Here is a 57,671-nt window from a genome sequence, read left to right as displayed (position 1 = left end):
GAAGAGACGATTGCGATCACCTCTATTACCCATCGCGCCGACAACTTTTTTGCCGAGCAGCTGTGGGCGTTACAGCAGCGCTTAGCCCTATTAAATGATGGCGAAAAAATCGATGAGCGCGCCAATCCCGCCAGCCCAGTGCAATTTTGCGAGGCACTGCGCAAGCTGCTGAGTAATTTGGATGTCGATGTCAAAACCAAAATCATCGGCTACAAATTATTTGATCAGGATGTTATTGGCATGTTGGATAGCCTTTATGCCGAGCTGAATGACTATTTGGTACGCCAGAATTTATTGCCCAACCTGCGCTTTGTTCCCACTAATGATCATGCAGCTGATTCCAAGGCGGAGGAGGCGGTGCAGGATGATCCTTCCGAACGCATTGATGAGTTCGCGCAAGAGCAGCAGCAAGCTGAAGAGGCGCACCAACATCAGCGCCGTGCGAGCGATAAGTTATTAAGCGGCGCGCTCAACCCTAACGATATTCAGTATCAAAACAGTTTGTTAAACGCGATTCGCTTGTTGCAAACCCATGTCACACAAGCATTGCCAGCTATTCAAGCAGCGACTTTTGTGCAGCAGACAATGGCGCCAGCTTCACATTCGATGGCGCAACAGCAAGCGGCGCCTACTCCGGCGATGGCCACAGCCGCACCAACCAATTTGCAGGTATACACCCAGCCCCAATTGGTGGGGGTGTTGGAGCAAATGCAAACCCGTGCGTTGGAAGTCACCCAGCAGGCTTTTGCTGCCCATGAATCTGGTCCAGTGCCGATTGCGCCGCAAACGGTAGCTGAAGTTGGGCGCAAGATGATGGAGCAGATTGCCAGCGAAAATGAAAACGGTGCTGTAGAAGCGGGCGATATGCAGACCATTGATCTGGTCGGTATGTTGTTTGAATACATGCTTTCCGATGATCACCTACCGGATTCGGTGAAGGCTTTGCTCAGTTATTTGCACACGCCGTTTTTGAAAATCGCGTTTATCGATAAAGATTTTTTTGAGCAGCCGGAACACCCTGCGCGAGTGCTGTTAAACAGTCTGGCGGAAGCGGGGGTGCGCTGGGTGAGCAACGACGGTAGCGACCAGTACGACATCTTTACCAAGATCAAAACCACAGTGTTTCGCCTGTTGCAGGACTTCAAAAACGATGTGCGCATCTTTGCTGAACTGCTGATCGAATTTAATGCCTATACCCATAACGTGGCGCGGCGGCAGGAGTTGATGGAGCGGCGCGCGTTGGAAAAAGCGCAGGGCGAAGAGAAACTGCGTGAAGCCAAAATTCAGGTGAATACCGAGGTACGCAGCCGCACCGATAATCGCGAAATGCCCTCGGCTATTTTGTTACTGCTGCTGCAGCCATGGTCGGATTATTTGTCGTTTATCTTGCTGCGCTACGGCGATGCCTCCGACAGTTGGAAGCGCGCATTGCAAGTGATCGACGATTTGCTCTGGACGCTGGAGCCCAAAACCACCGCGCAGGATAAAACCCGTCAAATGGAATTGCAGGATTCGTTGCTTGCGGCGATTGAGCGCGGTTTTCAAACCATTGGCTATGAGCAGGCAAAAGGGCGCAAGTTGTTGGATGCGGTCACTTCATTGCAGCGCATGGCGCTCTTGAGCCGCAAAGCGGAACCGGCACCGGCGCCTATGCGCACCAAGCTGGAATCTCTAGCCGATGAAAAAGCGGGTCATGCAGTGACGCAGTTGCAGCCGGTGTTGCCGGAAGAGGCCAAATTGGTCGATAGCCTGAAAATGGTTGAGTTCGGCACTTGGTTTGAGTTTGATGGCGGCAAGCGATTGAAGGTCGCGTGGTACAACAAAAAGACCCAGCACTATATGCTGGTGGATCAGCAGGGGCGTAAAGTGTCCTTGGCGGCAGGGCTGCAGTTGGCGCGTGATATGCTCGCTGGCCGCGCGAAAATTATCGCCGGTAGTACCAAGCCGTTTTTTGAGCGCGCCCTGGAAAATATTTATCAAACCCTTAATGAACGGGCTGATTCCCTCAAAGTTGGTAATGCATCATGACCCACAACTGCTCGCGTGAACACGACAGGGAGTTGGAGCGCCACACTATCAATGGCGATGTGGACGTGTACGATAACCTGCGCGATCAATATATTGGTCGCCTGGTGAATATTCACGAACAAGGTTTGATGATTATGGGCGACTTGCCCATTGAGGAAGATCGCCTCTACACGCTGGATTTGCATGTGCCCGAACCAGTGAACGGGCAGTTGGTGATTCAGGTCGGCGCCGATTGTTTGTGGGCAAGAGATGCAGACTTGTCCGGTAAGTACTGGACCGGTTTTTCGATTATCGATGCCTCGCCGCAAGCAACAGAATCCATTCGTGCGCTGGTCGATTTATTGGGCGAGGCTTATTAGCGGCGGGATGTTTAATGTCCTTCAGCTTTAAAGTAAATCGGTAAACACAATTCCAAGCGCAAGCACTTCCATATCTGTGTTGTAGTCGATCAGGCTGTAACCGTACCCTTTGAAATACTTCAGTTGTCCGCGCAAATTGGAGCTGATGGGAAAGCTCCAGCCCAGCTCCAGTGCGCCGCGATTATCCGCCTCCAGATTGTTGCGCAGCATCAGGCTGTAAATATTCTCCCTGTGTTTGTAGGCGCTTTTGAATTCAAAATTCCCCATATAGTCGGTGATGTCCGGGTTGTCGTCTCCATCCGGGTCGCCGGGGTATTCCTGTTCTGGTTCGGGAATGCGATACCAGGGCGTAAATACAAACGCTAAATTGCCGCGCTCAAATACGCTGTTGAACATCAAGCGGTTCCAGCTGCGCGATAAAAGTCCACCTTGGCCATTGGATTGATGGTTGAGCACAAAATCATTTTGCACATTGCGAAAGCCGAAAAGGTCCCAATCGTTGGTGAAGCTGAGCATCAATTCCGGCTCGTGGTTGCTCTCGCGGAAGGGTGCTGAGTCGCTATCGCTATAAAGCTGCCAGAGCGAGTGATTGGTGTAGCCCAAATACAAATGGCCGTTATCGCCAAAGATATTTTCACGCAGCAGGATTTTGATGCTGAGCTGAAAGTCCACCTCGGTTTTACTCAAATCGCTGAGGATTTCATTGTCCGCCTCGCGGTAGGGCGTAGTGTTGGGGTGGCGAGTAAAGCTGATCGGCAATATGTAGTTGCGTTTGTGGGGCGTAAGTACAAAGCGGTTGGAGCGATTGAGCGCTTCCAGCGTCATGCGCTGGTTGAGCACAGGCTCCTGCTCGGTGCTGGCGATGGTTTGCTCTTCTACTTCTGCGCCGGGCTGTTGTTTGGCATGGAGCAAGCGGCAGGCGTGTTTTAACTCTGCGATAGTCATGGATTCTGCCGCGCCAATAACCGAGGCTTGCAAGCATTGGTTTAATGCCTCGGTCGATAGCTCGGGAAGGGTTTCGGCTGAATCGGATGATGCGGAAGTAGAGTTTGCTAAGCAGATTGGTGCGGCAACTAACAGCGAGCAAGTGAGCCAGAAATGTCGCATTAAGAGTTTCCTATCAAAGCCGAAAATGAGCTTCATTGTAGGAAACCGCGACAAAGAGGCAAGGACTTAGCGCAAATTAGTAGGACTGCACCCAGACTTCAATATCCTGCTCGTGCCACTGGGTTAGCAGATGCACGCCTTCATCCACCACCTTCAGGTAAACATCGATAATGTCGGTCGCCAAGCTGAACAAACGGCTACTGTCGGCGTTGATCTGGTGCGGATTAACCACATCGCTCTCCACCATCGAGAGCAAAAACTCCAGTTTTATCTCGTAACTTTTTAGCTGGCCGAGCAGGCTTAAATCGCTATCCAGTAATCCCTCAAGGCGCTTGGTTTGATGGCGCAACTTTTCATTGTTCACTCGTGTGCATTGGATGACGTAACGCAGCTTGCTGGCGAAATCTTTGTCGCAATAACCAATGGCTGAGGCATAGGTTGCCAGTGCGCGAATGCGGCCAATCTGTTCTGCCACTGACGGCATAAGGCGAGTGGCAAAGTGCAGCACTTCCAGATATTTAAAGCGGTTAGGATAAATACTTTCATCGCTGTGGATGATGGCAGGCTCGATCATATCCGGCATGGATTGGGAGGTCGGCAGCTCCAGTTGTTTGCCCAGCGCGGCGACCATGCTGAGCAGTTGTTCGATCAGATGGCAGTGCAGCTCGTAGTTATCGATAACACTGTCTTCCTGCCAGTCGCGGCTAATGGTGAGCCAGGCGTTGCTCAGGTTTTCCTGATCGCGTGGGCTGAGCAGGCTGGAGCTACGCGCAGAGAAGGCTTGCAGCAATTCCAAGCGGCGCTCCAATTGAATCTGTAAGTGCGAGAGTTCATCGCGAAATTGTTGGTTGCCACCCAGCATCCCCATAGTCATACCGCGATGGCGCTGCACGGCTTTGATCATATGGATAAGCTGTTTGGCGAGGGTCAGGGCATCTAACCGCTGCTGATACAGGTCGCAGAAATGTGCAAATTGATTTGGGCCTTTGCCACGAGATGGTGCAATAGAGGTTGCCCCCTGTGTGTTGATGGTGCTTGCTGCCATTCTTTGTTCCACTCCATATACCTGTAAAGACCACAAACCAAGGGGCGATAAGGGCGCCTTGGTGCGGTGTTTGTCGTTTTCTGGCGCGGCTATTCTAAGTTAGCCGTCTTTATTGAAAATGTTTACCTCTAGGCTTCTCTCACCACTACAGCAACTGCTATGCCAGTCGTAAACAGCGATTTTGCATAGATGATAATTCTCGCGCAGATAAAAATTGCACCCATAATAAATCTGGCTAAGATAGGCTTATTCATAGTGTCAAAACGACAATAATAAATATGGCAATAGCGCAATGCTGCCAGCCCTGGAGTCCTGTTATGCAACCCAAATCTGTTTCTCATATCGTCATAGCAGGCGGTGGCACTGCCGGTTGGATGACGGCTGCTTATCTGGCGCGCTGGCTGGAATCGACAGATATTCGTGTCACTCTGGTGGAGTCCGATCAGATCGGAACCGTGGGGGTGGGCGAGGCCACTGTGCCGGGCATCCATGAATTTATTCAGCATCTTGGCGTGCGCGAAAGCGAATTTATCAAAGCGACTCATGGCACTTTCAAGCTCGGGATCGAATTTGAAGGCTGGGCTGCGCCGGATAAATCCTTTTTCCACCCATTTGCTGGCTATGGTGTCGATATTGAGGATCGCCCTTTTTATAAAAGTTGGTGGCAGGCGCGTGAGCAGGGTTATGCCCCAGGTTTGGAAGAGTTCTGCTTGGGGACTCAACTTGCCCGTGCGGGCAAGTTTGCCCAGCCGAGTTTTGACCAAGAAAGCCGTCTTGCCTGGTACAACTACGCCTATCATTTTGATGCTTCTTTGTTTGCCAAATATCTGCGCGGTTATGCTGAGCGACGTAAGGTTGCGCGCATAGAAGGCAAGATCAATCAGGTTCAGCTCTGCCCGGAAACGGGGTTTATCCAATGCTTGCAGCTGGAATCGGGCGCACAAATTGCGGGCGATTTATTTATCGATTGTTCCGGCTTTAGTGCCTTGTTAATCGGTAGGGCGATGGGGGTGGGGTATGAGGATTGGAGCCACTGGCTGCTGAGCGATTCTGCCTTGGCGGTGCAAACTAAAACGACGACTGAGCCAGATCCGTTTACCCGATCAATCGCACGCAGTGCTGGCTGGCAGTGGCATATCCCGCTGCAACATCGCGTCGGCAATGGCTATGTGTATTCAAGCCAATTTATCTCGCAAGATCAGGCGCAGGCCGAGTTGCTTGCCAACCTCAAGGGTGAGCTGGTCACTGAGCCGCGCCTGATTCGTTTTACCACAGGTATGCGCGAGCAGTTCTGGCACAAAAACTGTGTTGCTATCGGCCTGTCTAGTGGGTTTTTGGAGCCGCTTGAATCCACCAGTATCTCGCTGATCCAAACCGGCATTAATAAGCTGGCGGCGTTTTTGGTGAACTATGAAATTCAGGCAAAGTATGTGGCCGAAGCCAATCGCCTGAACCGATTGGAATACGAGCGCATCCGCGATTTTATTATCCTTCACTATGCCCTTAACGGGCGCGCTGAGCCTATGTGGCAGCAGGTGAGGGAGATTGCTATTCCTGCAGCTTTGGCCGAGAAGATTGAATGCTTCAAGGCGACTGGCGATATCAAGTTACTGGCGCAGGAGTCTTTTGTTGAGGCAAGTTGGGTCAGCATGTTTTACGGGTTTGGTATGAGTCCCGGCAAATTTGCACCACAAATGGAGCAGGAAAAACTGCAGTTCATCATGAATAAGATGAAAAATGCCATCACCAAGGGGCGAGATATTGCCCCGTCACATGCTGAGTTTTTAGAGTCACTGGCTCAGTTTCAATAGTCCTCTCTTCACTTCTTAGTGTTCTATCAAAAGTGTCCGATCAAACATCTGCACCCCTTTATGGGGCAGATGTTTTCTTGTCGCATGTTTCCTTTTGTAGCATTTCTATGCGCCAAAATTCATTACTGGTGATAATTCTTGCAGGGATAAAAACATTGGCTTAATATCAATTCATATAGTCATATATACCATATTAAAGCAATAACACTTTTTACTTATGAAAAAATTTTCCCTCTCTTTAGGCACTCTTTTAGCGCGCAGCTTAACTGCTGCGGTCAGCGTTTTGTGTGTGTTTTCATTCACTGCCAATGCTGCTGCTCCATTGGAAGTGCGTTTTGATGCACCAGCAGCAGATTGGGAAAAAGAAGGTTTGCCCATTGGCAATGGCGCTATGGGGGCGGTGATAGCGGGTGATGTCGGTGTGGATGTCATCCAATTCAATGAAAAAACCTTGTGGACTGGCGGGCCGGGAGCAGAAGGCTACGATTTTGGTATTCCCGCAAAGCCACAAACCGCGGCTTTGGTTGAGGCCAGAAAAGCCATCGCAGAAAAAGGCTCAATTACCCCTGAGCAAGCTTCCAGCCTTATGGGGCACAAAATCACGGCTTATGGCGATTATCAGACCTTTGGCGAGCTGCATTTAAATGTTGAAAAAAATGACAGCGATGTCATCTCGTATAAGCGCAGTTTGTCGCTGGAAAATGCCCAAGTTGATGTGACTTACACTCAGGCTGGGGTGAATTACAAACGTGAGTATCTGGCGAGTTATCCCGATGGTGTCATCGCCATCAAACTCAGCGCGGATCACTCCAGCAAAATTTCATTAACTGCCAATTTGGCGGTTCCCGATAATCGCAGCCTCAAAACGTCTATTAACAATGGCCGTTTGGTTGCGACCGGAAAATTGCACAGCAATGGCTTGCAGTTTGAAACTCAAATCCAGTTTTTACCGCAAGGCGGAACATTAACTGCGTTAGATAGCAATAAGGTTCGCATCAGCGAGGCCGATAGTTTGGTGATCCTGATTAACGCGGGCACAGATTACGCGCAGCAATATCCCAAGTATCGCGGCCAGCATCCACATCAAAAATTGCAGCAGGCGATGGATGCCGCAAGTGCAAAAACCTTTGCGCAAATTCAATCGACGCATCGCCAGGATTATCAATCTTTATTTAATCGCGTTGCGTTAAATCTGGGGCAAACTACACTTGATAAACCAACACATCAGCTGTTAGCAAACTATAAAAAAGGCGATGAAGTTTTGGATCGGACCTTGGAAGCAACTTATTTCCAATTTGGCCGCTACTTGCTGATTTCCTCTTCGCGCGCAGGATCTTTGCCTGCCAATTTGCAAGGCGTTTGGAACAACTCAATTACGCCGCCGTGGAATGCGGATTATCACGTCAACATCAATTTGCAGATGAACTATTGGTTGGCAGAAACCACCAGCATGCCTGAGTTGATGGCGCCCTATTTTGATTTTGTCGATAGCTTGGTTGAGCCGGGGAAAATTTCTGCACAAAAAATTGCCGGTGTAAAAAATGGCTGGGCAATGTTTTTAAACACCAACATCTGGGGCTTTACCGGTGTGATCGATTGGCCAACTGCTTTTTGGCAACCGGAAGCCGCCGCTTGGTTGGCGCAACATTATTACGAGCACTATTTATTTTCTGGCGATGAAACTTTTTTGCGTGAACGCGCCTATCCGCTGATGAAAACCACCGCCGAATTTTGGCTGGAGTTTCTCATCAAAGATCCGCGCGACGGAAAATGGATCGTATCGCCCAGCTTTTCACCCGAGCACGGCGGTTTTACCAACGGCGCCGCTATGAGCCAACAAATTGTGTTCGATTTGCTGAGCAGCACTTATGAAAGTGCGCAGCAGCTAAACGATAAAAAATTCGCAAAACAGCTCAAGCAAAAGCTTGCACAGCTTGATACCGGTCTACGCATAGGTTCTTGGGGGCAATTGCAGGAATGGAAAGAAGATATCGATGATCCAAAAAATGAACATCGCCATATCTCTCATCTATTTGCTTTGCATCCGGGGCGTCAAATAAATGTACATCAATCGCCTGAATTATTGCAGGCCGCACGTACCACATTGAATGCTCGTGGCGATGGCGGCACCGGTTGGTCGCAAGCATGGAAAATTAATATGTGGGCACGTGCACTAGATGGCAACCGCGCGCACAAAGTATTGGGTGAGCAATTACAGCGCAGCACCTTGAGTAATTTATGGGATAACCATCCACCATTTCAAATCGATGGCAATTTTGGTGCAGCTGCGGGTATCGCTGAAATGCTGGTGCAAAGCCATAACGGCGAGTTGCATTTCCTGCCTGCGCTTCCTTCGTCATGGGCAACGGGTTCAGTTAAAGGCCTGCGTGCTCGTGGTGGCGTAACTGTCGATCTTGATTGGAAAAATGGAAAGTTGGTGCAAGCCGCTGTTCATCTGAACAGTTCAGTTAAACGGCAAGAGTTGCACTTGCGTAGCAATTTATTGCAAGAAAAATTTCTATTGGTCGATGCGGGGCAAGGCAAAGCCATCACGCTAAAACCAAAAGGAACAACAGGAAGTTTCATCGCACAAGGAGGACACACATATCTCTTATCTAACAGCGGGAGATAGCTTTAAAACATGTTCAATGACGTTATTAATAATTCTAAATTGGAGAGCATCATGACAACAAATAGCAAAACGTTTTTAAAGAAAAAATTGCCTATGTGCATCAAACTGGCATCCAGCGTATCGCTGGTAGTGGGTGCAATGGGTGTGGCAACTCATACATATGCGCAAGAGAGTGCAGACGGTCCTATTGAGGAAATTCTGGTAACTGGTCAGCGCGCAAGTATTCAATCTGCACAAGATGTTAAGCGAAATGCAAATGTAGTTGTGGATTCAATCGTTGCAGAAGACATCGGTAAATTGCCGGATCGCAGCGTAACCGAAGCTCTGCAGCGTGTGCCCGGTGTTACTGTTGGTCGTTATACCGGTAATGACCCAGAGCACCCGGCAGCAGAAGGTAGTGGTGTTGCTGTGCGTGGCTTGACTCAGGTTCGCGCTGAATTAAATGGCCGCGATGTATTCTCTGCTGCAAGTGGTCGCGGTTTAAGTTTTGAATCGGTTCCTGCCGAATTGATGTATGCAGTTGATACCTACAAAAGTCCATCTGCCGATATGATCGAAGGTGGTTTGGGCGGTACAGTAAATTTGCGTACCCGTATGCCGTTTGATTCCGATGGCCAGCAAATTGGTTTATCTGCTAAAGCTAACTATGGCGATCAAATTAAAGAAACTAACGGTGAATATTCTGGCTTGTATAGCAACCGCTGGGAAACCGATGCAGGCGAATTCGGTATTTTAATTAACGCCTCAACTTCTGATTTAGCAACGCGATCTGATCAGGTTTATTCCCGGGCGTTTTTACCAAGAGACATTAACGGCAATGACGTTTGGGTTTCAAAAGGAGTGGACTGGCGTCGCAATGACCACGAAAGTACACGTGAAGGCGGCTACCTTGCATTGCAATGGGCACCGAACGAGGATACTGAACTTTATTTCACTGCTTTCCATACCAAATTCGACAATGTATATAACGAAAACGCGTTTTTTCTTGAGGGTGGCAATGACGCGCTCGCGTTGGTGCCCACGAGTGATAATGATTGGGTTTATAGCGAAAATGGCGCAATGGAATCTGGTACGGTCACTGTTAGCGATCCTGCCCTATATGGACTCGATTTTGGTACCAGTACTCGCTGGGCACAAAATATTTCAGAAACGACAGATTTTGCGACCGGTATTAAATGGTCTCCCGATGAGCACTGGAAGTTCTCTGCTGATTTGCAATATGTGAAAGCGGAGGCAAGGGTAGATGATTACACATTAGGCTTAAAAGTTATTCCTGCTGAAGGCTACATGTCTGGAATCGGTTCAGAAACTCCGTCAATTCAAATTGACCCTGAATATATGTCCGATTACAGCAATTACAATCTCGGGCAGGCGATGACACATTTCGAGCGTAATGAGGCCGATGCAAAAACGGCGCGTTTCGATGCGGAATATGATTTTGATGGCGCAGTGATTAAATCGGTAAAAGCGGGCGTCAGATATTCGGAAAAAAATGGGGATAACCTCAATACCGATTATGACTGGAACACCCGTTACGCAACTTGGTTTGGTTACGACAAAAATTCAATTCCCAAAGTTACCGATCAACAAGCGGCTGATTACTTAACGCTTTATTCATTTGGTGATTTCCAGCGCGGCGATGTTAATGTTCCTGCAGCAGGTTATTTGTATTCAGCAGAAGCGACGAGAAATTTCCGTGCTACAACTGATGCTGTCAACGCTAATTGTTCTAGCGAACCATCTTCGTGGGCATGTGAAGGCAGCGTATATTCCGATTGGACGCGTTTGGAAAATCCTGAGTATAGAAACTTCCAAGAAGAAACATCAGTGGCTATGTACATGATGGCCAATTATGCATTTGAAGATTTGGCAATGCCAATCGACGGTAATGTCGGTGTACGTGTTGTACAAACCGATATGCATGCCACAGGTACTTTTATCATCAATGAAGCTCAAGTGGATGGTGATGTAGTTGTGGATCGTTCATCTGAACCGTTTGAAGCAAGAACCAGTGAAAGTCATGTGCTTCCAAGTTTCAACTTGCGTATGCAGGCAACGGAAGATGTTTATATTCGTTTTGCTGCGTCCAAGGCGATTTGGAATCCAGCGTTTTCTGAAACTCAAGCAAAGATAACGGCTAGCGCAGATCTTGATGAGGCTGGCAACATCGAATCGTTTAATATTAGTCAAGATACCAACCCGTACCTTAAGCCGATGGAAGCAAATCAGTTTGATTTGTCGGTAGAGTGGTATTTTGATTCGAATGGCGGTATGGCTTATGCAGCCTTGTTCAATAAACAAGTCAAAGATTTCTTTAAAAAGAATACAGAAGCTATCGAGATTGGCGGTTACCCAGGTCAAGCAGTTTGGTTGGATAACGTAGGTAGTGGTGATATTAATGGTCTTGAAATTGGGGTTAATAAATTCTTTGACCAACTTCCCGAACCCTTCGATGGTTTGGGGATTCAAGCAAACTATACTTACATCGATAGCAATGCTGATATTCCGTTGAATTCCCAGCCTGCAAGTGGTGATACTTTGGCAGGTGCAGCGCCTATCGATACTGATCGCTCAGCTTACGGACAACTACCTATTGATCAGCTGTCTGAAAATGCATTCAACATCGTTGGTATGTATGAGAAAAATGGATTCTCTGCACGTCTTGCTTATACATGGCGCAGTGAATATCTGATCGGCTGGGGCACTAATGGTTTTGATCCAGACTTTAACGATGGCGCGGGCGGAAAAGCACGTATTCCTGTTTATAACGACGACTACGGTCAATTGGATGCGTCTATCAGCTATGACATCACGGATAACATCACCATATCTGCTGAAGCGAGCAATTTGTTAGAAGAGAAAACTGTGGGTATTATCGATCAAAATGGTGCCGGCGATCATGTTGGATACACCTATGCTCAAGATGCTCGTTATGCTGTTGGCATCCGTGCCAAGTTTTAACTAGTGTGTAAAAAACCTTGCCTCTAACAAGAGGCAAGGTTTTTTGTTTTTATGATTTCTAAAAATATATAGGAAAGATTCTATGTTACTGGGTTCTTCTTTTAGTCTGCGTGCGTTTAGCCGCTTTGTTTCCACGCTAACGCTTATTGTTGCCCCCATTTTTTGTTCGTCGGTAATGGCAGACAGCTTGCCTGAGTTTGTAAGCAAAAACGGTAAACATGCACTCATGGTAGATGGTGCGCCTTTTATCATGCTCGGCTCGCAAACCAATAACTCCAGTAACTATCCTGCTGCATTAAAAGATGTATGGCCATCATTTAAAAAAATGGGGGCGAACACCTTAAGTATTCCGGTTGCATGGGAGCAAATTGAGCCGGAAGAAGGGAAGTTTGATTTTTCTTATCTGGATGTGCTGTTAAAAGAAGCGCGTGAACATGATGCAAAAATAGTTTTGCTTTGGTTCGCCACTTGGAAAAATAACGCACCTCACTACGCGCCTGCATGGGTAAAACTAAATAACAAACGTTTCCCGCGCGTAGTCAAGCAAGATGGCGACACACAAAATTCTCTTTCGCCACTGGGCGAAGAAACCTTGGCTGCTGATACCAAAGCCTTTGTGGAGTTGATGAAATATCTCGCCAAGCGCGATAAAGACCACACTGTCATTATGGTGCAAGTACAAAATGAAGTGGGAACCTACGGCGCAGTGCGGGATTTTTCCCCTGCTGCACAAAAAGTATTTAACGCACCTGTCCCTGCCGATCTGATTCAAAAACTGAATTTAAAACCGGGCACCTGGCCACAGGTTTTTGGTAAAGATGCGGATGAATTTTTCCACGCTTATTACATCGCTCGTTTTTGCGATCAGGTTGCGGCAGCAGGTAAAGCGATTAAAAACCTGCCTATGTATGTAAACGTTGCCTTGCGCAATCCGTTTAATCCCGGTTTGCCTGGTCAATACTCCAGTGGCGGTGCGACTGATAACGTATTGCACATTTGGAAAGCCGCTGCACCTAATATCGATTTAATTGCGCCGGATATTTATTTCCGCGATTACAAAACCGCAACCAAAGTGTTGGATTTGTATGCGCGCCCGGATAACGCATTGTTTGTAGCAGAAATTGGCAGTGCGCAACCTTTCGCCCGTTATTTCTTCCCAACTTTGGGTAAAGGCGGCATAGGTTTTTCTCCTTTCGGAATGGATGATACTCCGTACACCAATTTCCCATTAGGTGCAGAAACCTATGATGACGAAGTCATCAACAACTTTGCGCAGGTATATGGTTTGGTATCACCCATGATGCGCGAGTGGGCCAAGCTCGCCTTTGAAGGCAATGTGTGGGGTGTTGCTGAGCCGCTGGATACGACTACCGATACACAAAAAATTTGGAACGCTGAAGCAACTCCAGAAGAAAAAGATCAATACACCAAAGATCGCGCTGCTGCATTAACGCAACAGTTGGATTTAGGTCTGTGGGATGCCGAAGTGACTTACGGTCGCCCCATGTTCTGGATTGAACCACCTAAAGGCAATACACCTGCTTCTGGCGGTGCGTTGATCGCACAGCTCAGTGAAAATGAATATTTGGTAACTGCCTATAAAGCGCGTGTTGAATTAAAACCATCAAAAGAAATTGCCGATAAAAAATACATGATTGTGCGTGTGGAAGAAGGGCATTACGAAGATGGCAATTGGATAATGCACCGCGTGTGGAATGGCGACCAGACTGACTGGGGTTTGAATTTCCCTAATCGCCCAATTTTGTTGCGCATAAAAATGGCGACTTACGAAACTAATTAATAAATCCCCCCTAACCCCCCCTTTTGCAAAGGGGGGAATTTTATGGGGCTCTGAGCTAGATCCTCTTTTTCAAAGAGAGGATTGGTTTGAAGTGCTGAGCTAATTCCTCTTTTTTAAGGAAAATGTGGTTTTGGCGTGGAGCTAAGTTCTTTTTCTTGATGCAGAAGCGGTTCGAAGTTCAGAGCTAAATCCCCCCTTTGAAAAAGGGGGCTAGGGGGATTAAAAATTTTTACCACTACAACAACAGTACTAACGCAAGCGAGGGTTTAATAATGATCTCAACGCATTCATGGATCAGGCATTGCATTATCGGTGTCGCAGCAGTGGCACTTTTACAAGGTTGTTCAAAGCAGTCAGGCACAGAGGTAACAGCAGAAAACTCTGTACCGGTTAATCAAATCGAATCGATTCCGCAGGTTGACGTTACACCCGATGGTGTGATTTTGGCGTTAGATAATGGCGCTGTTAAAAAAGTCAGACTGCAAGTCGTCAGCGAAAAAATTATTCGTGTCACAGCGTTGCCCGGTGATGATTTCAATGTGCTACCTAAATCTATTCAGGTGGTTGCGAATACCCAAGGTAAAGTGCCTTTTACTACCCAGCACGATAAGGACACTCTGCAGCTGCAAACATCACAACTCACTGCAGAGTTATCGTTAAAAGATGGCACAGTGAAATTCCGCAATGCGCAAGGCCAGATTCTTCTGAAAGAAGAAAATCGTGGTACTTTCTCGCCAGTAACGGCAGATCCGATTACTCCAGATGCCGATTCATTTGCGATCCGCCAAGAATTCAATCGTGGCAGCGATGAAGGTTTCTTCGGTTTGGGGCAGCATCAAAATGGTCAAGTGAATTACGCGGGTGAAAACGTTGAGCTGACCACCTACAACTTGATTATTTCTATCCCCTTTGTGGTTTCCAGTCGCAACTATGGTGTGCTCTGGGACAACAACTCCGTCACTCGTTTTGGTGATCCGCGCGAAACCCAACCGCTGAATGCATCCTTGAAATTGTTTGATGCAGAAGGCAAAGAAGGCGGCATGACCGCACGCTATTACGATGGCGATAAATTATTGCTTACGCGTGTTGAGTCTGATTTGAACTATCAATTCTTCAGCAATAACAGCGTGCGCGAATTTCCATTTCCCGATGAAGTGAAAGATGCAAAAAATCTGCGCATCGAATGGGAAGGCAGCATAGAGTCAGATGAAAGTGGCACTCATCATTTCAAAATGTATAACTCAGGTTATGCCAAATTATTTGTGGATGGTCAGTTGGCGCTGGATCGTTGGCGCTTGAACTGGAACCCTTGGTATCACACCTACAAAATGGATATGAAAGCGGGTGAGAAAAAAGCCATCAAAGTGGATTGGACCGTAAGCGGTGGCTTCTTCCGTTTAACCCATCTCGACCCTATGCCCGTAGAAGAGCAGGGCGAATTGTCACTTGCGTCTGATACAGGCAAAGCAATCGATTATTACTTTGTAGTTGGCGATAACAAAGATGAAGTAGTGGCGGGCTATCGCGAATTGACTGGTAAAGCGGTGCTGCTGCCAAAATGGGTTTACGGCTTCTGGCAAAGTCGCGAGCGCTACAAATCGCAAGACGAAATCATCGACACCTTTAAATACTATCGCGAGAAAAAAATTCCAATCGATAACATCGTATTGGATTGGTCTTACTGGCCAGAAAATGCGTGGGGTAGTCACGACTTTGACAGCAAGTTCTTCCCCGATCCAAAAGCCATGACCGATAAAATTCATGCGATGAACGGCAATATTATGATTTCCGTGTGGCCAAAATTTTATCCAACTACCGACAACTACAAAGAGTTGAACGCAAAAGGTTATATGTTCAATAAGAACATTGACGAAAATAACCTGGACTGGATTGGCAAAGGTTATTTGAATGCGTTTTACGATCCCTATCCAAAAGAAGCGCAAGAAATTTTCTGGAAGCAATTAAACGAAAAAATTAAATCCAAAGGTTTTGATGCCTGGTGGTTGGATGCGGCAGAGCCGGATATTCATTCCAATTTGTCTTTCTACAAGCGCAAAGAGTTGATGAGCCGTGAAGGTGGCATCGCTTCAGGTGCAGAAAATTTCAACTCCTACGCTGTACCTAACGCAACGGCGGTATACAGCGGCGAGCGCGCGACCAGCCCGGAGAAACGTTCATTTATTTTGACTCGCTCTGGCTTCGGCGGAATTCAACGCACTGGCGCTGCGATCTGGAGTGGCGATACATCATCGGATTGGGATAACTTGAAAGATCAAATTGCTGCTGGTGTAAATACCGGTATCGCCGGTATGCCTAACTGGAGTTTTGATATAGGTGGCTTCACTCCAGAAGATAAATATCGCAGCGGTGGTAAAGACGGTGCTTGGGCACTCAATGTAAATGACCTGCGCCCAGAGCTGGTTGCAGATTGGCAAGAGCTGAACGTGCGTTGGTTCCAGTTCGGCGCATTTGTGCCGCTGTTCCGTTCACACGGTCAATCGCCATTCCGTGAAATTTTCAGCATCGCTAATGAAGGCACCGAGGTGTACAACACACTCGAGTCCTACATTAAGTTGCGCTACCGTTTGATGCCGTACATTTATACTTTGGCGGGCGATACCTACCACAAAGACGGCACCATTATGCGCCCGCTGGTGATGGATTTCCCGAACGACAAAAATGGTTGGAACATTAACACCCAATACATGTTTGGCCCATCGATTCTGGTCAACCCTGTGTATGAAAACAAAGCACGTTCGCGCGATGTATATCTACCAGCGGGTAGCGATTGGTACAACTTCTTTACCGGTGAAAAATTAGCTGGCGGACAAACTATTAAAGCCGATGCGCCTCTGTCGCAAATGCCATTGTTTGTAAAAGCTGGTGCAATTATTCCGACCGGTGCAGCAATTCAGCATGTGGATGAAGGCTTGAATACTCCATTGACCTTGAACGTATATACCGGTGCAAACGGCAGCTTCGAGATCTACGAAGATGACGGTCGCTCCACTAAATACGAGCAGGGCGAGTGGGCACGTATTCCGGTGAGCTATGACGATGCAACCGGCACTGTCACAATTGGTGATCGTATCGGCGGCTTCACTGGCATGGCAAACGAGCGCAAAATCAGTGTGCGCTTTATTAGCGGCGCCAATAAAGATGCAGCGAATTTTGATGCAGGCGTGCAAGAGACTGTTAACTACGCAGGTAAAACTGTGTCGGTAAAATTAGCGAAATAATTTTCGTTGGTTCAAATAAAAAGCCCGTCCGTTGCAAAACGGGCGGGCTTTTTATTGTGTATGAATTTAAACAGCCAAAAGATGCTAAAACGCAGTTAATATTTTCTCGTCGTAATCAGCTGCTGATAAGGTCACGTGGAATTTTTCTGCCAAGCGATCAAGTTCATGTTGCTTAATCGCCAATTCACTCAGCGTGAGCGTATTGTCGTCCAACTGCCACACTAAGCGCGAACCAGCATAACTGTATTGCATCGCCAGCATCGCATTTCTATCACCGTTAAGTGCCGCCGCTTCCAGCTTCCGCATTTTTCGGGTTATCTTATTCAGCGCTTGCTTCAATTCCCAAACGTAAGTAACCTCGCGCATGAAATCGTGCTGGCGATATTTATTGAGTAGCCAGCCTAGAGTAACTGCACTCACTACTACTCCCAATAAGTTCCAATGAAAATGACTGCCACTTTCATCGGGGAAAATAGCAATCAGCGTTTGTGACAAAGCCAAACTAGCCACCGCCAAACCAACGGCACAGCCAATAAACACAACTTTTAAATGCTTGCGATAACGCGCTTTATCAATATTAATGAGTTGCATAAATTTCCGGATAAAGAGTTGAATATATAACGAGTGTGAGAGGCGGGGCTTATCCGAGCGTCAGATAAAAGCCAAAACCTATGAGCTAAATTTAATTAGCGTTTAGCATAGAAATCTGCGCACCTCACAACCTACAGCGTGAAATCCGTAGGTTGGTGGTGAGCTTGCGAACCCCAACATAATTTTTCTTTGTGACGTCGACAACTAAATTTCAGCTATCGGCCAATAGGGGGCACTGGTTGATTATAATCCTAACTCAATTATGGTCAATTCAGTGCAACTTCGATAAACATCTTGTCAACTTTGCTTAGGTTGCTCAGCCGCTTGTGGAACCAGCGTAAATACCTGACTAAAGTATCAATACTCGCGTGGCTTAAGCGATCTGTAACAAGTTTTTCAAGCGTCTCAATCGCAATACCCATCTCCTCTAAAGCAGAAAAACTCGTCGGTAAATGCGAGTTTTCAAATATATGCATTATGTACCCAAAATCTGCATCGCTACTTTGAATTTCTCTATTTTCTTCGCTTAGTAAATCTTGAAGCAGAAGCAGTGCTCGGGGCACTGCATATTTAAATATATTTCTAATTATTTTTAACTCTCTATCTGTTGCATCGGAGCGAAGGTGTGAATCAGAGTGAATCTGGTAAATGTAAGTGAGTCTTTCGCTTAGATATTCACTATGAGACTTCGCGTAGAGATACCAACCAATACGATTATGAAGATCCTGATTATCAGCAAAATGCAGATTTAAATTGCGCAATGAATTCAGTTCGACAATCTTTATAAATTTTGTCAACAAATTTAATTGGACACTACTTGGTGCTTTTGTTCTAGAAAGAGTCTCTTTTTCATTTAAACTGAGATTTTTTACAAATTGATAGGCCTCATTGATAACTTGAGCAGAATACGCAGCGTGTTTTTTTATGAGATTAATGGGTACATCATAAGCAACAGCATATCTATCTAGTGACTCAGTTCCAGCGGTGGATAGATGTTCATTTTGCATTCCTGCAAGTAGGCTTACCGGGGTGCTATCGTTTTGTTGTCCCAATGGAACATCAACCACATTTGACTGCTCGTTAATTTTTGGAGTCGGTTCTAAACAAAATACATTTCCTATCAAATGTTGGTTCATCCTGCCTGCGCGACCCGCAATGTTTTTGTAGGTGAATGTGTCAATGCTAGTATTCGATCGTCTATTGTCGTAAACAATAACGTTTTCTGCTGCGGTATTAACACCTTCAATTAGGGTTGATGTACATATCAGCAATTTAATACTACCGCTATTAAATAGCTCTATCGTTCTTTGCTGTAAAGCTCTTGGAAGTGCACCGTGGTGAATGCCAACACCTAGCTCTAAAGCTTTGGTATAGCACCAATCTTCGCCATAAAAATTCTCTAGCCACATTTGATAGTCTGTGATTTCTTTTGTTGCAATTCCGGCTTGAAAATTGGCCATGCCATCTACAACCCTAGAAATTGATCCTTGCGATTTGCAATAAATTATCGTTGGTCCGCCATAAGCTTCTATAATTTCTCGCAACTTATCATTCTTGGAATCCAAATCATTTGGAGGTAAATTGTATTCGTGAATATTCAGTGCAACCGTATTGAAATCTGTTGGAACAAAAACGTAATCTTTTCCAATGCCTTCCATCCCTCGGACTGCGTCAATATAAGGTCCGATCATATAAAACTGCTTGGAACAGACAAGTAGCTTGCTAAGCGCAATGTTGAGTGCAACAACTCGAGATTCATCTTCTTGACTAAAGGCCAATTTGTAGAATTCATCAATAATAAACAAATCAATATTTTTTAAATCATGTCGCTCGTTCACTCGCTCTTGAGTTAGCACATATATTGCCCTGCTTCTATTGCAGGCTTGAGTTCCATGGAAAATGACTTGAAATTTTTGGCCGAATAATTTCTGAATTCGTCGCCTTGTTTCGTCAATCAAGGCTATTGTTGGAACAACAATTACAACTCGCTTGAATTTATCTGTCGCGACTAAAGAATCAACAATCGCACTTTTTCCCATGCTGGTTGGAGCACTTAACACCACATTTTTTCCGCTCATTAATAGCCGGAATATCTTGGCTTGCATTGAATGAAAAACAAAATTCATACTTGCTTCGCTTTGGAATAGCGATAGTAAAAAATTCAATTCCTCGGAATTGTCGTCCTTGAAAAATTTTTTTAGATAGGGATATAAGCCAGCTTTACGGACCAAATTTTTCAACAACTGATTATGCTGCTTAAATAGCTCCATGTTAGCTAATGCACGGATAATATACTCTCTGCCAGTGGTAGCGCTCTCTGGTGAGGATAAATATTCGTTGGCAATTTTTAGATAACCAAAGGGAGTTTGCCTATCGTCCCTAACATTTTGAATAGATATTGTTGCAGTAGTGTTCCCCATAATATCAGGCCACCTCAGACTTAACAGCTTCTAAAAGTCGATTGAGGGAGGGGGTTGGATAAATATATGTTAATACGTTAATTTCCTCAAAAAAGGAATCTATGGCAATCAGGCCATCGATTAATGCTTGAAACTGAGCAGTTACTTCAGATTCCAAAATTGGCAAATATTCCTCCTGATTTCTTTTTTCAACGCTTCCTACAGTGGGAGTTTCATAGCCAATGAAAAAAGCAAATATAAATCGTGATAGATTCTCATCAAGTGAAGTGTTTGGCTTTAAAATATCATCAATGTCGTGCTGAAGAAGATACCCATTTTCTTTATGCTCCAATATTTTCTCTTTTTTATTGGAAAAGGCCTCTGATGCCAGAAGCTCGTCAAAATCTGAGACTATTTTCTCTAGACCCACTCCGATATCTCCTTGAATAAAGTGACTAAAACCCATTAGTAGTAAATCATAATCATGTTCGCGCAATATTATATGAACGTTATCAAAATCACTTGATTTTTCATCATCGATATAAAGGTGTGCAGGAATAGGTTGTGCTTTAAAATTTGTCCTCACCAAGGAGTGGAGCAATACTTGTGATACTAGCTCCTGAAGATTTTCTGAATGCTTCGCCTTTCGTTCCGCTAAAAGCTTAATTTTTTGTTCAAGCCTTTCTGGTGCGATGTCAGCAATTTCACTTGGACGAAGAAGTACCTCAGGAATCCAATTTTTTATTCCTTTTGAAAGTTGATCAAACATGTAATTTTGACGGTGATATTTACCTTTTACTCCATTGCATGTTTTTGGTCCTGAATGTCTATATAGCGAGTTATTGGTAAAAAAATTATCCAAGATTGCCGTTAGTTGAGCTCCATTTAGTGTGTAGACCTTTAAGTGGGTTGCCGCTTCACTACTATAATATTCCACCTCGCTTTTAAACCAATCCATAAAATCAGTTCTTTTGTACGTCTTGCTGTCAACACTTTTTAAAACGATTGATGTTGCAGATTTTTCAATAATATTTACCAAAAGATCATTTAGAATTCTCTCTGGATCTCGACCTGGATTCAAATGTACGCCACAAAAATCATATGCGACGGTAGTTATAGTTTTGTATGCCAAAAGTTTGACTTGATCCACACTCGGAATTACTTCCCAGGTTGCGTTATCCAACCAATACTCAACGTCATTTCCATTATGAGAGACGTGGGTCTTTAGTTTGCTCCTCAATGATTTTAGAAGTTTATTTCTTTGGTCTTTATGGCTTTCATTTCGATCTTTTTGTAATATTTTCAAAAATGAAAGATTTGCGTAAACATCCCTAGGGGTGACTATGCGGAAGTGACCCGATAGAGGTTCTTTATCGCAATTTAATGATTTGTGCAGTATGGAATCTTTGCCTGCCACAGTTTTTTCCTTTCCTTGCCTAGCTGTCGGAACCTTTTTTTGAGTACATTTAGTGAATTCCGTCAGCTGCCACGATTTATCAGATGCCGTGGTTTTAACTTGAACATATTCAATATGATCTGCGTAGATAACATCGAAGTCATCTCCGACTTCGCATCGAACCTCTTTGATATTTTTATTTTTTAGCATGAAAAGCGTATTTAATGCAGCAACGTAGTCTTGATATAAGAACCCTTTCTTAGCACCTATGCCGCCAATGTCTGTGTTAGCCATATTATCCTTTTATAAATTTCAAAATATTTTTAAGGTTAAAATTAACGCTATTTATGTTTTCTCGACTTGCTCTCTAGGTTATTTAGCAAAATCGCTTAAATGAGGGGGGGGGAACTTAACTTCCTCTTTGGGCACATTACTGTCTTTCAATATTGTTGGGGTTCGTTCCTCACCGCCAACCTACGGGTTCGTCGTGGACGTGTAGGTAAAGCCAATTAAAGACCATAGCTGCATTTGGTGCCAGCGGGAATTACAGGCTATTACTTTTTTAGCAGCGATACGCGATTTGTAGATTTATTAGTAAATAGTTAAGGCAAACTAAACACCACTACGCTCCCTCCCGGTTTTGCTTTTGGATTTTTTCCGCCGCCTGCGCCTATTGCGATAAATTGTTTTCCTTCTACTGAATAGGTCGCGGGTGTTGCTATGCCGGCGGCGGGCAGGGTGGTTTGCCAGAGTAGTTTGCCGGTGAGTTTATCGAAGGCGCGGAATTTGTTGTCGTAAACCGTGGCGGCGATAAATAGTAGGCCGCCTTTGGTGACGACGGCGCCGCCATAATTTTCGCTGCCGGTGTTTGTTAATCCTTGCGCTGCTAATTCAGGATATTCACCAAAAGGTTGTGCCCACAGGTATTCACCGGAGTTGACGTTAATGGCGCTGAGCGTTCCCCAAGGCGGTGTAATTGCGGGGTAGCCTTCATCATCCAGAAAACGTGTGTAGCCGCCGAATACATAAGGATCGCCATCGGTGGAGGGATAATAGGGGGTGTCTTTTTTTAATGCCTGTGCAGGGTCGCCTTTTAAAAAACCAATAAGCGCTGCAACATCGGTCTCGGATAATAATTTGCCAAAGCCGGGCATTCTGCCGTTGCCATTAATGATCTGATGCTGCATTTGCGTTTCACTCAAGCGCTCGCTCACACCAATTAGAGCAGGAAATTCTGGTGGGCTGCCGTTGCGCTCTACACCGTGACAAACCGAGCAGTGATTTACATAAATCGCTTCACCACTGCTTCCGGCTAATAATGGCGGGCGCTCTTTCACTTTTAAAATCCACGCCATTTCGTTAGCATTAACGTAGAGCATTCCAGTCTCTGGGTCATAAGCCGCTCCGCCCCATTCTGCGCCGCCATCCATGCCGGGAAATAAAATCGTTCCCTGTAATGAAGGCGGATCAAAAGGCCCGCGTGAGCGCAATCCGGAAAATATTTTCTTTGCGCTTTCATTCGCGGCTGGTGTGCGTGTGGTTAGCATGTTTTCGGTTAAATGCTGGCGGGCAAATGGTTTTGGATGCAGCGGCATTATTTGCGATTGCGCAGAAACTTCGCCGGGAATATCCGATGCGGGAGGATTCACTTGCGTGAGTGGATATAAGGATTCGCCCGTTGCTCGATCCAAAATATAAATCACACCTGCTTTGGTCGTTTGCGCTACGGCAGGGATTTTTTTGCCATCGCGTTCAACTGTGATGAGTGTTGGTGGTGTAGGTGGGTCTCTGTCCCACAAATCGTGTTTTACCAATTGGAAATGCCACAGGCGTTTGCCGGTGTTTGCATCGAGCGCAACCAGTGATGTGCCAAACAGATTGTCGCCGGTGCGGTCCCCGCCGTAAAAATCTTTATCGCCCATGCCGGCAGATGCGAGTGGGACAAATACAATTCCCGCATCGGGATCGAGTGTTAAACCTGACCAGGCATTTGCACCTTTCGCGGTTTTCCAAGCATCTTTCGGCCAAGTCTCGTAACCAAATTCACCCGGATGAGGGATGGTGTGGAAGATCCACTTTTGTTCGCCGGTGCGCACATCGTAAGCGCGAATATGTCCGGGAGTGTTGCCGGTAGAACCCATGATGATTAGGTCTTTATAAATAACACCGGGTGAAACATTGCCGACGTTGACGCTATCAATTGCTCGCCCCAAGCCTTCGCGTAAATCGATTTTTCCTGCGTGGCCAAAGGTTTTTATTAATTCCCCGGTTGTTGCATTAATCGCCATTAAAAAGCCGCGAAAGGTGAACAGAATACGTTTGTCATCTCCATCGCGCCAATAGGAAATTCCGCGCAAACGCTGTTTGGTGTTGATATCCTCACCAAACGCGGGATCAAAAACCCATTGCTGCGCTCCTGTTGCGGCATTCAAGCAAAACAATCGGCCTTTGGGCGATACAAAATAAAAGTCGCCATTAATAATCAGCGGATTACTTTGCATATCCGATTGACTGCCGCCTTCACCAAATGCATCGCCCGAATCAAACGTCCAAGCGACTTGTAAATCTTTAACATTGTCTTTGTTGATTTGATCAAGCGTGGAGTAGTGAGTGCCATGAGGGTTGCCGTGATACCAAGGCCAATCCGCACCTGATTACCAATTTGTGCTGGATTGAGCGTCGCTTCTGGATTGATCACTACTGATGTTTTTGTCACTTTGCCCACAACTTGCCAGAAGAGCGCTGCTGATGATGGCGAAACTGGTATTCCGAATAAATGAAAGATATGAGTTCATCGTAAAACCTAAAGCTGATTTTTATTGTTAAAGATGATTTTTAATTCTGTGGAATGCGGCTAAAAAGTTAGCGTCACTTTATAAGGTGTTAAACAAGATTAGCGTTTAGTCACTAGAGATTCACCATTGAGTAACATAATTTTTGTATTGTTAACGTTTCTTTTTCTGGCGCAAGTCTTGCTGATCTTTTCCCGTTATGAATTCTAGGGGCATGATAATGAAGTTGGTTAAATTTTTGATCGTTTTGGTTAGCTTTTCGTTGAATGCATGTGTGACGCAAACAAAAGAAGTGCCGGTAAAAATTATCGCGTTTAATGATTTTCATGGGAATTTAGAGGCTCCCGCTGATTTTCGTGCGAGTGCAGATGCCGGTGAATCTGCAACGCACGCAAGTATTCCAGCGGGTGGTGTTGAGTGGATGGCGGGGTATGTTGCTTCGCTCAAGGCGCATAACCCCAATAATGTTGTGGTGTCGGCAGGGGATATGATTGGTGCATCGCCTTTGATTTCTGCACTGTTTCATGACGAGCCGACAATTGAGGCGATGAACCGCCTTGGTTTGGATTTTAATGCGGTAGGGAATCACGAATTCGATGACGGCCGCGAAGAGTTAATGCGTATGCAGCAGGGTGGTTGTCACCCGACTGATTCTAATACTTGCAAAGGAAATATTGTTGGTACACCAGTGCCGTTTGAAGGTGCGCAATTTCAATTTCTCGCTGCAAATGTGCAGGACCTTAACAGTAAAAAAACCTTGCTTCCTCCCTATGCTATTAAAACCTTTGGCGATGTGCGTGTTGCTTTTATTGGGATGACCTTGAAAGAAACACCTACCATGGTTGCGGCACAAGGAATTAAAGGTTTGGAGTTTGCCGATGAAGCTGCCACGGTAAATGCATTAATTCCTGAGTTGCAGGCGCAGGGCGTGCGTGCAGTTGTTGTGCTTTTCCATCAGGGCGGAACACAAACAATTGCGCAAGCGGCAGATACGATTAACTCATGCGATGGAAATCTTGCTGATTCGCCTATCGCATCCATAGTGAATCAATTAAACGACGAAGTTGACTTGGTTATTTCCGGCCACACGCATCAAGCCTATAACTGCCAATTGCAAAATAAATCTGGTCGGTTAATTTCAATAACCAGTGCAAATTCCAATGGTCGTATTTTAACGGACATCGATATTGCTGTTGATGTAAAAACCGGTGATGTCGCGCGCGTGAGTGCAAACAATATTATTGTGGATCGCACTAAAACTGATGTGACACCAGATGCGGAAATCGCAAGTATTGTGGATAGCTATCGCAAATTAGCAAAACCGATTGCGGATAAGGTCATTGGTGAAATTATCGCTGATATGCCGAACACCGATGTTAGTGCAGCGGGTGAAAGCGCAATAGGTAATTTAATTGCCGATGCACAACTGCAAGCTACAGCAGCAACTGATAAAGGCGCCGCTGTGATTGCGTTTATGAATACGGGTGGAATTCGCTCTCCGGGTTTACTTTATAAATCCAGTGCGGCCAGTGAGGGTGATGGCAAAGTGACCTACGGTGAAATATTTACCTTGCAGCCGTTTGCCAATAATCTGATCACACTGAGCTTAACCGGTGAGCAACTGCATATTTTATTGGAGCAACAATTTGGCGATTGCCATGCTGGCAATGCTCCGGCGGATTGGAATTATCCTGCAAATGACAAAAGCGGCCAGTCAACGAATCGTATTTTGCAGGTTTCCAGCGGATTCTCTTATTCGTGGTCAGCAAGCGGCGCGGCCTGTGACAAAGTCGATTCAGCTTCTATTAAATTACAGGGTGCTGTAATCAATCCGCGCCAGAGTTATCGCGTCACTGTGAATAATTACCTCGCTAATGGCGGCGATAAGTTTTATATACTGGCTAAAGCAACCCAGCCGCTAGGTGGGGCTCTGGATGTAGATGTGCTGGATGCGTATTTGAAAAATCCAGCGAATGATGCAGACCCAAAAACACCGGGTGTGCAGATTGCACCGGGGCCGCAACATCGAATTTTGCGGCTAGAGTAAATTAATCAAGAACAAGTTTATCGGTCAGAGGTGTGATAATGGAAAATCAACATAAGGCAGCATTCTTTCTGGGCGCGTTTATTTGTATTGGGCTTACTGCATCGGCATGGCTGCTGGGCAGTAGCGCGATCAAATTTAAAGAATATGAGCGCGTGGTATCGGTAAAAGGACTATCGGAACGTGAGTTGCCTGCCGATGTTGCCGTCTGGCCAATTCGTTTTGCTGCGGCGAATAACGAATTAACCAACCTCTACGCGACAATGGAAAGCAATGCGCGTGAAATTACTGCGTTTTTGCAAAAGGAAGGTTTCAGTGCGGATGAAATCACCACAGCCACACCACTAGTCACCGATAAGTTGGCCGAGCGTTATGGCGAGCAAAACGTAAGCATGCGTTACACCGCGCAACAGACAATTACCATCTACACCAATAAAATTGATCTGGTGCGGCAGTCGCAGGAGCGCATCGTTGAGCTTGGTAAAAAAGGCATTGCCATTGGTGGCGATGAATACAGCCAGCGCGTGCAATACATGTTTACCAAACTCAATGAAGTCAAACCGGCGATGGTGGAAGAGGCAACGCGCAATGCACGGATGGTGGCCGAACAATTTGCTGCGGATTCAAATAGCCGTTTGGGAAAACTTAAACGTGCAAACCAAGGGCAATTCAGTGTGGAAGATCGCGATAGCAACACGCCTTACCTGAAAAAAGTGCGTGTGGTTTCTACGGTGGATTATTATCTGGTCGATTAATTCAAGTATGTAACCCGCATTTACTTGGCGTTTATGCGGGTTACAAATCATGAGAGTAAATTGAATTAAATCAAATTTGGCTTTCCAGGTTGATCTTACGGCGTTTGCCGGTGACCATCGAGAGTGGAAGATTTTCTTTTAAACGATAGCTTTCAAACAGCGCAGCACTAATGTGAATTACCACTAATGCCATCAAGGTATCGGCAATCCATTCATGGGTGGTTTCAACCCAATCTACGCCCCAAAAATAATCAATTTCTTCCATCATATAACCGGTCACTCCCAGCAAGAGCATGCACAGCATCATCATAATCATGACCAGTGCACCCAGTGGCGAGTGGCCGAGGCGATGGTAATCTTGTTTATTTATCAGTGCTTTTATATGTTGGCGCAAGCGTGAGCCAGTCGGGAAAAAATCCGACCAGCGCGCCGCGCCCTTGCCAAAAAAGCCCCAGAAAAAACGCACTACTAACCATGCGACTGCTACATAACCCAGCCATTGGTGCCAATCATCGCCGGCTTCATTAAAAAAGTAATTGGCGATAAAAATAAACGCGATTGACCAGTGAAACAGTCTGATTAGTGGGTCCCAGAGTTTTTCGGTTTGAACTGACATTAGTCTTCAATTTCCTCTTTGACGACTTTGCCAGTCACTGGGTCAAAGTAGATTTCTACTTTTTGTTTGTCTTTGTTCCAGCCATAAATTTCATAGCAGTTGCCATCGGTTACTTTAAACACTTTGATGTCGTAACCCTGAGCTTTCAGATCTTCCTGAAATTTGGCTTGATCCAGCCATTCGGCTTTATCAGTGGTAGTGCATTGTGGGCCAGCGAATGCTGTTGCGCTCAACAGGGTCAATGAAGCAAGCAGAATATTGCGCATAATAATCTCCGTATAGGTGAATTAATATTGGATGTGTGCCTGTTATAAAGTTTATACGGGCAGGGAATTCTATATAAACCCGTCAGCCTGAACCTTAATTCAAGCTTAATTCCAACTTAATCAAAATCCCTTTTCTGATTCCGTTAGGCTCCACACGGATCAGGGCTTAAATCGCTCTGCTTAACGTAAAGAATTAATAAGTTTTCGCTTTGCCAGAATCTCCCTCTCGATTTATTCGTAAAATACTGCCTCGACGTTGGGAGGTTGTTATGTCTGTTGAATTTTCGTTGCTTGAACTTGCTGCGGTGCGGGTTAATGAAACACCCTGCGATACGTTTAACCATACGGTGGCTTATGCGCAGGCGGCGGATACCTTGGGCTTTAAGCGCTTTTGGTTGGCTGAGCACCACAATATGCAGGGCATTGCCAGCTCGGCAACGGCGGTGTTGATCGGGCATGTGGCGGGTAAAACGCAGCAGCTGCGCGTGGGGTCTGGTGGGATTATGTTGCCTAACCATTCGCCGTTAATTGTGGCGGAACAATTTGGCACTCTGGTATCGCTCTACGGCGACCGTATTGATCTGGGGCTAGGACGCGCGCCGGGGACTGATCAAATCACTAGCCGCGCACTTAAACGCGATGACACAGCCGCAGAAAATTTTGCGCAGGAAGTGCAGGTGATTCAACAATTATTGCAACCGAGCCAACCGCAACAGCGTTTGCGTGCAGTGCCGGGCGAGGGTACTCAAGTGCCTATCTGGATTCTAGGTTCCAGCTTATACAGCGCCGGATTGGCAGCGCAATTGGGGCTGCCTTATTCATTCGCCGGACATTTTGCGCCGACTTATATGCGCGCTGCACTGAAACGGTATCGCACAGAATTTCGCCCGTCGGCATTTTTGGACAAGCCTTATTTCATGTTGGGTTTGCCGGTTGTGTGGGGTGAAACATCGGAACAAGCTGCCTTGAATGCGACTACCAGTTTTCAGCGCATTACCGCGCTATTTCGCGGGGAACCTTTGTGGTTATGCCCACCCAAACCCTTTGATGAATTGGATTGGTCACCCAGTGAAAAACACAGCGTGCAGGAATTTTTAGCCTTGGCGCAGGTTGGCGATGAGTTGGAAATTCTTGATGGTTTGCAACAGTTGCGCGATGAACTCGCCGTAGATGAATTTATGTTTACGATTGATGTATATGACCGCGATTTACGAATTAAAACCTTATCGACTTTGGCGCGAATTAAAAGCCACTTGCGGTGATATTGCGTAGTTTTATCTGAACAAAAAAGCGGAGTGTTGAGGCACTCCGCTTTTCAAAAAAACTAGCGGCGATTTAATATCAAACCTGCTACGAACCCTACAGCAGCGCCTATGCCGACAGCTTGCCAGGGCTTTTCATGCACGTAAGTATTTGCAGATTCTGCCGTTGCAGATGCGCGATCAGACAAAGCCTCACCCATCTCTGCCAATGAATGTTTGGCGTGAACAAGGCGTTCATTTAGTTTGGCTCTAGCGAGAGTCAGCTCTGTGCCGCCATATTCAGCGGTGGCTTTGAGCAATGCCTCAGTTTCAGTTACAAAGTTGCGAAAATCATTTGCGAGATCTTCGGATTTCTTGTGAATGGTAGTATTTGCTTTAGAAGCTTTATTAACAGCTGAATCTTTAGTTGTAGATGTTTGCATGGCTAAATCCCTCTTGTGCTAATAGAAAAATAAATAGAATCTGGATTCTGAACGGGACTGATTGTGAAAACTCAGCATCGTCAAAACTCAGTATCTACCTAGAAGACGCTGAGAAACAACTATTAGTTCCGCAAGATTTAAAAATAGGATACGCAATTCAAGGAGTGGTGTACCCGCTAGCAGAAAACCTTTTTTAAAGGCATAAAAATAAAATATTTATATGCCTTTAAGGTCTTAAAGGTTTCATCAACAACTTTTTAGTTTGCAGTGATACCGAGTAACGACAAGGTTTTTTTATCGGGGAAACCATCGGCAATCATTTTTTGATCCGCTTGGAATTCGCTGAGCGCACGGCGGGTTCCGGGGCCGAAAATGCCGTCGGGTTTTCCTGCATCAAACCCTTTGTGATTCAGCGTGGCTTGCAATTGCATAACCTGTTGGCGATGCAAGCGCGGTGCATCGGTTGGTGGTGGTTGCACCAGTTTGCCTCCACCGGCAATTTGATCAGCGAGTTGCCCCACGGCAATTGCGTAAAACTCCGAGCGGTTCCAGCGCATAATCACATTAAAATTTTCATAGACTAAAAATGCCGGGCCTTGATGACCAGCTGGCACTAATAACGATGCATTGATATCGGCTTGCGCAAGTGGGGTGTTATCGGCATTGGTGATGCCCATTTGATGCCATTCGCTAAGTGATTTTGTGTTTTTCAAACCCGCTTCTAGAAATGGAAAATCGCGCGGCAGTTTTACTTCTCTCCCCCAGCGCTCGGTCGTTTTCCAGCCAAGGTTTTGTAAAAATTTTGCGGCCGATGCCATCGCATCCGGCTTGCTATTCCACAAATCGCGTTTGTTGTCACCGTCGTAATCGACTGCATTTTTTAAATAAGCTGACGGCATAAATTGGAAGTTGCCCATAGCGCCTGCCCAAGAGCCGACCATTTTATTGGGCGTAATATCGCCCTTATCCAAAATGCGCAGCGCATTCATTAATTCGATGGTGAAAAAATCGCTGCGTCTTGGGTCACACGCGAGTGTGGCAAGTGAATCGACAACATTGATATTGCCAAAATAACTTCCGAAGTTGGTTTCTAACCCCCAAAACGCCAGCAGATATTGCGCAGGTACACCGTAGTGTTGCTCGACGCGATCCAGCAGCGCGCGGTTGCTATTCCAAAGCGCGCGGCCTTGAGTGATGCGTTGATCGTTGACGCGGCGATTAAAATAATCCGCAAAGGTTGTAGTAAATTCAGGTTGTTGGCGATCCAACTCCAATACGCGTTTGTTCAGCTCAGCTTTGTCCAAACTATTGGCAATAGTTTGTTTGGTGATTCCTTCTGCTTGCGCTTGAGTACTAAAGGTTTTTAAACAGGCGGAAAATTCAGCTTCAGTTACAAAGGGGCGCGGCTGTATGACCGGCGCAGCCATGCTTGTGGCTGTTGTAGTTGCTGTTGTAGCTGATGCTTGCGTACTTGCATTAGTTTGCGCGGTTGCATTGAGTTGGCTATTCGCATTTTGTTTGGTGGGCGCCTGCGCGCAAGACAGCAAACTCATGCTGCACACCAGCGGTACAATCATTTTTAATTTCATTTTGTTCATCATCACATCTACTCTGTGGTATCTCGTTTTACATTCTTGAGAAAAATAAATCAGGGAATTATCACTTCGGTAACTTCAATATCTTCTTTGTTGACAGCATAACTGACCCATACGCGTTTATTCCAGACAATGCTTTTGGGGTAGCTGTAACCTATGCGCTTGTATTTTCCCTCGTACAACATTGGCGGTAATTCTGATTCGCTACGCAATAAAAATACGCGATCAAAAATTTCACCATCGTTACTAATTGTGATTGTCAAAGGAGTGCGAGTTTTTGAGCCGCTTGGATTGTTGACGATAAATGCGCGGCCATCGGGTAGGTTGCCTGCACTTTGTTTAGCGCGTGAGTCGGGCATATTAGTGGCGGCGGGTTTTGACCAGCTATTGCCATTATCCTTACTGATGGACGCCAGCACTGTAAAGCTGCTGCCTTGATCGCGAAATACCATCACCGGGTTTTGTTGTGCTGTTAAAAACCAGCTGGGTTCCAGCTCGCGGCTAATGCCGGGTTGATGTGGCAGGTTTTCCATTTTTCCTTGCGTCCAACCACGTAAACCGGTTGGGTCATCGGTATAAAACGGCTTGGCAATTAAACCGGGTTGATGATGAATAGCGGTGAGAATTCTGCCGCTGGGGAGTTGTTTTAAATCCTGTTCGATCACACCGGCAACGGGTTGATTGTTGTTATCCAGTAAACGTTTGGGCGCTGACCAATTATTGCCATCTTCACTGGTGATGTATTCAACATATCCACCTTTGGGGTCTTGGTTATGCGGCCACACATTGATGTAGGCGATCAAGATTTTTCCATCGCTCCACCAGCCACCGTTAGTGACTAACGCATCGCTGCGTGCGGGCACCAGTGTTTTGGCTTGGCTCCAGTTGCTGCCATTGTTGCTGCGGCTGAATAATATTTTTGTTTCTGGTGCGTCTTCATCCTGCTGTGAACTTTGCCACTGAATAAATAGCTCGCCTTTAAATGGAAATAACACTGCGCCGTGGTTGTATTGCGCGCTGCCTGCTTGGGCGGTGAATACGCGGTGATGTTTTGTATCTGCGGGTTTTGTTAATCCGAGCGTATCAGGATTAGAAGGATTAAAAAGATTGTCTGTTATCTGAAACGGGGCAGGCTGGTTGCTCGTTTGTTGTGGTGAAGATGAGGAGGATGGGGTCGTTGATGTGCAGGCACTGACGACCAGTGCCCACACCAAAAAAACAGAGCGCATTTCAGTATCCTGCTGTGGCGATAGTTAGCATGATCTGATCATACCGTTTGAATCTGTCGCCACAAAGCAGGGTTACGGATTTTTACCCTGAGTATCAACGACCGCGACGCATATTCATACCGCGCATTTGCGCACGCGCTGCGCCTGATTGTCGCGCATAGTTCGCACGGTTCAAATCAGGGCGATTGATTTGCGGCCGCGTGCTTGGGCGTGTGTATTGGTGGTTGGTGTATTGGTGGTTGGTATTTTGCTGCGGCAACTGATTAATTTTGTCGCGCGTATTTTGTGGAATACGCTCTTTAATTTCTGGCATTTGCTGTTTGATTTCCGGCGCATGTTGTTTGATCTGCGCAGCATGATCTTGCAGATCAGGTGCAGATGCGTGCCAGCCGCCTTTGTCGCGCACTTGCCAATCATTGCCAACTTTGCGCGCGACGGCACCGCTTTTATCGGCAAAGATATTATTGTCGCGCTTGATACTGCGCGCTTGCGTCAGATTTTTATGCGCGAGGGCTTTATCTGCATTGCGTGCACGATTTTCCGGGCGATTGTAGAGATTATTAATTTTCCGGTTGTTCGCCAAATTGGTATTGCCGATTTTGTTATTGATTTTGGTGCGGTTGCCAATATTGACTGAGTTGCCGATGTTGATATTGCCGTTATTAATGAATACCGGCGAATTATGATAGCCACCGCCATACCAGCCGCCGCAGCATCCCCAAGGGCTGTAGGCACCATGCCCGCCGTTACTCCACATCATGCCGAAGTTAAAGAAGCCGTTGCTCCAGCTCACGCCAAAGTTCCAGCCTGTCCAAGGGTTATAGCCAACATGGAAACCCCAAGTGGGCGTATGAGGGTAGTAATAACCGCCGCCCCAATAGGGTGGGTAGTAAAAACCTGTGCCGTACACAGGAACACCATAGTAAGGGTAAGACCAGAGGTAGCCGGGCGTGTAGCCGGTATAAACCACCTCGGGCGTGGATTCATACACATTGACGTAGGTGGTGTTGTACACCGGTGAGCTGGGCGGGATTTTGGCGATTTCATCTTTGGGGATGGAATCGGCAACAGCCCAAGGGCCTGTGGCCTTGGCAGAGGTAAACCATACGCCGTTATCCACCGCGTAATAGCGCCCGGCGATTTGCAGCACTTGCGCGCCAGTGTTGACTGCATAGGACACACTGGTGCCGGCGATTTTTTCAAACTTGGGCGAGCCATCGTAGGTTACTTCCAGTTTTGCTTCGCTGCGTTTGACCGCCGTGGTCTGCGGAATTTGCGCATCGAGCATTGCATCTTCCGCTTCTTCCGTTCCTGCTACGGATACGCGCAAACCGCCTATGTCTGAATCTGGCGGAATATCTTTAAAGCTGGCGGGCAGTTTGTCGGGGCGGATAAATGCCCAAGGGCCTTTCTCTGATCCACTTTGATACCAGCGGCCAGATAGCAACACATACATTTTTCCGGTGGTGAGTTCGCGCAGCCAAGGCGTTTCGGTGTTTTCGACATATAGGAGCTGTCCGCCGGGCAGACTTTTCCAATTAGGTTTGCCGTCGGTAGAGATAAGCTCGGTCGGCTTGGTGGATACCACAACGGCTGGCGCTTTGGCAGGAGCCGGGTCTTCGGACTCAGGCACCATCTTGACCAGATCTGGCGGCGGGTTTTTGGTGATCGACCAAGGCCCGGTTGCGCTCTTCGCGCTGTACCAAAGCTTGCCGCTACTGAGGTAATAGGCGTTTTTGGATTTGTCGCGCACTACCGCAAAGGGGGTATTTAACGCACGTTCATAAGGGCTGTTGTCGATGGGGGAAAAACGCGGCTCGCCGTCGTAAGCCAGCAGTATAGAAAGCTCATTTTTGATGATGATACTCGGCGGATCATTGTTGAGACCGTCGAGGCTTTTTTGCTCCAGCTCGGCGGTTTTCAAACTGGCGGAAAGCTGCTCCAGTGAGATCGTCAAACCGGTTTTGGGCAGGATCGACTCCACAATTGTTGTAAAGCGCGCTTCGTGTTCTTCGGTCGAGTCTGGCCAGTTGACTTTGGTGACCTGAATATCGCGCACTACGGCTGTGCCTGCGTCGCTATCGGTATCCAATTTGGCGGTGAACCAGAAGGCGCCAAAAATAGGCTCGGGTGTTTTTTTGAGTTCGAGTGACATGGCTGCGCGGCCGCTCAGCACATTCCCTACAAGCTGCTCCGGCTGGGGTTGATAAATAATGATTTTGCCTTCGCTTGCCTCTATCTCCTGCGGCCATTCCAACGCCAGAGTAGGGATGCTTAACGCCATTAACGGCGCGGCCAACAAAATAAAAATCTGCGTGCGGATGCGGGCGCACAGTCGGGAATACCACTTCATAAATCACTCCTGGATTACAGCGTTAACGTAGAACAGCGGATGTTTTCGGTTTTGCCGGGTCAGGATAAGTCTAGTGTAGTTACTGCCCCTTGGCTTATAAATTGTCCTATAAAGTGGCTGTTAATTAGTCGCTAAGTTGGCCTTTAAATTGGCTTTCCAAGCCTATTTAGGTGGAAGTTTGTCGCCATAATCATGATTTTGAACCTATCTGACCGACTCAAAAAGTTGATATAGTTTGTTTGACTCTATGCTAGGATGTTTCATGTACAAACCGTCTTTCACTTATGAAGTGTTGTCGGTATGGGCAGCCAATAATAATGCCAATAATAACGAGAGCTAGACTATGACTTCTTTGAACAAATCAAACGCGACTAATAACGCTCATTCCACGAGCAAATCCCCGCTTCACGGCAGAACCATCGATAGCGAACTTGGCGATGCTGGCGATGACTGCGAGCGCAAATATCGTGCACCAGCATTGGAAAAAGGGCTGGATATTCTTGAATTACTCGCACGCCATACCTCGCCCATGACGACCTCGCAAATGGCGTCTGCACTTGGCCGCTCGGTGAGTGAGTTATTTCGTATGGTCTTGGCGTTGGAATATCGCGGGTACATCACCCAAATGCCCGACGGGCGCGATGGCTACATGCTGACCAACAAACTTTTTACGCTGGGTATTTCTCAAGGCACAGCCAAAACCCTGTTGGAAGTTGCTTTGCCGGTGATGAAAGAGCTGACGCGCGAGCTGGGGCAGTCGTGCCATTTGGTGGTGCCTTCAGGCGATCAAATCGTCGTAGTGGCACGCATGGAAAGCCCGATGGATCTCGGCTTTTCCGTGCGAGTGGGCTATCGCCGCCGTTTGATCGACACCAACTCAGGCGCACTCTTATACGGCTTTGCATCGCCCGATGTACAAGCGGGCTGGTTGCCGCAGTTATCCGCAACGGTTGATCTAGAGCGTATCGAACGCTTTTTAGCAAAGGCGCGCAAAGGTGTTGATCAGGGTTATATCCAGCTCGCCAGTGATTTTGTGGATGGCGTTACCGATTTTTGTGTTCCCATCACCGGTGTTCACGGCGCTGCGGCCGTGCTGATTATTCCGTTTATCCATATCAAATCCCAATCGATTAGCGCAGAGCGAGTGCTGGAGCGTTTGCGTCAGGCGGCAGAAAAAATTTCTCACGGCCTAGTCGATTAAAAAGTAAAAAATCATTACTGCAAAACCAGCTACAAAAAGAGACAAAACAATGAAAAAACTCCATCGCTTGGCCAGTATTGGCCTGATCACTGCTGCGCTGTTTAGCAGCCAATATCCGGCGTTTGCCGAGCAAAAGCACAATATTAATCTGTGGCCAAAGGCTGAAGCACCAATTAAAGATTCCGCCGAGTTCAATGCGAAACTTGAAACGATTCTGCAAAAAATGACGCTCGAAGAAAAAGTCGGGCAGATTATGCAGGCGGAAATTCAAACGGTAACGCCGGAAGATATTAAAAAATATCACCTGGGTTCAGTGCTCAATGGCGGCGGCTCCATGCCAAATCGCATCGACAACGCCAAACCAAAAGATTGGGTGGAATTTCTCGATGCACTTTATATCGCCTCTATGGATACCAGCGACGGCAAACAAGCCATTCCAATTTTCTGGGGAACCGATGCGGTACACGGCCACAACAATTTAACTGGTGCGACTTTGTTCCCGCATAACATGGGGCTGGGTGCAATGCACAATGCAGATTTGATTCGTCAAATCGGCGCGGCCACCGCAAAAGAAGTTCGCTCAACCGGCACCGAATGGGTGTTCGCACCAACGCTCGCGGTTGCACAAAATGATCGTTGGGGCCGCACCTACGAAAGCTATTCAGAAGATCCAAAACTCGTCGCCGAATATGCAACGGCGATGGTGGAAGGCTTGCAAGGCAAGGTGAATAGTGCGGAATTTTTAGCGGGAGACAGAGTAATCGCCACCGCAAAACATTTCCTTGCCGATGGCGGCACCGACGGCGGTGATGACCAAGGCAATGCGCGCATTTCTGAAAAAGAATTAATCAAAATTCACAACGCCGGTTACGTGCCCGCGCTGGATGCCGGTGTGCAAACTGTAATGGCCAGTTTCAGCGAATGGAACGGCGAGAAAATGCACGGCAATAAATATCTGCTGACCGATGTATTAAAAGATCGCATGGGTTTTGATGGTTTGGTTGTAGGCGATTGGAACGGTCACGGTCAGGTTCCCGGTTGCACCAACGATTCCTGCGCACAAGCGATTAATGCTGGTATCGATTTGCTCATGGTGACTTACGATTGGAAAGCCATGATTGAAAATACGCTCAAGCAAGTGAAGTCTGGCGAAATTTCCCAAGCGCGTTTGGACGATGCGGTGCGCAGAATTTTGCGCGTAAAAATGCGCGCAGGTTTGTGGGATAAAAAACCCTCCGAGCGCGCGCTTGCGGGTGATGAATCTGTTGTTGGCAGTGCAGAGCATCGCGCGATTGCGCGTCAGGCTGTGCGTGAAAGTTTGGTGTTGCTGAAAAACAACAATAAGTTGCTGCCAATCAATCCAACCAAAACCATTTTGGTGGCGGGCGATGGCGCTGACAATATCGGCAAGCAAGCCGGTGGCTGGAGTGTGTGGTGGCAGGGTGTTGCCGATGCAAAAGAAAACTTCCGTTTCCCTGGTGCAACATCTATTTACTCAGGAATTAAAACTGCCGTTGATGCTGCTGGCGGTAAATCTATTCTGTCGATTGATGGTTCATTTACCGATAAACCCGATGTTGCCATTGTAGTGTTTGGTGAAAACCCTTACGCCGAAGGCAGTGGTGATCGTGACACTTTGGAATTTGAACCTGCGAACAAAAAAAGTTTGGAACTGCTGCAAAAATTACAGGCGAAAAATATTCCAGTCGTATCGGTATTTTTATCCGGTCGCCCTATGTGGGTTAATCCGGAATTAAATGCGTCTGATGCATTTGTTGCTGCATGGCTGCCGGGTTCAGAAGGTGCCGGTGTGGCGGATGTATTGATCGCCAAGGCAGACGGAAAACCTAATTTTGATTTTAAAGGCACACTCTCATTCTCTTGGCCAAAACTGCCATTGCAAGATGTGCTCAATAAGCACCACAAAAAATACGATCCACTGTTTAAATTGGGTTACGGGTTGAATTATCAATCGCGTAATTCCAATCTGAAAACTTTGCCAGTTGATGTGGCAGGCGTTGCCAGTGGTGAGCCGCAAGACATCAACTTATATGTACGTCGCCCTTTAGAACCTTGGCATATCTTTATTGAAAACTACGAACGTCAACAAATTTTGAGCGGTGCTTTTGCGGCGTTACCAAAAGGCGATGTGAAAGTACAAACCGCTGATAAAGATGTACAGGAAGATGCATTGGTATTTACCTGGAAAGATACCTGGCGCGCAGGCATGACGCTGGAGTCCGGTGCACCATTGGATTTAACGGCGCATATGAAAACCGGTGTGCTGGCGCTTGATTTAAAAATTAATGAACTGGCCAAAGGTGGTGTTTCTTTCAAAATGGAATGCCAAAAAGAAGGCTGCGACCGCGTGGTACCTTTCACCATGGCTGCGCGTGAAATGATTGGTAAAGGCTGGCAAAAAATCTATGTGCCGCTGAGTTGTTTTGCGCAAGAGCAAGATAATTTCAGTGCAGCAACTATGCCCTTTGCGCTAGAAGTTGGCGGTGCCGGTGAAGTGGCTGTGGCCAATGTGCAGTTGCTTATCGAAACGCCGAAAAATGTCACTCTCGCCACTTGCCCGGATTACAAAACTGTTTCGGTAACGCCGGGCATGTTAAATGAGTGGTGGTCAATCGATTGGTGGCTGCCGCGTCACGAGCAAAAACTCGCCGATGCCAAAGCGATTAAAGCCAAAGGTGGAAAAATCGATCTGCTGTTTATCGGCGATTCCATCACTCAAGGCTGGGAGAAAGAAGGCGCACCTGTTTGGGATAAAAACTACGCAAAACGAAATGCCTTCGCGATTGGTTTTGGCGGTGACCGCACTGAAAACGTACTCTGGCGTTTGCAGCACGGCGCAGTGGAAAATATGTCGCCCAAACTGGTAGTGATGATGATCGGCACTAACAACACCGGTCATCGCCATGAAAATCCGGTGACTACCGCAGCTGGAATTAAAAATTTACTGGGCGAATTGCAGCAGCGTTTGCCTGAATCAAAGATTTTGTTGCTGGCAGTTTTTCCGCGCGATGAAAACCCTGATGGGCAATTGCGCCAGATCAACAATGGTGTAAACGCGATTATTAAAGATTATGCTGACAACAAGAGCGTTTTCTTTGCCGATATCAACTCTGTGTTCTTAACCAACGATGGGGTGTTGAGCAAAGAGATAATGCCGGATTTATTGCACCCGAATGAAAAAGGCTATGAGCTTTGGGCAAAGGCGTTAGAACCGCATTTGCAACGGCTTTTAAAGTAAGTTTTGTTATTTAAATTGGCGCCTTGTGCGCCGATTTTTTTAGGATGGAAGTTCACAGAAAAAAGGTTCGCCTAAAGTAATATTGACTCACAACAAACAATGACATGGCATAAATTGGATGGATTAGGTAATGTTCTATTCACCCAAGGCGTAACTAAATTAGTTTTACTTTAACCAAGGAGATAGCCTATGAAAGCCTTACTTTCAATAGTTGTTGTGGCAATAAGTGTGAGTGCGCTGTCGGCGCAGGCCGATCCTGTAAAAGTGGATATGAAAGCCGGATTGTGGGAAAACACCATGACCTGGGATGCGGACACTGCTAAGGACATGCAGGTGATGCAAGCTGATCAGATGAAAGCGGCAATGGAGCAAATGAAAGAACAGTTCGCCAATATGCCGCCCGAGCAGCGCAAACAGATGGAAGAGATGATGGCGCAAGCCGGCGTAAATGTTAATGACGATGGCGTTAGTTTGAATAACGATCAGGTACAAATTTCCTCGTCGGGTACCACCGCCAAAAGCTGTATCACCCAAGCAGAAATTGATCGCGGCGAATTACCGGATGATATGGAAGATTGTACGTCAACATTAAAACAAATCAGTGCTACGCGTTTTAAATCGACTTATGTTTGTTCCGGTGAGGAGCAGTCTTTGGGGGAAAGCGAAGTGAACTTTCACTCACCCAAACATTATTCTGGTACTGGAAAGATGGTGCAGACGATTAATGGTAAAAAGCACACCATGAATTTTAAAATGGAAGGCAAATGGCTGGGCAGTGATTGCGGCGATGTAAAACCTGCCGAATAATCAGTGCAGCATTTTTACCGCCATGCCCAGCAGTGCGCAAATTCCCAGCACGCGGATAATTCCCTGCTTCCCCCAAAACAATAATCCGCTGGCGATTACCCCAATCGCCAGCGCTATTAGATCCAGTTTTTTAATCCAGTCTGTAATTGCACCTGCACCTATCCCTTCCGGCCAAAGTGTGTGATACGCAAAAAAGAGTGCGAGGTTAATAATCACGCCCACAACGGCGGCGGTAATCGCGGTGAGTGGTGCAGTGAAATGCAAATTGCTTTTGGTGGATTCCACTAAAGGCCCGCCCGCTAAAATAAATACAAATGACGGCAAAAAGGTAAACCAGGTCACCAGCGTGGCAGCAATTGCGCCCGCTAAAAATAGTGATTCACCGCCCAGAAACTCTTGCGTGTAAGCGCCGACAAATCCAACAAAAGCCACCACCATAATTAAGGGGCCGGGAGTGGTTTCGCCCAGCGCTAAACCATCCATCATTTGTGCGGGTGTAAGCCATTGGTAGTGAGTGACTGCGCCTTGGTAAACATAGGGTAATACTGCATAAGCACCGCCGAATGTGAGTAGGGCGGCAGTAGTGAAAAACCATGCCATTTGCGTAAAACCGTGCTGCCATCCAAAAATATTTCCCAGCAGCAACATGGGAATTGCCCAGAATATTAATCCGCAGGCTAACACCAGTGTTAAGCGTTCTATGCGAAATTTGGCATGCTCTGGTGTAGGTGTTGTATCGTCAATAATCGCGGCGCCGTAATTTTTTTGATTGGCTTGATGTTTGGTGCTGGCGGCAAATAAATGCGGTGCAAATTTTCCGCCCAGCCAGCCGCTAATCCCGGCGGCTAATACAATCAACGGAAAAGGTAAATGCAGCGCAAAAATCGCCACAAAAGCGGCAAATGCGATTCCCCACAGCCAATTATTTTTTAAACTACGTGAGCCAATGCGATGCGCCGCTTGCACGACAATCGCGGCGACTGCGGGTTTGATGCCATAGAAAATTCCCGCGATCAACGTGAGGTGGCCGTAGGCAATGTAGAGCCATGACAACAAAATCAAAATAAAAAGCGATGGTAAAACAAAGAGTACACCTGCAATGATGCCGCCCCAGGTGCGATGCATTAACCAGCCGATATAGGTGGCAAGTTGTTGCGCTTCTGGTCCAGGTAAAAGCATGCAGTAGTTGAGCGCATGAAGAAAACGCTGCTCGGAAATCCAGCGGCGCTGTTCGACTAATTCTTGATGCATGATGGCGATTTGCCCGGCAGGGCCACCAAAACTGATGAAACCTAATCTCAACCAGAATTTAATGGCCTGCCATAAAGTGACAGGCGCCGGTGATGCAGAAGATGTTTGTGTGGGAGAAGATTGCATAGAGGTAGCTTATAGGGCGGGCTAGTTATTCATCATAAATGGAATGGTATTTAGCTTGCCCTAGTGTAATTGCAATAGGTGAGTTACACACCTAAACGATTGGCAAACTTCCCAACCGCATCTACCACCTGTTGGGTGCTTGATTGAATTTCAACAATTACTTCACCTGCTTCACCGGCGAGTTCCAATCCGCGCTGCGCCTGTTCTTTGCTGTGATCAATGGTCGATACCGCACCTTCGGCCAGTTTTTGGTTTTGCAAAACCACATCGACAATTTCTTTGGTCGCTTGGCTGGTGCGCGATGCCAATTGCCGCACTTCATCGGCCACCACAGAAAAGCCGCGCCCCTGATCACCCGCACGTGCTGCTTCAATCGCCGCATTGAGTGCAAGCAAGTTGGTTTGATCGGCAATACTGCTGATGCTTTTAATAATAGTGCCGATAATTTGTGACTGTTTATCGAGCGCGGCAATACTCTCTGCGGCTACATCCATTTGGCTGGCCAGCTCGCGCATCACCTGCACGGTTTGCTGCACCACAGCCGTACCTTTTTGCACGCTGGTATCGGTCCTTTGAGAGATGCTGTAAGCAGTGTCTGCTGCATCAGCAACCGCGATCTCATGGTTAACTTGATCGGTAATAATGGTTGCAAATTTAACAATTTTGTAGAGGTTGCCGTAAGCATCAATAATCGGGTTGTAAGAGGCTTCCAGCCAGACGGGGTTGCCATAGTGATCGACACGTTTAAAACGGTCGGCAATATATTCGCCCCGGTTCAGCTTTTCCCAAAATGTCTTGGTGGAGCGTTGGAGTGCAGCGATAATGTTTTCATGCTCGCGTGAGGTTTCAATGGTGCAGGTTAAATCGCTGGCGTAAACAGAAATGTATCTCACCCGGTTGTTGGTATCTTTCACTGGTTGGACAATCGCGCGCAACCAAGCTTCTTTTTTCGGCGGCCGAATAATCTGTAACGCGCCAGCCCAGTGTTCGCTTTGTTTAAGCGCGCTAGCCAAGCGGGTGAAATGCTCGGAACTTTTGGCGTGGGCGGGAACCAGATCGGTCAGGTGGCGGCCGACCAATTCGCCCGAGGCGTAATTCATTTCGCGCTCAAAATTGGCATTGACCTGTTCAATTACGCCACGCGGATCAAGGTAGAGCGCCAGCATTTCGCTCTCTAGGCTCTCTCTCACTTGGTGCATTGAGGACAATTCTTCACGAACTTCTGTCAGCTCTTCTTTAAGGGCTTTATTAAACACGATGATCACACTCCGGGAGTTCTGTATTGCAGGTAATCGGCAAGTCTGCGCCTTGCTTTAGGGGAATATTCACTATAGCAGGCGTTTCGTATCTGGCTGTGACACTGCAACTTCCGCTGTTGAGGCTGACAACCTTGTCTGTGTATGTAACTCCGCTGTCACAAACCCGTCATATAGTGTGCGCCGTCACAAATTGGCGATGGCGCAATGCCGTCGGATGATGGTTAGCGATAACGAGCAGAGACTTTGTATGTCCCCGAAATCCCATAAACACATGCATTACAACGTTGCTTTGGTTGATAAGTTATGGAATTTAAAACGGCTGTGCGAAACCCACTTAAAAATGCACATCCCGTTAAACATGGTGTTAAAGGATGACGAATACCGGGCAGAATTATTGGAAAAAGCGCTGAGCGCAAATAATGATGAGCTTACCCAGCTGGTGTGGGAAGTGCGTCAAATGGAAGATTCTATTGTCACTGCCACGCACACGGGCGACGAGTTCAAACCCAGGAAAAAAACACGCGGCACAATCAAGTTAAATTTTTTAGCTGCTGCCGCCTGTTCATTATTGCTGCTGTTAAGTGGTTATTTGCTGCGTTCGTTTTTGCCATTGGATGCAGGCGAGGTATTTGTACTGCAAGCGATTACTGAAACCCGCGTGAAGTCTGCTGTTAAACCCCAGCAGCAAGCCTATGTTCCCGGTACTCCGGTGGTTCGTTCCAACAAGCCTTTATTCCGTGTGCATGGCTCCAATACGGTGGGTGAGAAATTAACACCGCGCTTGGTTGAGTCCTATTTTATGTCGCGCGGCGCAACTGATATCAAAACCGAGCAGGGCAAGGCTCCAACGGAAAAAGCCGTGAGCGCACAGCTCAATGGCCGCATCGAATTTATTGAAATTCACGCACATGGTTCGAGCACCGCCTTTAGCGATTTACTCAATGGCACAGCTGAATTGGGTATGTCATCTCGCCGTATAAAAGAGCAGGAGCGCGAGTTGTTGCTGGCGAAAAGTGGCGATCTCTCCGAACCCGGCAGCGAGCATATTATCGGGCTGGATGGTTTGGCGATTATCACCAATAACGCCAACCCGCTGGCACAACTGTCGCTACCGCAACTGGTAAAAATATTTTCTGGCACTGTTACTAACTGGTCTGAATTGGGTGGTAAAGATTTGCCTATTACACTTTATGCGCGCGATGAAAATTCCGGTACTTGGGACTCATTCAAGAGCATGGTGTTGGAGCCCTCAAAAGCCAGTCTTGCCCAGACTGCAAAGCGGTTTGAATCCAGCACCCAGTTGTCTGACTCGGTTGCCAAAGATGAAGGCGGAATTGGTTTTATCGGTTTGCCCTATGTGCGCCGTGCGAAGCTGATGGCGATTTCATCAACAAAATCCTCCAAGGCAATTTTACCGACTCACTTTACTGTGAGCACTGAAGATTATCCGCTTGCGCGCCGTTTGTATTTTTATCTGCCGCAAAAAAATATCAACAATGAAGCTGAAGAGTTTGTGAAGTTCAGTGCAACTGAACGCGGCCAGAGCATAGTGGAAGATATAGGTTTGGTATCGCAAAACATTAAAACTGGTCAGCCGTTTCACAACAACTTTTACCCGGAAGAAATGCAAAGCCTGACTAAACACTCTCAGCGTTTATCGATCAACTTCCGCTTTAAAGATGGCAGCGATGAGCTGGATACCAAAGGGATTTCGGATTTGGATCGTCTGGTGAAATATGTTGAAGTTAACTCGCCCAAACGTGTGCAACTGTTTGGCTTCTCAGATACCGAAGGCGACCCTGCGCAAAACGGCGAATTGTCTTTGCGTCGCGCCAAAGTGGTTGAGCAGCACTTGATTGCACGCGGAATTTATCCGCTGGTAGCGCGCGGTATGGGTGAAAAAGCACCGCTGGCGAGCAGTAAATCTGAAGAAGGTCGCCGCATGAATCGCCGTGTGGAAGTGTGGATTTTGTAGGCCCTCAAATTACCCACACCCCCGCCCCATCTCCCAGAGGGAGAGGGGAGAAAAAGGCACAATCCCTCGCCCTCCGAGAGTGGGCCGGGTGAGGGCTCTGGTGGGAAGATAAACTCCCTCTCCCTCTGGGAGAGGGCTGGGGTGAGGGTCTATTTCAATTTAAAAAACTCCATCATCTGTTGCAGTTGTACCGCCTGACTGGTGAGTTCTTCGGCGGTGGAATAGAGCTCTTCTGCAGATGATGAATTTTGTTGTGTGGCAATACTGATTTGCGAAATCGCGATAGTGATCTGATTTGCGCCCATCGATTGTTCATCGCTTGCAGCAGAAATTTCCTGCACTAAATCGGCGGTTTTGCGAATCGCTGGAACAATTTCATCTAATAACTGACCCGCACTTTCAGCAAGTTTTACTGAGCCGCCAGCCAGCTCGCCAATTTCTTTTGCAGCGGTTTGGCTGCGGCCAGCCAGTTTGCGTACTTCACTGGCAACCACGGCAAACCCGCGCCCGTGTTCACCTGCTCGACCCGCTTCAATTGCAGCGTTTAATGCAAGCAAATTTGTTTGATAGGCGATGTCATCGATCACGCTAATTTTTTGTGCAATTTCGCGCATGGCGGCAACGGTATTTTTGACGGCATTGCCACCCTGATTTGCCTCGGCAGCGCTTTTGCTGGCGATGCTATCGGTCACTTTGGCGTTGTCATTGTTCTGGCCGATAGAGGCTGTGATTTCCTCCATTGATGCGCTGGTTTCTTCGATGCTCGCCGCTTGCTGGGTAGAGGATTGGCTCAAGGATTGCGCTGTTGCGCTCAGCTCTTCCGATGCGGACGAGAGTGAATCCGCTGTGGCGCGCACATCGCCAATAATTTCTGACAGGCGCGTCACCATTTGGCGAATAGCGAACAACATGCTGCTTTGATCTTTAGCTTGAGTATTGACCTGAACCGACAAATCCCCTTGCGCAACGCGGTAAATTACATCGGCGGCGTAGCCTGGTTCGCCACCTAATTGTTTGAGCAGGCTGCGCGCGATCAGATAGCTCAAGCTGACCGCAATTAAAATACTGAGTGCAATGATAATGCTGTTAAACATCAGGGTGTTTTCATAGCGCTGTGTCGATAATTCATATTCTTGTTTGGCAACTCTGACCTGTAATTTATTCAGCGCAGTGAACGCTTCATTGAGCGGATCAAAAATCGGGTAGATGCCGGTTTGGGTAAAGTTGTTCAGCTCTGCCATATTGTTGGTGCTGTACCAACTTTGCAATACTTGTAGCTGTTGATGGGTTTGCGCGATTAATGGTGTGGCCGTGTTGACCAGTTTTTTCTCATCTTCAATTAAAAATGTTGTCAGGTAATGCTCCCAAAGCGCCTCGGTTGCGGGCAGGGTTTCCTGAGTGATTTTGATGGCTTCTGCGGTGGTGAGAATTCCCTTGGCAGTTTTTTGCGGAACATCGACAAGCATTAAGGCAAAGTTATCGATAACGTCTTTTAAATCACGCATGGGCTCAACGCGATCAACATAAACCGTGTGCATGCCCTGATTGGCATCGCGCATGCCTTTTATTCCCAGAACGCCAATGACAATCATCAACACAACCAAGGTGCTGGCGAGAATGGCAAGCCGCAGCGCGACTTTCATATTGTTGAACATGGGAAGACTCCTTGCCCGTATGGAGTGAGGTTTTTATGAACCTTAGTAAGCAGCTTGGGCTTTGTCAAAAGCGGGCAGGAGGGTAGTTTTACCTAGGCGTTGCTGATTATTTGGGGCGTGAGAGCAGCCAGTTTTTGGCGCTCTCAACATCATTGAACAGGCGGCCAGTTCCCACTGAGCGGCTGGTGAGTACATCGCGAATAAATTCGGTGGTGTTGCGTGTGCGCGGATTTTTATCGACCCAAGCGATGCGATGTTTTTGCGTGATCCCTACTTTTTTAAATAGCGCAGGATGATCAAATGCTTCGGCGATAGTGACAGTTTGCAGCAGGTTTTGTTCGCCCAGCACGTTATAGCATTGATATTGCTCACAGGCCTGTGCAATGTTGCTCCACATAGTGACCGCATTGTCATAGTTGCCCATGCCTTGCACGTCCACATGTAGATAATTTTCTTCCAGATACGGAGTGATGGTGATGGTGATGGTAATGTCGTTCATATTATTCCGTGCGTGGCGATACTGGAGTGCGTAAATCTGCAACCAGTGCTCCGGCGGCGAGAATTTCCTGTTCGTGGTCTGGTTCGCGCCAGGTTTCGGCAATGCCACTGGCATACCATTCCTGCATGGCTTCAATGTTTAACAAGCGCGATAAATAATCTTTGGCTGCTCCAGTGAGTGGCAGTCCGTAGGTTTGAAAGCGAAACGCAACCGGCGTAAAAAACGCATCCACAGCGGTAAATGTATCGCCTGCTAAAAAAGCACCACCAAACTTCGCCAAGCCTTCATTCCAGAGTTCATTAATGCGGGCGATGTCTTTTTGCAGTGCGGGCGATATCTCGTTCATTTGAATACGATGGCCACAGCTCATGCCGCAGGTGTTGCGCAGGGCTTGAAAGCCCGAATGCATTTCGGCACTTGCAGAGCGCGCCCATGCGCGTGCGGATTTATCGGCAGGCCAGACTTGCGGATAACTTTCAGCAAGGTATTCCACAATCGCCAAGGAATCCCACACGGTTTGCTCGCCATCTTGCAGGCAGGGAACTCGGCCATTGGGCGAAAAACTGCGGTAGCTATTCCAGCTGCTGCCGGCGCTAAGTGGATGGATTTGTTCAGTAAAAGGGATGTTCAGTGTGCGCATCAGCACCCAGGGGCGCAGCGACCAGGAGGAGTAATTTTTGTTGGCAATATGCAATGTAAACACGGTGTCGCTCCTTGTGCTGCTTAAATTGTAGTCAGGTTGTCGCCTGAATTGTCGCTTAAATTATCACAGTTCCTGTGCAACAAAATGCAAACATTAACCAAAGATAACAAAAAGCCAGCCGAAGCTGACTTTTGTCATTGCGAAATGGTTATTCGCAGGAGGCGAGCGCGTTAAGACTCCAATCGATGGCTTCGCGGTAGTGGTGTTCGGGCAGTAAATCGCCCAGTAAGACTAGTGTTTCGCGGATTTCGGTGATATTGCTGCTGACGATATTGATATGGCCAACTTTGCGCGCCGGGCGCACATCTTTGCCGTACCAGTAAACGCGCGCGCAGGGCAGATCGCGCCACGCCGGGTTATAGTCAGTGCCGATCAAATTGATCATAACGTTCTGGCCAATCACTTGCGGCTGCGGGGTGGCCATATTGGCGACGGCGCGCAGGTGATATTCAAACTGGCTGATGCTCGCGCCCGCTTGCGTCCAGTGGCCTGAGTTGTGTACGCGCGGCGCTAATTCGTTGATGAGCAGCTGGTCGCCCACACGGAAAGTTTCCATCGCCATCACGCCCACATAATCAAGTGCGTTCAAAATCTTGCCGAGCATCTCTTCTGCTTGTGCTTGCAGTGGTTGCAGGCGCGCCAGAGGTGCAACAGAAGAATAGAGGATGCCGCTCAAATGCAGGTTCAGGGTGAGCGGATAAAACACGCATTCGCCTTGCTGGTTGCGCACGCCTACAACCGAGATTTCTTCGTCAAAGTTGATGGCTTGTTCTGCGATAGCTTCGCCTTGCCAGTCGTCGGGCACTTGATCGTCATCGGTGCGCAGCCAGTGTTGGCCACGGCCATCGTAACCGCCGGTGCGACGCTTGAGCAGCACGCGCTCGCCCAGTTGATCGCGCAACTCGTTAGCGGTGATGTCGTTAGCGACATTGCGCCAAGGCGCAGTGGCGATACCGAGTGAATCGATCAGTTCTTTTTGGGTTTTGCGATCCGCCAAACGGCCAAACACGTTTTGGTTGATAAAGCGTGGGTGCTGGGCGAGGGCATGTGTAACCAGTGTTTCCGGCCATTGCTCGCGCTCGGCGGTGACCAAATCGGTCGGTGCCAATGCCGGGGCTGTTGCTTCATTTATATCGACCGGGCATACATCCAGCGCCAGTGGCATACCGGCGTGTTTGAGCATCGCGCCCAATTGGCCTGCACCTAAAACCCAAATTCGTTGACTCATGGCGAACCTCTTTTTAGTCGCTTGGGTTATTGATCGCGTGGGTCTGGATTGTCCAGTACGGATTGCGTCTGATCGTGACGGAATTGGTCGATCTTGGTCGCCAGCGCTGGATCAGTCACTGCCAGAATCTGACAGGCCAACAAACCAGCATTAAATGCACCGGCTATACCAATCGCCAAGGTACCTACCGCAACGCCTTTTGGCATCTGCACGATAGAGTAAAGACTATCTACGCCGCTCAGGGCTTTGCTTTGTACTGGCACGCCCAATACCGGCAAGCGGGTGTGAGCCGCAACCATGCCCGGCAAATGCGCCGCGCCGCCAGCACCGGCGATAATCACGGCATAGCCGTTATCCACCGCTGTTTCGGCGAATTCAGTGAGTTTTTGCGGAGTGCGGTGCGCCGACACAACCTCGGTGTGATATTCAACACCCATCTGCTCCAGTATTTCTACCGCCGCCTGCATGGTCGCCCAATCGCTCTTGGAGCCCATTATCACCGCTACTTTTCTTGCCATAACACGTGCCTGAATGTTTAAAACTGGATTGTTTTCTGCCCAAAAAATGGTCAGGAATTAGAAAAAAGGCGCGCATCTTAGCACGATGCCAGCAGGATTCCGAATGCAAAAATAGGCTGAAACTTGACTGATTTATAGATGAATGACTAAATTGATCAAAATGTTCAAATTAATCAAATTGAGCGAGGTGAAAAATGGAAACCTTGACTGCCAGTGATGCCAAACGCGAATTTGGCGATCTCTTATTAAAAGTACAAAGTCAGTCCGTTTGCATTAACAAAAATGGCAGGCCGGTCGCAGTGGTCTTGTCTTACGCTGAGTACGAACAACTTGCTGCCCACAAAGCTGCGCAACTCAAAGCGCAGATTCAGCAAGGTATTGCTGATTTAGAAGCCGGTCGAGTCGCGAGTGGTAACGATGTCCTTGAGCGTCTGCGCCAGCGAGTGAAGTAATGGCCAATTTTTATTTCACGGAGCAAGCAGAGAAGGATTTGGAAGCCATTATCGATGTCACCCTCCAGCGCTGGGGAAGCGCTCAATTACATACTTATATAGATACATTGCAAGAAACTGCCCAGATACTTGCCGATAACCCTCTACTTGGCACTGAGCGCGATGATTTATTGCATGGATTGCGCAGCTTTCCTTATCAATCGCATCTACTGTTTTATGTGATTCAGCAAGAGGGAATTACCATTGTGCGCGTGTTGCACTCATCCGTGGATGTGGCGCGATATTTTTAATTAATCTTCGGATCAGCCTCTACAGCCACTGGGCATTTGTATGATCAGGCCGTAACATGGTGACGTTTTCTCCCCTCCCAGCTGTGTGACCCCCGATATGATTATTCGCCCGAAATTGCACTGGTTCCGCATGTTATTTGTGTGGCGCGGCTCTTTGCTGACGCGCATTCTTCCCCAGCTTTTTATCTTGGTTGCGCTTGCCACTGCAATCGTAGTGATCAGGCGTTGCTGCCCCGGTTTTTTGCCGGATTTAACGCCCATTCCGTTTACCCTGCTGGGGATTGCGCTGGCAATCTTTCTGAGCTTCCGCAACTCGGTCAGCTACGACCGCTTTTGGGAGGCGCGCAAACTGTGGGGGGCGGTGCTGAATGAAACCCGCGCCTTAACCCGCCAGCAACTCACCGCCGCCGATGCCAGCGACGAACAAAATCGCCAATTTGTTTATAGCTTGATCGCATTTGTTCACGCATTGCGCGCGCAATTGCGCCATACCGACGCCACGCCCGCACTGCAAAAACTGCTGCGGCCCGAGGCGCTGGAACGGGTGATTAATGGGCGATTCAAATCGGAGTTGGTGGTATTGGATTTAGCGCAGCAATTGAAAATCATGCGCCAGCAAGAGCAGATTTGCCCGATTTTATTTGCACGTATGGATCAGCATTTATCGCAACTCAGCGCCTGCTTGGGTGGCTGCGAGCGCATCGCCAGCACACCTGTGCCTTTTGGCTACTCGGTGATATTGCATCGCACCGTATACACCTACTGCTTTTTATTGCCGCTGGGATTGGTCGCAACCTTGGGCGCGATTACGCCGGTGATAGTCGCCTTTGTTGCCTACACCTTTCTGGCGTTAGAGGCGCTAGCGGAAGAACTGCAAGACCCGTTCGGCACCGAACCGAATGATCTGGCGCTGGATGCCATGACCAACATGATCGAATCTGCATTGCGTGAAATGATTGGCGAGCCGACCGAGCCACCAGCTCCGGTTCCTCATAGCTGCATAGTGACTTGATGTGGCGGCAGATAGTGACTTGATGCGGGGTGGGGGCGCAGCAGGGTAATCAGCTGTAATTCAGGTTGGCATTCAATTCTTCTATAGTCTTTACTTGTTTGATGTGGGCGCCGCACATTAACCAATTCAAGCTGCGCTTTTTATTCAATAAAAAAATGGTTCGTTTTTGGTCGCTTCAGGCGGCAAAAGGTGGTTTATGCGCGTTAAGCCCCGTGACCTTTTTCTCGTGTTTTCTGCTGTTTTTATCGCCTCATTACTCGGTATCCTCGCTCGCCCGAGTGGATTAATCGCTGCTTTTTGGCCTGCTAATGCGATTCTGCTTGGTTTGATGGTGCGCGATCCACGCCGTGCGACGCTGATCTACTGGTGTGTGGCCGCCTTCGGCAATATCGCAGCTGATCTGTTGATGGGCAGTAGTCTGTTTCGGTCATTAATCCTCACTGCTGGCAATCTGGCCGGGATTATCCCTGCGACCATGCTCTATCACCGTCTGAGTATTGAACATCGCCGTTTGCAGCGGCCCGACTCCATGATCCGCCTCGCGCTCATCGCACTCTTTGCCTCTGTCTGCTCCGGAATTGTTGGCATGTTTGCCAACCCTGTGTTGTTTGATGGCTCTGTGCTCGATGGCTTTTTGATCTGGATGAGTGCGGAGTTTGCCAACTACCTGTGTATTTTGCCGGTGATGCTTGCTTTATCCGGCTTGCGTGATCGGCGGGCGCAGCCCATGCAGGAACAGTTGCGCCGCTTGTTGCCGTTACTGGCATTTATCGCCGGCATTGTGCTGAGCCATGTTGTGCATGGCCCGGCGGCGCTTTCATTTCCTATTCCGGGTTTGTTGTGGTGTGCGCTGGTTTATCGTGTGTGGACTACGGCGGTATTGTCGCTGGTGTATAGCCTGACGATTCAAGTGGCGGTGGTGCTGGGCGATGTTGATTTAGGCGTGCAGATGGACAGCATGTTATCGCTGCTGTCATTTCGTATCGGGGTGGCACTGATGGCGATGGCTCCAGTGATGGTAGCTGGTGCCATCGCCAGTCGCGACCGTCTGCTGAAATGCTTGCAGCACACGGCAACCCATGACGCTCTGACTGGCGTGCTCAATCGTGGCGGATGGTTGGAGCGTGCTGAATTGATGCTGGAAGAGCAGCGCGCCAGTCGTCAGCCGATTACTGTCATGCTGCTGGATCTGGATTATTTCAAACGAATTAATGACCGTTATGGTCATGATAGTGGCGATATTATCCTGACCGGTTTTGCCCGCTCCGCTGCGCAATCGTTACGCAGTACTGATTTGTTTGGTCGCTTTGGCGGGGAAGAGTTTGTCGCGCTGCTGCCCGGCTGTAGCAGAGAAGCTGCGCAGCAAATTGCAGAGCGCCTGTGTTCACAATTTGCCAGCCAAACATTTGTCATCGCCAATGGTGAATCCTTGCAGGCTACGGTAAGTGTCGGTGCTGTTTTTCAACAGAATATCAGCAGCTCGCTGCACGAATTAATCAAGCGGGCAGATGAAATGCTTTATCAAGCCAAGGCCGATGGACGCAACCGCGTAGTGTTTGCAACACCTGGCGATTAGCATCCGTTTCAGCCTTGTTTGCGTGTTAATTCAGTTCGGGTGTTTCCCAATTTACCCAGCGTGAAATTTCCACCGGAAAAGTGCTGTCCGTATTTTGGACTTGCGTATTTATCGCTTCATCGCCCAGTAAAAATTTTTGTACAAACGCATCAACGTAGGCTTGTTGACTGGCAGGTAAATAGCAATGGTTGTGACCACCTACTTGCGATACACCCATATTGTCGCTCGCACCCAGCGCTTTCCAAATTTCCTGCGCGATAACCGCAGTGGTGTAAGTGCTTTGGTTGCCCAGCCACTCCATAGTTGTATTTTCAACGACTAATAATCCGCGTGGGGCGATTAGACCCATCACGCTGTGGTGATCAAATGGCAGCTTGGTTGCCGCTTCACTGAATATTTTAAATCGCTCCGTAAACCACACATTTTCAGTAACAATTTGGCGCAGGGTTTGTACGTTTTGCCCGGCTGCTAATTGCGCATCAGAAATACGCCAACTCGCTGCACCACCGGAGCCAGATTCTTGCATGATGGTCAGTGCAATACGCTCGTCCAATGCACCGGCAATCAGCGCGCCCTTACCATTACGTGAACAACCGGTTACGCCCAAACGATCAGAGTTGATAAGGGAATTGTTTGAGGTTTGTAGTACATCAATTAATCGGCTTACGCCCCAAGCCCATGCCGTCATGGCGCTGGCGCTATGGTCGCTACCGTAGATCTCATAAAACTTTCCCTTCCCGCGCGAATCACCATTTTGCTGTTCGCCCAACAGATTGTTGGGGAATTGAATTACGGCAATACCTTGTTGTGACAGCGCCTCATTATTTAGATAGGAATTGCCAATGCCGATCATCGCGGGGTAAGGCGCTGTTCCGGTTGCAGGAAGAATGATATTTGCCTCGAATGAAATTGCTTTGCCATTTTCATTCACAGTGACGATGATTTTTTCGTTGCTGATGGTGCCGCTCACCTGTGCTGGCGCTGGCGGTTTTAAACCCAACTCGTAGTGCTGCACTTGCGCGGCAATTTCTGCGCGTCGGCATGGCCATTGTTGTTTTTGCGTGACGGCTGTTCCGTCGCCAAATACAAATGGATTGGGCAGGGTGGCTATAGGCGGCAGATCGGCAAAGTCCGATAGCACTGGCGCGCTGTAATCGCCCGCAATCATTTCACTAATGCTTGAGCTTAATGCTGTAGATGAAATCGCCGCAGATGATGTATCTGTTGTGCTTGCGTTGCCGCCATTCCCACCGCAACTGCCAAGCACAAAAACAAGGGCTGAAAAGATTGAACATTTAATTAAAACTCTCATTCGCTGTTTCCTTAAGGTAAGGGTTGTTATTGCTATGAGAGGTTGTGTTTGAGTAAAACTTTTATCGTTGTGGCGCCACCATAAAATGTTCAACCCTGATCTGCAATTAGCTAAACAAGACTTATCACTTCACACGGTCGCCATAACGAATGGTCTGTAGCTTGCCCCGAGCGAAATACAGATGGGTTACAAATTTTCCTTTTGCCGGTGTGTAAGTCCAAATATCAACATTCTCACAAGTCGCAATGGCTGTGTTGTTTTGCACATTGTTATCGCCATTTTGCACTCCCTGTGGTTGTGTGGACAGTGCAATAGGTTCGCAGTAGGTATCGGTCACTAGCGGCGCACCACATATATTCAGAACATCCGCTTTGGTATCCCCAATCTGCGCAAGCGCGCCACCACAGCGCAACGACTCCGCAAAACAGCTGCTGGATACACCCGCGAAAAGAGTCAAGCCAATAGCAAAAGTCGTAAAACCGTTCATCGCAATCTCCTTGGTTGAATAATCGATTCACTCTATTCCTTGCGGCTGAATCTGGTATGAATTGGAGTCGTAGGTTGGGCAGCTATGCCCAACATTTTCACATCAATACAAAAATGTTTTTTCAAATAAAAGTTGGGCATTGCTGCCCAACCTACCTTAATAAATTTTTAAATCCCGCCCATTAATTCCACCATCCAGTAATAAACCGGAATTCCAAGCAGCACATTCAGCGGAAAGGTGATGCCGAGTGAAGCGAATATTGCTAATCCCACATCCGCATCTTTTATCGCCGCTTGAATCGCTGCGGGGGCTGCGATGTATGACGCGCTGGCGGTGAGGGCGGAGAGGATTAGTACGCTGCCTTGAGGCAAACCTAGGGCGATGCCTGCTAGTGCGCCGACTATTGCTAATGCCAATGGCGCGATTAGTGCGAAGGTGACCAGCTTCCAGTGCTGCCAAGGGAAGGGGGCTAAATGCTTGGATGCACACACTCCCATCTCCAACAAAAACAGTGCGAGCAGGGCTTTGAAGGCGCCGAGGAAGAGGGGGGCTATGTCTTTGCTGCCTTCGGCGCCGTAGAGGTAGCCGATGATCACGCCGCCGGTCAGTAACACAACGCCACGGCTGGTGAGCGCTTCGTGCCATACGCCTTTCATGTTGCTGCCACTGCCTGTGGCGCGTTTGTAGAGCAGGATTCCCACCACAATCGCGGGCAGCTCCAGCAATACCAGGTAGAGCGTGGTTTGCGGGGCGATGCTCAGGTTGTGCGATTCTGCGTAGGCGAGTGCCACCGCAAAAGTACCGGCGCTGGCGGAGCCATAGTGAGCGGCGATGCTGGCGCTATTGGCGGCGGTGAGCTGCACGAACTTGCGCAACAGTGGATAGAGTGCGAGGGGAATGGCTATGCCGAGCAGAATCACGGTGATCACTTCCGGCAGCAGTTGCCAGTGCATGTTGCCGTGCAGCGCGAGGCCGCCTTTGAGGCCGAGGGTCAGCATAAGCAGAATACTGAGGGTGTCGTAAGCCGCTTTGGGGACTTTAAGGTCGGACTTGGCGACCCCGGCGATAACGCCGAGAAGGAAAAACATAATCACTATATTGGGCATGGCTGGTCTCCGGTGGGCTTGTTTCCGGGCGCCATTGTCGTCAGTAGCATCAATAGAAGATAATTAATGTTTAAATAATTTTATATTTACGATTATCTATATTCTGCTTGCGAGGAGGTGCTTATGAACATCCGCCATCTGACTTTCCGGCTGTTGCAGGTTTACAGTGCAGTGGTACGCACTGGGTCGATTTCGCAAGCGGCGGGGCAGTTGCATCTCACCCAACCAACGGTTTCCTTGCAGATCAAGCGCCTGACCGAAGCGGTCGGCGAGCCTTTGTTGGAAGTACGCGATGGTCAGTATCAGCCGACTTTTGTGGGGCGCGAGTTGTACCACGCGGCACAGGATGCGCTCACGCGCTTTGACGACTTCAATGATTTTTTAAGCGATGCCGCCCAAGGCACCAAGGGGCATTTTGGTATCGGAGTCGTGACGACGGCCCAGTACGTTTTGCCGCGTCTGCTCAGCCCCTATGCGCTGCAATATCCGGCGGTGGATGTGACTTTCAATATCGGCAACCGCGGCCATGTGTTGCAGCGCTTTCAAAATCAGCTGGATGATCTTTATCTATTCAGTCATCCACCTACGGGCGACCATGTGGTAAGTGCGCGCTTTTTGCGCAACCCGCTGGTGCTTATCGCCCCGCTACAACACTGGGCGGCGCAGCGGGATGAGGTGGAATTTTCCGAGTTGGCCAACGAGCGGTTTTTAATGCGTGAACCGGGCAGTGCGACGCGCATGGTGTTTGAAAACTGGCTGCGTGAGCAGAATTTCCAGCTTCACAAAACCTTGCAGATCGAAAGTAACGAAGTCATTCGTTTGAGCGTGGAGACGGGCTTGGGGTTGGCGGTGATGTCGGAACACACTTTGGCGCAGCGTGCTGACAGTAAGGTGGCGATTATTAAGGTGCGCGATTTTCCGCTCACCAGTCACTGGTATCTGGTGCGTCACGGCGACCGGCGCTTGCCGATTGCGGCACATAATTTTATCGAGTTTATGAACACCCATTTGGGCGAGTGGATGGAGGCGAAATACATTCTTAACGAGCTGGATGCCCTCTTGGGCACCCGCTCATAAAGACGATTAAGGTTGGATCAAACGCACATCAGTCATGTTTTTCAGCACATCGCTTTGCGTCTCGATCAGCTCATCGCCCTCTTGATCGATAAACAAAACCGCCAGCTGATTTTCGTTGGCGACTTTCACGCCCTCTTTGCTGCCCAAGCACGAAAACGCCGTTGACCAGGCGTCCGCCAGTGTTGCGTTTTCCAGCAAAATTATTGCGGATACGGTGCTGTGTTCAACAGGCTTACCGGTGCGCGCATCGATGATATGGCTGTAGCGTTTGCCGTTGCTATCAAAGAAGTGGCGATAGGTGCCTGAAGCCATTAGTGACATAGGTTTGCCGGTGTCGAAGCTGGCGATCTTGTACATCTTGCGCTCATCCGGTAGCGGTTTTTCCAGCGCTATACGCCATGCCTCGCCATCCGGTTTTTTGCCGTTAATTTTCAGTTCGCCGCCAATCTCAGCCATATAAATTTCAATGTCGAACTGTTCAAGAATCTCGACTATGCGCGTAACGGCGTAGCCTTGGCCAATAGAAGATACATCGATACGCAAGCTGGGGATGTGTTTGCGTAGATGGGTGGCATCAACCGTTTCCAGATTATCCAATCCGATCACTGCCATAGTTTGTGCAAGGTCAGCATCACTCGGCGGGCTGAATACATCTTTCTTAAAACCCCACAAATCAAACAGCGGTTTTATGGTGAGGTCGTAGCAGCCATTGCTCGCGCGATGAATTTTGCGCGCATCTTCTACCAGCGCAACCAGCTCAGCATCCACCTCGATGCTATCTGTGCTTTGCTGCGCATTAAATTGCTCGATCACTGAATCATCGCGATAGTTGGATAAGACTTTATCCATACGCGCCAACTCATCATCAACCGCTTTTTTAACGGTGCTTGCATCAGCGTCGGAGTCTGCGGGCAGCTCAAAGCTGATGTGATAAGTCGTGCCCTGCGCAAAGCCTTCGATTTTGGTGATTTCAGGGGTTTTGCTGCATCCAAACATCAATGTGCTGGCGGCAATGAGTGCGAGACTTTTTAGTGCGGGGCTTTTTAGTACAGGACTTTTGAAAAATTGCATAGTCATAGTTCCAGTAGTGAGTGAACTTGCAGGCGCCGTAGCGCCTTATGTAAAGCTATTTCGGTTTACTCCGGATCAGCTTCGCCGCCGTAAGCAGCGAGTAG

44 protein-coding genes (2 of these 44 cut by a window edge) are annotated in these 57,671 nt (G+C 47.8%); 19 read left to right on the top strand and 25 right to left on the bottom strand.

Annotation, left to right across the window (positions count from 1 at the left end):
- Positions 1 to 2,028, top strand: the 3' portion of a protein-coding gene (locus tag SPL68_RS11590; RefSeq protein WP_323815313.1) for a DUF1631 family protein. It extends 387 nt beyond the left edge of the window; 2,028 of the gene's 2,415 nt are visible here — the last part of the coding sequence; its start codon lies beyond the left edge, outside the window; its stop codon occupies positions 2,026 to 2,028.
- Complete coding sequence (locus SPL68_RS11585) at positions 2,025 to 2,387, top strand: PilZ domain-containing protein (RefSeq protein ID WP_323815312.1); 363 nt, start codon at positions 2,025 to 2,027, stop codon at positions 2,385 to 2,387. Before SPL68_RS11590 ends, SPL68_RS11585 begins: the two co-directional genes overlap by 4 nt.
- Positions 2,388 to 2,414: 27 nt before the next feature.
- Here SPL68_RS11585 and SPL68_RS11580 read toward each other — a convergent pair whose 3' ends face one another.
- Positions 2,415 to 3,494, bottom strand: a complete 1,080-nt coding sequence (locus SPL68_RS11580) for a phospholipase A (RefSeq protein ID WP_323815311.1) — start codon at positions 3,492 to 3,494, stop codon at positions 2,415 to 2,417.
- A 76-nt stretch (positions 3,495 to 3,570) separates the two neighbouring features.
- Positions 3,571 to 4,539 carry a hypothetical protein gene (locus SPL68_RS11575; protein WP_323815310.1) on the bottom strand — a complete coding sequence of 323 codons (969 nt, stop codon included), beginning with the start codon at positions 4,537 to 4,539 and terminating at the stop codon, positions 3,571 to 3,573.
- A 317-nt stretch (positions 4,540 to 4,856) separates the two neighbouring features.
- Between SPL68_RS11575 and SPL68_RS11570 the strand changes: the two genes are divergently transcribed.
- The 5 genes from SPL68_RS11570 (at position 4,857) to SPL68_RS11550 (ending at position 16,983) form a co-directional block, all read left to right on the top strand.
- Positions 4,857 to 6,350, top strand: coding sequence for a tryptophan halogenase family protein (locus SPL68_RS11570; RefSeq protein ID WP_323815309.1), 1,494 nt, complete (start codon positions 4,857 to 4,859; stop codon positions 6,348 to 6,350).
- A 217-nt stretch (positions 6,351 to 6,567) separates the two neighbouring features.
- Positions 6,568 to 8,982: a glycoside hydrolase family 95 protein gene (locus SPL68_RS11565; protein ID WP_323815308.1), complete on the top strand. Its 2,415-nt coding sequence runs from the start codon at positions 6,568 to 6,570 to the stop codon at positions 8,980 to 8,982.
- 51 nt (positions 8,983 to 9,033) lie between these two features.
- Positions 9,034 to 11,943: a TonB-dependent receptor gene (locus tag SPL68_RS11560; protein ID WP_323815307.1), complete on the top strand. Its 2,910-nt coding sequence runs from the start codon at positions 9,034 to 9,036 to the stop codon at positions 11,941 to 11,943.
- 82 nt (positions 11,944 to 12,025) lie between these two features.
- Entirely contained in the window at positions 12,026 to 13,744 is a 1,719-nt protein-coding gene (locus SPL68_RS11555; RefSeq protein WP_323815306.1) for a DUF5597 domain-containing protein, read from the top strand.
- Positions 13,745 to 14,067: 323 nt separating this feature from the next.
- On the top strand, positions 14,068 to 16,983 hold the full coding sequence (locus tag SPL68_RS11550) for a TIM-barrel domain-containing protein (RefSeq protein ID WP_323815305.1): 2,916 nt from the start codon (positions 14,068 to 14,070) through the stop codon (positions 16,981 to 16,983).
- Positions 16,984 to 17,067: 84 nt separating this feature from the next.
- Here SPL68_RS11550 and SPL68_RS11545 read toward each other — a convergent pair whose 3' ends face one another.
- The 5 genes from SPL68_RS11545 to SPL68_RS11525 form a co-directional block, all read right to left on the bottom strand.
- Entirely contained in the window at positions 17,068 to 17,574 is a 507-nt protein-coding gene (locus SPL68_RS11545; RefSeq protein ID WP_323815304.1) for a DUF3087 domain-containing protein, read from the bottom strand.
- 266 nt (positions 17,575 to 17,840) lie between these two features.
- Complete coding sequence (locus SPL68_RS11540; protein ID WP_323815303.1) at positions 17,841 to 19,994, bottom strand: DEAD/DEAH box helicase; 2,154 nt, start codon at positions 19,992 to 19,994, stop codon at positions 17,841 to 17,843.
- Positions 19,995 to 19,998: 4 nt separating this feature from the next.
- On the bottom strand, positions 19,999 to 21,663 hold the full coding sequence (locus SPL68_RS11535; protein WP_323815302.1) for a dsDNA nuclease domain-containing protein: 1,665 nt from the start codon (positions 21,661 to 21,663) through the stop codon (positions 19,999 to 20,001).
- 308 nt (positions 21,664 to 21,971) lie between these two features.
- Positions 21,972 to 23,957: an outer membrane protein assembly factor BamB family protein gene (locus tag SPL68_RS11530; RefSeq protein ID WP_465038329.1), complete on the bottom strand. Its 1,986-nt coding sequence runs from the start codon at positions 23,955 to 23,957 to the stop codon at positions 21,972 to 21,974.
- A complete protein-coding gene (locus tag SPL68_RS11525; RefSeq protein WP_323815300.1) occupies positions 23,852 to 24,085 on the bottom strand; it encodes a hypothetical protein in 234 nt (77 codons plus the stop codon). Before SPL68_RS11525 ends, SPL68_RS11530 begins: the two co-directional genes overlap by 106 nt.
- 296 nt (positions 24,086 to 24,381) lie before the next feature.
- Here SPL68_RS11525 and SPL68_RS11520 point away from each other — a divergent pair, with 296 nt between their 5' ends.
- Positions 24,382 to 26,208, top strand: coding sequence for a bifunctional metallophosphatase/5'-nucleotidase (locus tag SPL68_RS11520; RefSeq protein WP_323815299.1), 1,827 nt, complete (start codon positions 24,382 to 24,384; stop codon positions 26,206 to 26,208).
- A 38-nt stretch (positions 26,209 to 26,246) separates the two neighbouring features.
- Positions 26,247 to 26,960 carry an SIMPL domain-containing protein gene (locus SPL68_RS11515; protein WP_323815298.1) on the top strand — a complete coding sequence of 238 codons (714 nt, stop codon included), beginning with the start codon at positions 26,247 to 26,249 and terminating at the stop codon, positions 26,958 to 26,960.
- Positions 26,961 to 27,030: 70 nt separating this feature from the next.
- On the opposite strand, the gene SPL68_RS11510 is transcribed toward SPL68_RS11515, so the two are convergent.
- On the bottom strand, positions 27,031 to 27,576 hold the full coding sequence (locus SPL68_RS11510; protein WP_323815297.1) for a cytochrome b/b6 domain-containing protein: 546 nt from the start codon (positions 27,574 to 27,576) through the stop codon (positions 27,031 to 27,033).
- Positions 27,576 to 27,842 (bottom strand): PepSY domain-containing protein, encoded by a 267-nt coding sequence (locus SPL68_RS11505; RefSeq protein ID WP_323815296.1) that lies wholly within the window; start codon positions 27,840 to 27,842, stop codon positions 27,576 to 27,578. Before SPL68_RS11505 ends, SPL68_RS11510 begins: the two co-directional genes overlap by 1 nt.
- Before the next feature lie 269 nt (positions 27,843 to 28,111).
- On the opposite strand from SPL68_RS11505, the gene SPL68_RS11500 reads away from it, so the two are divergent.
- Complete coding sequence (locus SPL68_RS11500; protein ID WP_323815295.1) at positions 28,112 to 29,104, top strand: LLM class flavin-dependent oxidoreductase; 993 nt, start codon at positions 28,112 to 28,114, stop codon at positions 29,102 to 29,104.
- A gap of 62 nt (positions 29,105 to 29,166) precedes the next feature.
- On the opposite strand, the gene SPL68_RS11495 is transcribed toward SPL68_RS11500, so the two are convergent.
- The 4 genes from SPL68_RS11495 to SPL68_RS11480 all read right to left on the bottom strand — a co-directional run bounded on the left by SPL68_RS11495 (position 29,167) and on the right by SPL68_RS11480 (position 34,703).
- Positions 29,167 to 29,526, bottom strand: a complete 360-nt coding sequence (locus SPL68_RS11495) for an ElaB/YgaM/YqjD family protein (protein ID WP_323815294.1) — start codon at positions 29,524 to 29,526, stop codon at positions 29,167 to 29,169.
- Positions 29,527 to 29,783: 257 nt separating this feature from the next.
- On the bottom strand, positions 29,784 to 31,115 hold the full coding sequence (locus SPL68_RS11490; RefSeq protein WP_323815293.1) for a lytic murein transglycosylase: 1,332 nt from the start codon (positions 31,113 to 31,115) through the stop codon (positions 29,784 to 29,786).
- Positions 31,116 to 31,174: 59 nt separating this feature from the next.
- The gene (locus tag SPL68_RS11485) at positions 31,175 to 32,350 is read right to left on the bottom strand and encodes a sialidase family protein (RefSeq protein ID WP_323815292.1); all 1,176 of its coding nucleotides are present in this window, start codon (positions 32,348 to 32,350) and stop codon (positions 31,175 to 31,177) included.
- A gap of 94 nt (positions 32,351 to 32,444) precedes the next feature.
- Positions 32,445 to 34,703, bottom strand: coding sequence for a carbohydrate-binding family V/XII (locus tag SPL68_RS11480; protein ID WP_323815291.1), 2,259 nt, complete (start codon positions 34,701 to 34,703; stop codon positions 32,445 to 32,447).
- A gap of 343 nt (positions 34,704 to 35,046) precedes the next feature.
- Here SPL68_RS11480 and SPL68_RS11475 point away from each other — a divergent pair, with 343 nt between their 5' ends.
- From SPL68_RS11475 to SPL68_RS11465, 3 genes are all read left to right on the top strand, one after another.
- Positions 35,047 to 35,904, top strand: a complete 858-nt coding sequence (locus SPL68_RS11475; protein ID WP_323815290.1) for an IclR family transcriptional regulator — start codon at positions 35,047 to 35,049, stop codon at positions 35,902 to 35,904.
- A 49-nt stretch (positions 35,905 to 35,953) separates the two neighbouring features.
- Entirely contained in the window at positions 35,954 to 39,163 is a 3,210-nt protein-coding gene (locus SPL68_RS11470; protein WP_323815289.1) for a glycoside hydrolase family 3 N-terminal domain-containing protein, read from the top strand.
- Positions 39,164 to 39,352: 189 nt separating this feature from the next.
- Entirely contained in the window at positions 39,353 to 39,970 is a 618-nt protein-coding gene (locus SPL68_RS11465) for a DUF3617 domain-containing protein (protein ID WP_323815288.1), read from the top strand.
- Here the strand turns inward: SPL68_RS11465 and chrA are convergent, their stop codons facing one another.
- Positions 39,971 to 41,347 (bottom strand): chromate efflux transporter, encoded by a 1,377-nt coding sequence (gene chrA / locus SPL68_RS11460; RefSeq protein WP_323815287.1) that lies wholly within the window; start codon positions 41,345 to 41,347, stop codon positions 39,971 to 39,973.
- An 83-nt stretch (positions 41,348 to 41,430) separates the two neighbouring features.
- Positions 41,431 to 42,603, bottom strand: coding sequence for a methyl-accepting chemotaxis protein (locus SPL68_RS11455; RefSeq protein WP_323815286.1), 1,173 nt, complete (start codon positions 42,601 to 42,603; stop codon positions 41,431 to 41,433).
- Positions 42,604 to 42,853: 250 nt separating this feature from the next.
- On the opposite strand from SPL68_RS11455, the gene SPL68_RS11450 reads away from it, so the two are divergent.
- A complete protein-coding gene (locus SPL68_RS11450; RefSeq protein WP_323815285.1) occupies positions 42,854 to 44,581 on the top strand; it encodes a phosphate ABC transporter substrate-binding/OmpA family protein in 1,728 nt (575 codons plus the stop codon).
- A 149-nt stretch (positions 44,582 to 44,730) separates the two neighbouring features.
- Here SPL68_RS11450 and SPL68_RS11445 read toward each other — a convergent pair whose 3' ends face one another.
- The 5 genes from SPL68_RS11445 to purE form a co-directional block, all read right to left on the bottom strand.
- Positions 44,731 to 46,236, bottom strand: a complete 1,506-nt coding sequence (locus SPL68_RS11445; RefSeq protein WP_323815284.1) for a methyl-accepting chemotaxis protein — start codon at positions 46,234 to 46,236, stop codon at positions 44,731 to 44,733.
- 106 nt (positions 46,237 to 46,342) lie between these two features.
- Positions 46,343 to 46,735: a hypothetical protein gene (locus tag SPL68_RS11440; RefSeq protein WP_323815283.1), complete on the bottom strand. Its 393-nt coding sequence runs from the start codon at positions 46,733 to 46,735 to the stop codon at positions 46,343 to 46,345.
- A gap of 1 nt (position 46,736) precedes the next feature.
- The gene (locus SPL68_RS11435) at positions 46,737 to 47,438 is read right to left on the bottom strand and encodes a glutathione S-transferase family protein (protein WP_323815282.1); all 702 of its coding nucleotides are present in this window, start codon (positions 47,436 to 47,438) and stop codon (positions 46,737 to 46,739) included.
- Between the two features lie 148 nt (positions 47,439 to 47,586).
- A complete protein-coding gene (purK, locus tag SPL68_RS11430) occupies positions 47,587 to 48,666 on the bottom strand; it encodes a 5-(carboxyamino)imidazole ribonucleotide synthase (protein WP_323815281.1) in 1,080 nt (359 codons plus the stop codon).
- A gap of 26 nt (positions 48,667 to 48,692) precedes the next feature.
- Entirely contained in the window at positions 48,693 to 49,184 is a 492-nt protein-coding gene (purE, locus tag SPL68_RS11425; RefSeq protein ID WP_323815280.1) for a 5-(carboxyamino)imidazole ribonucleotide mutase, read from the bottom strand.
- Positions 49,185 to 49,378: 194 nt separating this feature from the next.
- Between purE and SPL68_RS11420 the strand changes: the two genes are divergently transcribed.
- The 4 genes from SPL68_RS11420 to SPL68_RS11405 all read left to right on the top strand — a co-directional run bounded on the left by SPL68_RS11420 (position 49,379) and on the right by SPL68_RS11405 (position 52,514).
- Positions 49,379 to 49,636, top strand: a complete 258-nt coding sequence (locus tag SPL68_RS11420; RefSeq protein WP_323815279.1) for a type II toxin-antitoxin system Phd/YefM family antitoxin — start codon at positions 49,379 to 49,381, stop codon at positions 49,634 to 49,636.
- Positions 49,636 to 49,926 (top strand): type II toxin-antitoxin system RelE/ParE family toxin, encoded by a 291-nt coding sequence (locus tag SPL68_RS11415; protein ID WP_323815278.1) that lies wholly within the window; start codon positions 49,636 to 49,638, stop codon positions 49,924 to 49,926. Before SPL68_RS11420 ends, SPL68_RS11415 begins: the two co-directional genes overlap by 1 nt.
- 97 nt (positions 49,927 to 50,023) lie before the next feature.
- Positions 50,024 to 50,938 (top strand): bestrophin family protein, encoded by a 915-nt coding sequence (locus tag SPL68_RS11410; RefSeq protein WP_323815277.1) that lies wholly within the window; start codon positions 50,024 to 50,026, stop codon positions 50,936 to 50,938.
- Between the two features lie 196 nt (positions 50,939 to 51,134).
- Positions 51,135 to 52,514: a GGDEF domain-containing protein gene (locus SPL68_RS11405; RefSeq protein ID WP_323815276.1), complete on the top strand. Its 1,380-nt coding sequence runs from the start codon at positions 51,135 to 51,137 to the stop codon at positions 52,512 to 52,514.
- A 25-nt stretch (positions 52,515 to 52,539) separates the two neighbouring features.
- On the opposite strand, the gene SPL68_RS11400 is transcribed toward SPL68_RS11405, so the two are convergent.
- The 3 genes from SPL68_RS11400 to SPL68_RS11390 all read right to left on the bottom strand — a co-directional run bounded on the left by SPL68_RS11400 (position 52,540) and on the right by SPL68_RS11390 (position 55,419).
- Positions 52,540 to 53,826, bottom strand: coding sequence for a glucuronyl esterase domain-containing protein (locus SPL68_RS11400; protein ID WP_323815275.1), 1,287 nt, complete (start codon positions 53,824 to 53,826; stop codon positions 52,540 to 52,542).
- A gap of 124 nt (positions 53,827 to 53,950) precedes the next feature.
- On the bottom strand, positions 53,951 to 54,313 hold the full coding sequence (locus SPL68_RS11395) for a DUF2845 domain-containing protein (RefSeq protein ID WP_323815274.1): 363 nt from the start codon (positions 54,311 to 54,313) through the stop codon (positions 53,951 to 53,953).
- A 167-nt stretch (positions 54,314 to 54,480) separates the two neighbouring features.
- Positions 54,481 to 55,419 (bottom strand): sodium-dependent bicarbonate transport family permease, encoded by a 939-nt coding sequence (locus tag SPL68_RS11390; protein ID WP_323815273.1) that lies wholly within the window; start codon positions 55,417 to 55,419, stop codon positions 54,481 to 54,483.
- Positions 55,420 to 55,542: 123 nt separating this feature from the next.
- On the opposite strand from SPL68_RS11390, the gene SPL68_RS11385 reads away from it, so the two are divergent.
- Positions 55,543 to 56,496, top strand: a complete 954-nt coding sequence (locus tag SPL68_RS11385; protein WP_323815272.1) for a LysR family transcriptional regulator — start codon at positions 55,543 to 55,545, stop codon at positions 56,494 to 56,496.
- Positions 56,497 to 56,502: 6 nt separating this feature from the next.
- Here the strand turns inward: SPL68_RS11385 and SPL68_RS11380 are convergent, their stop codons facing one another.
- A complete protein-coding gene (locus tag SPL68_RS11380) occupies positions 56,503 to 57,567 on the bottom strand; it encodes an FAD:protein FMN transferase (protein ID WP_323815271.1) in 1,065 nt (354 codons plus the stop codon).
- A 65-nt stretch (positions 57,568 to 57,632) separates the two neighbouring features.
- Positions 57,633 to 57,671, bottom strand: the final stretch of a protein-coding gene (rdgC, locus tag SPL68_RS11375; RefSeq protein WP_323815270.1) for a recombination-associated protein RdgC. Its footprint extends 870 nt past the window's final position; the window shows 39 of its 909 coding nt (coding positions 871–909); its start codon lies off the right edge, out of view — the gene reads right to left on this strand; its stop codon occupies positions 57,633 to 57,635.

Source organism: Cellvibrio chitinivorans, from assembly GCF_035117775.1.
Lineage (GTDB): Bacteria > Pseudomonadota > Gammaproteobacteria > Pseudomonadales > Cellvibrionaceae > Cellvibrio > Cellvibrio chitinivorans.
This window is presented reverse-complemented; position numbering and strand designations above follow the sequence as displayed.

Excerpts from the sequence above, each read along its gene's own strand:
- SPL68_RS11470 (WP_323815289.1), top strand. The coding sequence starts at position 35,954 with ATGAAAAAACTCCATCGCTTGGCCAGTATTGGCCTGATCACTGCTGCG.
- SPL68_RS11440 (WP_323815283.1), bottom strand. The coding sequence starts at position 46,735 with ATGAACGACATTACCATCACCATCACCATCACTCCGTATCTGGAAGAA.
- SPL68_RS11555 (WP_323815306.1), top strand. The coding sequence starts at position 12,026 with ATGTTACTGGGTTCTTCTTTTAGTCTGCGTGCGTTTAGCCGCTTTGTT.
- SPL68_RS11545 (WP_323815304.1), bottom strand. The coding sequence starts at position 17,574 with ATGCAACTCATTAATATTGATAAAGCGCGTTATCGCAAGCATTTAAAA.
- SPL68_RS11445 (WP_323815284.1), bottom strand. The coding sequence starts at position 46,236 with ATGTTCAACAATATGAAAGTCGCGCTGCGGCTTGCCATTCTCGCCAGC.
- SPL68_RS11535 (WP_323815302.1), bottom strand. The coding sequence starts at position 21,663 with ATGGCTAACACAGACATTGGCGGCATAGGTGCTAAGAAAGGGTTCTTA.
- SPL68_RS11480 (WP_323815291.1), bottom strand. The coding sequence starts at position 34,703 with ATGAAGTGGTATTCCCGACTGTGCGCCCGCATCCGCACGCAGATTTTT.
- SPL68_RS11570 (WP_323815309.1), top strand. The coding sequence starts at position 4,857 with ATGCAACCCAAATCTGTTTCTCATATCGTCATAGCAGGCGGTGGCACT.
- SPL68_RS11585 (WP_323815312.1), top strand. The coding sequence starts at position 2,025 with ATGACCCACAACTGCTCGCGTGAACACGACAGGGAGTTGGAGCGCCAC.
- SPL68_RS11475 (WP_323815290.1), top strand. The coding sequence starts at position 35,047 with ATGACTTCTTTGAACAAATCAAACGCGACTAATAACGCTCATTCCACG.
- SPL68_RS11580 (WP_323815311.1), bottom strand. The coding sequence starts at position 3,494 with ATGCGACATTTCTGGCTCACTTGCTCGCTGTTAGTTGCCGCACCAATC.
- SPL68_RS11495 (WP_323815294.1), bottom strand. The coding sequence starts at position 29,526 with ATGCAAACATCTACAACTAAAGATTCAGCTGTTAATAAAGCTTCTAAA.
- SPL68_RS11380 (WP_323815271.1), bottom strand. The coding sequence starts at position 57,567 with ATGCAATTTTTCAAAAGTCCTGTACTAAAAAGCCCCGCACTAAAAAGT.
- SPL68_RS11505 (WP_323815296.1), bottom strand. The coding sequence starts at position 27,842 with ATGCGCAATATTCTGCTTGCTTCATTGACCCTGTTGAGCGCAACAGCA.
- purE (WP_323815280.1), bottom strand. The coding sequence starts at position 49,184 with ATGGCAAGAAAAGTAGCGGTGATAATGGGCTCCAAGAGCGATTGGGCG.
- SPL68_RS11415 (WP_323815278.1), top strand. The coding sequence starts at position 49,636 with ATGGCCAATTTTTATTTCACGGAGCAAGCAGAGAAGGATTTGGAAGCC.
- SPL68_RS11390 (WP_323815273.1), bottom strand. The coding sequence starts at position 55,419 with ATGCCCAATATAGTGATTATGTTTTTCCTTCTCGGCGTTATCGCCGGG.
- SPL68_RS11565 (WP_323815308.1), top strand. The coding sequence starts at position 6,568 with ATGAAAAAATTTTCCCTCTCTTTAGGCACTCTTTTAGCGCGCAGCTTA.
- SPL68_RS11520 (WP_323815299.1), top strand. The coding sequence starts at position 24,382 with ATGAAGTTGGTTAAATTTTTGATCGTTTTGGTTAGCTTTTCGTTGAAT.
- SPL68_RS11450 (WP_323815285.1), top strand. The coding sequence starts at position 42,854 with ATGTCCCCGAAATCCCATAAACACATGCATTACAACGTTGCTTTGGTT.
- SPL68_RS11405 (WP_323815276.1), top strand. The coding sequence starts at position 51,135 with ATGCGCGTTAAGCCCCGTGACCTTTTTCTCGTGTTTTCTGCTGTTTTT.
- SPL68_RS11515 (WP_323815298.1), top strand. The coding sequence starts at position 26,247 with ATGGAAAATCAACATAAGGCAGCATTCTTTCTGGGCGCGTTTATTTGT.
- SPL68_RS11395 (WP_323815274.1), bottom strand. The coding sequence starts at position 54,313 with ATGAACGGTTTTACGACTTTTGCTATTGGCTTGACTCTTTTCGCGGGT.
- SPL68_RS11500 (WP_323815295.1), top strand. The coding sequence starts at position 28,112 with ATGTCTGTTGAATTTTCGTTGCTTGAACTTGCTGCGGTGCGGGTTAAT.
- SPL68_RS11400 (WP_323815275.1), bottom strand. The coding sequence starts at position 53,826 with ATGAGAGTTTTAATTAAATGTTCAATCTTTTCAGCCCTTGTTTTTGTG.
- SPL68_RS11540 (WP_323815303.1), bottom strand. The coding sequence starts at position 19,994 with ATGGGGAACACTACTGCAACAATATCTATTCAAAATGTTAGGGACGAT.
- SPL68_RS11485 (WP_323815292.1), bottom strand. The coding sequence starts at position 32,350 with ATGCGCTCTGTTTTTTTGGTGTGGGCACTGGTCGTCAGTGCCTGCACA.
- purK (WP_323815281.1), bottom strand. The coding sequence starts at position 48,666 with ATGAGTCAACGAATTTGGGTTTTAGGTGCAGGCCAATTGGGCGCGATG.
- SPL68_RS11560 (WP_323815307.1), top strand. The coding sequence starts at position 9,034 with ATGACAACAAATAGCAAAACGTTTTTAAAGAAAAAATTGCCTATGTGC.
- SPL68_RS11490 (WP_323815293.1), bottom strand. The coding sequence starts at position 31,115 with ATGAAATTAAAAATGATTGTACCGCTGGTGTGCAGCATGAGTTTGCTG.
- SPL68_RS11385 (WP_323815272.1), top strand. The coding sequence starts at position 55,543 with ATGAACATCCGCCATCTGACTTTCCGGCTGTTGCAGGTTTACAGTGCA.
- SPL68_RS11410 (WP_323815277.1), top strand. The coding sequence starts at position 50,024 with ATGATTATTCGCCCGAAATTGCACTGGTTCCGCATGTTATTTGTGTGG.
- SPL68_RS11465 (WP_323815288.1), top strand. The coding sequence starts at position 39,353 with ATGAAAGCCTTACTTTCAATAGTTGTTGTGGCAATAAGTGTGAGTGCG.
- SPL68_RS11510 (WP_323815297.1), bottom strand. The coding sequence starts at position 27,576 with ATGTCAGTTCAAACCGAAAAACTCTGGGACCCACTAATCAGACTGTTT.
- chrA (WP_323815287.1), bottom strand. The coding sequence starts at position 41,347 with ATGCAATCTTCTCCCACACAAACATCTTCTGCATCACCGGCGCCTGTC.
- SPL68_RS11420 (WP_323815279.1), top strand. The coding sequence starts at position 49,379 with ATGGAAACCTTGACTGCCAGTGATGCCAAACGCGAATTTGGCGATCTC.
- SPL68_RS11575 (WP_323815310.1), bottom strand. The coding sequence starts at position 4,539 with ATGGCAGCAAGCACCATCAACACACAGGGGGCAACCTCTATTGCACCA.